This window comes from Alteromonas salexigens (assembly GCF_025628895.1).
Classification (GTDB): domain Bacteria; phylum Pseudomonadota; class Gammaproteobacteria; order Enterobacterales; family Alteromonadaceae; genus Alteromonas; species Alteromonas salexigens.
In genome coordinates, this window is sequence record NZ_JAOTJC010000012.1 from 1 (window position 1) to 57671 (window position 57671).

57 protein-coding genes (1 of these 57 running past the window's edge) are annotated in these 57671 nt (G+C 52.1%); 29 read left to right on the forward strand and 28 right to left on the reverse strand.

Annotated elements, in window-relative coordinates; translation table 11 throughout:
- Positions 1-122 precede the first annotated feature (122 nt).
- The 6 genes from OCL06_RS12815 to OCL06_RS12840 all read right to left on the reverse strand — a co-directional run bounded on the left by OCL06_RS12815 (position 123) and on the right by OCL06_RS12840 (position 6067).
- Positions 123-803 carry a NirD/YgiW/YdeI family stress tolerance protein gene (locus OCL06_RS12815; protein WP_262995170.1) on the reverse strand — a complete coding sequence of 227 codons (681 nt, stop codon included), beginning with the start codon at positions 801-803 and terminating at the stop codon, positions 123-125.
- Positions 804-968: 165 nt separating this feature from the next.
- A complete protein-coding gene (locus OCL06_RS12820) occupies positions 969-2357 on the reverse strand; it encodes an MFS transporter (RefSeq protein WP_262995172.1) in 1389 nt (462 codons plus the stop codon).
- Positions 2358-2544: 187 nt separating this feature from the next.
- Complete coding sequence (locus tag OCL06_RS12825) at positions 2545-3132, reverse strand: BON domain-containing protein (RefSeq protein ID WP_262995174.1); 588 nt, start codon at positions 3130-3132, stop codon at positions 2545-2547.
- Positions 3133-3138: 6 nt separating this feature from the next.
- Positions 3139-3735 carry a phosphoheptose isomerase gene (locus tag OCL06_RS12830; protein WP_262995176.1) on the reverse strand — a complete coding sequence of 199 codons (597 nt, stop codon included), beginning with the start codon at positions 3733-3735 and terminating at the stop codon, positions 3139-3141.
- Positions 3736-3764: 29 nt separating this feature from the next.
- On the reverse strand, positions 3765-4106 hold the full coding sequence (locus OCL06_RS12835) for a YraN family protein (protein ID WP_262995178.1): 342 nt from the start codon (positions 4104-4106) through the stop codon (positions 3765-3767).
- Between the two features lie 35 nt (positions 4107-4141).
- Positions 4142-6067 carry a penicillin-binding protein activator gene (locus OCL06_RS12840; protein ID WP_262995180.1) on the reverse strand — a complete coding sequence of 642 codons (1926 nt, stop codon included), beginning with the start codon at positions 6065-6067 and terminating at the stop codon, positions 4142-4144.
- Positions 6068-6199: 132 nt separating this feature from the next.
- Between OCL06_RS12840 and rsmI the strand changes: the two genes are divergently transcribed.
- Both rsmI and OCL06_RS12850 read left to right on the forward strand, forming a co-directional pair.
- The gene (gene rsmI / locus OCL06_RS12845; protein ID WP_262995183.1) at positions 6200-7048 is read left to right on the forward strand and encodes a 16S rRNA (cytidine(1402)-2'-O)-methyltransferase; all 849 of its coding nucleotides are present in this window, start codon (positions 6200-6202) and stop codon (positions 7046-7048) included.
- 132 nt (positions 7049-7180) lie between these two features.
- Complete coding sequence (locus tag OCL06_RS12850) at positions 7181-7447, forward strand: hypothetical protein (protein ID WP_262995184.1); 267 nt, start codon at positions 7181-7183, stop codon at positions 7445-7447.
- A 96-nt stretch (positions 7448-7543) separates the two neighbouring features.
- On the opposite strand, the gene nspC is transcribed toward OCL06_RS12850, so the two are convergent.
- The 4 genes from nspC to OCL06_RS12870 form a co-directional block, all read right to left on the reverse strand.
- Positions 7544-8674, reverse strand: coding sequence for a carboxynorspermidine decarboxylase (gene nspC / locus OCL06_RS12855; protein ID WP_262995186.1), 1131 nt, complete (start codon positions 8672-8674; stop codon positions 7544-7546).
- Between the two features lie 15 nt (positions 8675-8689).
- Positions 8690-9892, reverse strand: a complete 1203-nt coding sequence (locus tag OCL06_RS12860) for a saccharopine dehydrogenase family protein (protein ID WP_262995188.1) — start codon at positions 9890-9892, stop codon at positions 8690-8692.
- 181 nt (positions 9893-10073) lie between these two features.
- On the reverse strand, positions 10074-10475 hold the full coding sequence (locus OCL06_RS12865; protein ID WP_262995190.1) for a hypothetical protein: 402 nt from the start codon (positions 10473-10475) through the stop codon (positions 10074-10076).
- Positions 10476-10562: 87 nt separating this feature from the next.
- On the reverse strand, positions 10563-11441 hold the full coding sequence (locus OCL06_RS12870; protein WP_262995192.1) for a 1-aminocyclopropane-1-carboxylate deaminase/D-cysteine desulfhydrase: 879 nt from the start codon (positions 11439-11441) through the stop codon (positions 10563-10565).
- A 132-nt stretch (positions 11442-11573) separates the two neighbouring features.
- Between OCL06_RS12870 and OCL06_RS12875 the strand changes: the two genes are divergently transcribed.
- Together OCL06_RS12875 and OCL06_RS12880 are read left to right on the forward strand one after the other, a co-directional pair.
- Positions 11574-12092: a chalcone isomerase family protein gene (locus OCL06_RS12875; RefSeq protein WP_262995194.1), complete on the forward strand. Its 519-nt coding sequence runs from the start codon at positions 11574-11576 to the stop codon at positions 12090-12092.
- Complete coding sequence (locus tag OCL06_RS12880) at positions 12089-12631, forward strand: DUF3833 domain-containing protein (protein ID WP_262995196.1); 543 nt, start codon at positions 12089-12091, stop codon at positions 12629-12631. Before OCL06_RS12875 ends, OCL06_RS12880 begins: the two co-directional genes overlap by 4 nt.
- Before the next feature lie 38 nt (positions 12632-12669).
- Here the strand turns inward: OCL06_RS12880 and OCL06_RS12885 are convergent, their stop codons facing one another.
- The 3 genes from OCL06_RS12885 to aceK form a co-directional block, all read right to left on the reverse strand.
- Entirely contained in the window at positions 12670-14037 is a 1368-nt protein-coding gene (locus OCL06_RS12885) for a sensor histidine kinase (protein WP_262995198.1), read from the reverse strand.
- Complete coding sequence (locus OCL06_RS12890; protein WP_262995774.1) at positions 14034-14714, reverse strand: response regulator transcription factor; 681 nt, start codon at positions 14712-14714, stop codon at positions 14034-14036. The genes OCL06_RS12885 and OCL06_RS12890 overlap by 4 nt, the downstream gene beginning before the upstream one ends.
- Positions 14715-14820: 106 nt before the next feature.
- Complete coding sequence (gene aceK / locus OCL06_RS12895; RefSeq protein WP_262995200.1) at positions 14821-16542, reverse strand: bifunctional isocitrate dehydrogenase kinase/phosphatase; 1722 nt, start codon at positions 16540-16542, stop codon at positions 14821-14823.
- 179 nt (positions 16543-16721) lie between these two features.
- On the opposite strand from aceK, the gene OCL06_RS12900 reads away from it, so the two are divergent.
- On the forward strand, positions 16722-17108 hold the full coding sequence (locus OCL06_RS12900; RefSeq protein WP_262995202.1) for a response regulator: 387 nt from the start codon (positions 16722-16724) through the stop codon (positions 17106-17108).
- 2 nt (positions 17109-17110) lie between these two features.
- On the opposite strand, the gene OCL06_RS12905 is transcribed toward OCL06_RS12900, so the two are convergent.
- Entirely contained in the window at positions 17111-17797 is a 687-nt protein-coding gene (locus OCL06_RS12905; RefSeq protein ID WP_262995776.1) for an SDR family oxidoreductase, read from the reverse strand.
- 475 nt (positions 17798-18272) lie between these two features.
- On the opposite strand from OCL06_RS12905, the gene thrA reads away from it, so the two are divergent.
- From thrA to ung, 4 genes are read left to right on the forward strand one after another with little or no spacing between them, the layout of a single operon-like run.
- Entirely contained in the window at positions 18273-20738 is a 2466-nt protein-coding gene (gene thrA, locus OCL06_RS12910) for a bifunctional aspartate kinase/homoserine dehydrogenase I (RefSeq protein WP_262995203.1), read from the forward strand.
- Positions 20739-20755: 17 nt separating this feature from the next.
- Positions 20756-21706, forward strand: coding sequence for a homoserine kinase (gene thrB / locus OCL06_RS12915; protein ID WP_262995205.1), 951 nt, complete (start codon positions 20756-20758; stop codon positions 21704-21706).
- A gap of 16 nt (positions 21707-21722) precedes the next feature.
- Positions 21723-23006 (forward strand): threonine synthase, encoded by a 1284-nt coding sequence (gene thrC, locus OCL06_RS12920; protein WP_262995207.1) that lies wholly within the window; start codon positions 21723-21725, stop codon positions 23004-23006.
- Entirely contained in the window at positions 23003-23668 is a 666-nt protein-coding gene (gene ung, locus OCL06_RS12925; protein WP_262995209.1) for a uracil-DNA glycosylase, read from the forward strand. The genes thrC and ung overlap by 4 nt, the downstream gene beginning before the upstream one ends.
- Positions 23669-23739: 71 nt before the next feature.
- Here the strand turns inward: ung and OCL06_RS12930 are convergent, their stop codons facing one another.
- The 3 genes from OCL06_RS12930 to tal all read right to left on the reverse strand — a co-directional run bounded on the left by OCL06_RS12930 (position 23740) and on the right by tal (position 26783).
- Complete coding sequence (locus OCL06_RS12930) at positions 23740-23916, reverse strand: DUF3545 family protein (protein ID WP_262995211.1); 177 nt, start codon at positions 23914-23916, stop codon at positions 23740-23742.
- A gap of 223 nt (positions 23917-24139) precedes the next feature.
- A complete protein-coding gene (gene pgi / locus OCL06_RS12935; RefSeq protein ID WP_262995214.1) occupies positions 24140-25789 on the reverse strand; it encodes a glucose-6-phosphate isomerase in 1650 nt (549 codons plus the stop codon).
- A 34-nt stretch (positions 25790-25823) separates the two neighbouring features.
- On the reverse strand, positions 25824-26783 hold the full coding sequence (tal, locus tag OCL06_RS12940; protein WP_262995216.1) for a transaldolase: 960 nt from the start codon (positions 26781-26783) through the stop codon (positions 25824-25826).
- Positions 26784-27075: 292 nt separating this feature from the next.
- On the opposite strand from tal, the gene yaaA reads away from it, so the two are divergent.
- A complete protein-coding gene (gene yaaA, locus OCL06_RS12945; protein ID WP_262995217.1) occupies positions 27076-27852 on the forward strand; it encodes a peroxide stress protein YaaA in 777 nt (258 codons plus the stop codon).
- Positions 27853-28171: 319 nt separating this feature from the next.
- Positions 28172-29041 carry a hypothetical protein gene (locus OCL06_RS12950; RefSeq protein ID WP_262995219.1) on the forward strand — a complete coding sequence of 290 codons (870 nt, stop codon included), beginning with the start codon at positions 28172-28174 and terminating at the stop codon, positions 29039-29041.
- On the opposite strand, the gene OCL06_RS12955 is transcribed toward OCL06_RS12950, so the two are convergent.
- From OCL06_RS12955 to OCL06_RS12970, 4 genes are read right to left on the reverse strand one after another with little or no spacing between them, the layout of a single operon-like run.
- Complete coding sequence (locus OCL06_RS12955; protein ID WP_262995221.1) at positions 29010-29441, reverse strand: DUF4426 domain-containing protein; 432 nt, start codon at positions 29439-29441, stop codon at positions 29010-29012. The two genes, OCL06_RS12950 and OCL06_RS12955, sit on opposite strands and share 32 nt — an antisense overlap.
- 23 nt (positions 29442-29464) lie before the next feature.
- A complete protein-coding gene (locus tag OCL06_RS12960; RefSeq protein WP_262995223.1) occupies positions 29465-30007 on the reverse strand; it encodes a YggT family protein in 543 nt (180 codons plus the stop codon).
- A 21-nt stretch (positions 30008-30028) separates the two neighbouring features.
- Positions 30029-30850 carry a pyrroline-5-carboxylate reductase gene (gene proC / locus OCL06_RS12965; RefSeq protein ID WP_262995225.1) on the reverse strand — a complete coding sequence of 274 codons (822 nt, stop codon included), beginning with the start codon at positions 30848-30850 and terminating at the stop codon, positions 30029-30031.
- Between the two features lie 45 nt (positions 30851-30895).
- Positions 30896-31582 carry a YggS family pyridoxal phosphate-dependent enzyme gene (locus tag OCL06_RS12970; RefSeq protein WP_262995227.1) on the reverse strand — a complete coding sequence of 229 codons (687 nt, stop codon included), beginning with the start codon at positions 31580-31582 and terminating at the stop codon, positions 30896-30898.
- Positions 31583-31611: 29 nt separating this feature from the next.
- Here OCL06_RS12970 and OCL06_RS12975 point away from each other — a divergent pair, with 29 nt between their 5' ends.
- From OCL06_RS12975 to OCL06_RS12985, 3 genes are read left to right on the forward strand one after another with little or no spacing between them, the layout of a single operon-like run.
- Positions 31612-32655 (forward strand): type IV pilus twitching motility protein PilT, encoded by a 1044-nt coding sequence (locus OCL06_RS12975; RefSeq protein ID WP_262995229.1) that lies wholly within the window; start codon positions 31612-31614, stop codon positions 32653-32655.
- 9 nt (positions 32656-32664) lie between these two features.
- Positions 32665-33774 (forward strand): PilT/PilU family type 4a pilus ATPase, encoded by a 1110-nt coding sequence (locus tag OCL06_RS12980; RefSeq protein WP_262995230.1) that lies wholly within the window; start codon positions 32665-32667, stop codon positions 33772-33774.
- Positions 33775-33783: 9 nt separating this feature from the next.
- Entirely contained in the window at positions 33784-34122 is a 339-nt protein-coding gene (locus OCL06_RS12985) for a putative signal transducing protein (RefSeq protein ID WP_262995233.1), read from the forward strand.
- A gap of 9 nt (positions 34123-34131) precedes the next feature.
- On the opposite strand, the gene ruvX is transcribed toward OCL06_RS12985, so the two are convergent.
- From ruvX to OCL06_RS13010, 5 genes are all read right to left on the reverse strand, one after another.
- Entirely contained in the window at positions 34132-34563 is a 432-nt protein-coding gene (ruvX, locus tag OCL06_RS12990; protein ID WP_262995235.1) for a Holliday junction resolvase RuvX, read from the reverse strand.
- The gene (locus tag OCL06_RS12995) at positions 34556-35122 is read right to left on the reverse strand and encodes a YqgE/AlgH family protein (RefSeq protein WP_262995237.1); all 567 of its coding nucleotides are present in this window, start codon (positions 35120-35122) and stop codon (positions 34556-34558) included. The genes ruvX and OCL06_RS12995 overlap by 8 nt, the downstream gene beginning before the upstream one ends.
- 24 nt (positions 35123-35146) lie before the next feature.
- Positions 35147-36106 (reverse strand): glutathione synthase, encoded by a 960-nt coding sequence (gene gshB / locus OCL06_RS13000; protein ID WP_262995239.1) that lies wholly within the window; start codon positions 36104-36106, stop codon positions 35147-35149.
- Between the two features lie 193 nt (positions 36107-36299).
- A complete protein-coding gene (locus OCL06_RS13005) occupies positions 36300-37028 on the reverse strand; it encodes a 16S rRNA (uracil(1498)-N(3))-methyltransferase (RefSeq protein ID WP_262995778.1) in 729 nt (242 codons plus the stop codon).
- Positions 37029-37145: 117 nt separating this feature from the next.
- Positions 37146-37322 carry a hypothetical protein gene (locus OCL06_RS13010; protein WP_262995241.1) on the reverse strand — a complete coding sequence of 59 codons (177 nt, stop codon included), beginning with the start codon at positions 37320-37322 and terminating at the stop codon, positions 37146-37148.
- A gap of 402 nt (positions 37323-37724) precedes the next feature.
- Here OCL06_RS13010 and OCL06_RS13015 point away from each other — a divergent pair, with 402 nt between their 5' ends.
- The gene (locus tag OCL06_RS13015; protein WP_262995243.1) at positions 37725-38585 is read left to right on the forward strand and encodes a mechanosensitive ion channel family protein; all 861 of its coding nucleotides are present in this window, start codon (positions 37725-37727) and stop codon (positions 38583-38585) included.
- Between the two features lie 61 nt (positions 38586-38646).
- Here the strand turns inward: OCL06_RS13015 and OCL06_RS13020 are convergent, their stop codons facing one another.
- Positions 38647-39444: a M48 family metallopeptidase gene (locus OCL06_RS13020; protein ID WP_262995245.1), complete on the reverse strand. Its 798-nt coding sequence runs from the start codon at positions 39442-39444 to the stop codon at positions 38647-38649.
- A gap of 302 nt (positions 39445-39746) precedes the next feature.
- On the opposite strand from OCL06_RS13020, the gene OCL06_RS13025 reads away from it, so the two are divergent.
- The 7 genes from OCL06_RS13025 (at position 39747) to OCL06_RS13055 (ending at position 49100) form a co-directional block, all read left to right on the forward strand.
- A complete protein-coding gene (locus tag OCL06_RS13025; protein WP_262995247.1) occupies positions 39747-40265 on the forward strand; it encodes a hypothetical protein in 519 nt (172 codons plus the stop codon).
- A 229-nt stretch (positions 40266-40494) separates the two neighbouring features.
- A complete protein-coding gene (locus tag OCL06_RS13030) occupies positions 40495-42303 on the forward strand; it encodes a choice-of-anchor I family protein (RefSeq protein WP_262995249.1) in 1809 nt (602 codons plus the stop codon).
- Positions 42304-42479: 176 nt separating this feature from the next.
- Entirely contained in the window at positions 42480-43607 is a 1128-nt protein-coding gene (locus OCL06_RS13035; protein ID WP_262995251.1) for a beta-ketoacyl-ACP synthase III, read from the forward strand.
- A 29-nt stretch (positions 43608-43636) separates the two neighbouring features.
- Positions 43637-45664, forward strand: a complete 2028-nt coding sequence (gene prsK, locus OCL06_RS13040; RefSeq protein ID WP_262995253.1) for an XrtA/PEP-CTERM system histidine kinase PrsK — start codon at positions 43637-43639, stop codon at positions 45662-45664.
- A 47-nt stretch (positions 45665-45711) separates the two neighbouring features.
- A complete protein-coding gene (prsR, locus tag OCL06_RS13045; protein ID WP_262995255.1) occupies positions 45712-47073 on the forward strand; it encodes a PEP-CTERM-box response regulator transcription factor in 1362 nt (453 codons plus the stop codon).
- 141 nt (positions 47074-47214) lie between these two features.
- A complete protein-coding gene (locus OCL06_RS13050) occupies positions 47215-47955 on the forward strand; it encodes a glutathione peroxidase (protein WP_262995257.1) in 741 nt (246 codons plus the stop codon).
- 122 nt (positions 47956-48077) lie between these two features.
- Entirely contained in the window at positions 48078-49100 is a 1023-nt protein-coding gene (locus OCL06_RS13055) for an alpha/beta hydrolase (protein ID WP_262995259.1), read from the forward strand.
- Between the two features lie 313 nt (positions 49101-49413).
- Here OCL06_RS13055 and OCL06_RS13060 read toward each other — a convergent pair whose 3' ends face one another.
- Positions 49414-50616, reverse strand: a complete 1203-nt coding sequence (locus tag OCL06_RS13060; RefSeq protein ID WP_262995261.1) for a dipeptidase — start codon at positions 50614-50616, stop codon at positions 49414-49416.
- A 409-nt stretch (positions 50617-51025) separates the two neighbouring features.
- On the opposite strand from OCL06_RS13060, the gene OCL06_RS13065 reads away from it, so the two are divergent.
- From OCL06_RS13065 to OCL06_RS13095, 7 genes are all read left to right on the forward strand, one after another.
- Complete coding sequence (locus OCL06_RS13065; protein WP_262995263.1) at positions 51026-51793, forward strand: SapC family protein; 768 nt, start codon at positions 51026-51028, stop codon at positions 51791-51793.
- 241 nt (positions 51794-52034) lie between these two features.
- Positions 52035-52874 carry a putative porin gene (locus OCL06_RS13070; protein ID WP_262995265.1) on the forward strand — a complete coding sequence of 280 codons (840 nt, stop codon included), beginning with the start codon at positions 52035-52037 and terminating at the stop codon, positions 52872-52874.
- A 447-nt stretch (positions 52875-53321) separates the two neighbouring features.
- Positions 53322-53780: a division/cell wall cluster transcriptional repressor MraZ gene (mraZ, locus tag OCL06_RS13075; RefSeq protein ID WP_262995267.1), complete on the forward strand. Its 459-nt coding sequence runs from the start codon at positions 53322-53324 to the stop codon at positions 53778-53780.
- Positions 53777-54715, forward strand: a complete 939-nt coding sequence (gene rsmH / locus OCL06_RS13080; protein WP_262995269.1) for a 16S rRNA (cytosine(1402)-N(4))-methyltransferase RsmH — start codon at positions 53777-53779, stop codon at positions 54713-54715. The genes mraZ and rsmH overlap by 4 nt, the downstream gene beginning before the upstream one ends.
- Positions 54712-55047 (forward strand): cell division protein FtsL, encoded by a 336-nt coding sequence (ftsL, locus tag OCL06_RS13085; RefSeq protein WP_262995270.1) that lies wholly within the window; start codon positions 54712-54714, stop codon positions 55045-55047. The genes rsmH and ftsL overlap by 4 nt, the downstream gene beginning before the upstream one ends.
- Positions 55044-56819, forward strand: a complete 1776-nt coding sequence (locus OCL06_RS13090) for a peptidoglycan D,D-transpeptidase FtsI family protein (protein WP_262995272.1) — start codon at positions 55044-55046, stop codon at positions 56817-56819. Before ftsL ends, OCL06_RS13090 begins: the two co-directional genes overlap by 4 nt.
- Positions 56809-57671: the 5' portion of a UDP-N-acetylmuramoyl-L-alanyl-D-glutamate--2,6-diaminopimelate ligase gene (locus OCL06_RS13095; RefSeq protein ID WP_262995273.1), read on the forward strand. The gene runs 667 nt beyond the window's last position; only the first 863 of its 1530 coding nucleotides appear in the window; the start codon lies at positions 56809-56811; its stop codon lies off the right edge, out of view. Before OCL06_RS13090 ends, OCL06_RS13095 begins: the two co-directional genes overlap by 11 nt.

A 57671-nucleotide genomic window follows, 5' to 3' on the forward strand; every position in this document is an offset into this window, starting at 1 on the left:
CCACGGGTAGTGAAGGGACTGCCTCGTAAATACCCTAAAAAGAAAAATGCCAGTCAGCTTAACTGACTGGCATTGGGGCAGGGCGCCCGGCTTCGAGAGAGTGATTGTGCAGCAAGTTAAACTTACGCGTTGTCTTCGCTGACATCATTGAGTCGGATAAGGGCTTCCGCCACTACCATAGACTCATTGTAGAAAGCGCTCTCAATAGACGCATCAACTTTTACACGGTCGCCTTCCTGAATGTGCAGATAACCGTCATCGCTCAGAGGGTTGCCTGGCAGCTCACTCACATCCACATCAATTGTCACACCTGAGGTGGTTAACTGAATGGTCTCGCCATTCACACTGGAAACAGAACCAATCAGGGTCATATCATCCAGATCAGACGGCACCGTGGCTGTGGCGATGAAACGATCTTTCAGCTCGTTATCAGTGGTTTCCGCGACGAAGGTAGTATTCCAGTCGTGAACGAATACGCTGGAGGCTTCCAGTGACGTATCCAGGAACAGGTTCTCATCTACTTCGCCTGATACCGTGACTTTGTCGCCCACGTTAAACATCTGGGCATCTTCATCGTCGTCACCATCTTCAAACTCAACAGTGAGTCGGTCATCACCGCTGCGCAGTACGAAAGAATCATCACCGACTTCTTTAATCTGGCCACTGACTGTCAGCCAGGTATTGTCTTCCCATTCTGACAGATCCGATTTGTCTTTTAGCAGGTTACCGTCTGCGGCAACTGCCTGGGCTGAGAAAAGGGCTGCTGCAACTGCAGTTGAAAGCATAGTATTTACCGTTTTCATAATCTTCCTCCTTTTTTCAAAACTCACTGTTACAGGTGCAACCACGATGCCAGTCAATGAAATCAGTAGCTTAGGTTGTTTGGGCAAGGATGAGAGGGGGAGGGGCTTTGAAAATATTTTAGGCAAATTATGATATTTACAGTGTTCCATTGAGGCTTTACCGGCTTATTTAAGCACGGCATTGCCAGCATTCGGGGCTAAACGCAGACTATCAATAATGCTTACCAGCGCCAGCCCACCCATAAACAACATGGCAAGGTGGAAATGCATCAGGTCAGGCTGGGCATTGCTGCCACCGGCCAGATAGCTGGCCAGAGCCAGTGCCAGAGCGCCTACCGTGATCCCCAGGCCACGGTTCATCTGCATGAGTACCGCACTGAGCGTATTGGCATCGCGCATCTGAGTGTGGGGGATGTCAGCAAAGTTGAGTGTATTAAGCACCGTCAGGTGAACAGACCGGTTCATTCCGGATATAAACAGGATAAGCCCCAGCAGCCAGGTGGGGGTGGCAGCTGTCACCAACCCGAGTGCCATGAAGCCAGCCGCAATGGCAACCGCGTTGACTATCAGGATCCGTTTAAAGCCAAACAGGTTCATGATCCGGGTGGTCGCGGGCTTGATTGCCAGGTTACCGGCGAACAGCCATAGCAACATAGTGCCCGCTTCGACCGCTGTGTATCCCAGTCCAAGCTGTAACATCAGGGGGATCAGAAAGGGTGTGCTGGACATCGCAATACGGATCACTGAGCCACCTAATACCGTGACCCGGAAGGTTTTCTTTTGCATCGCCCTAAATGTAAGTAAAGGCGCAGGGGCGCCCAGCAGGTATTTTACCGCCAACACCAGTAGCAGTATGCCAGTGGCCACCAGCAGCCAGGGAGCAATGCGCGATGCGTTCATACTACTGAGTAATTCCAGCCCGGCCATCAGAGTACCAAAGCCGGCACCACACAACAGAAAACCCCGCCAGTCAAACGGCCCGGTGTCGACGCGGTAATTTTTAAGCAACAGCAGGGCACCTGTCAGCGCAATCAGGCCGAGGGGGAGATTAATCAGGAATATCCATGGCCAGCCCCAATGGGTAGCTATCCACCCACCCAGGACCGGGCCAAGCAAAGGTGCTCCCAGCGCCGGCCAGGTGAGAATGGCCACCGCCTTCACCAGCCTCTCTTTCGGCACATCCCGTAATACTACCAGCCTGCCCACGGGCACCATCATGGCGCCACCTATCCCCTGTAGCAGACGGGCAGCGGTAAAGCTGTAGACATTTTCGGCAAGGGCGCACAGTACTGAGGCCAGCATGAAGGTACACAGTGCTGCGATAAAGATGTGCCGGGCACCAAAGCGATCGGCCATATAACCACTAATCGGTATGAAGATGGTGACTGCCACTAAATAGGAGGAAACGCCCACCGACAGATGCGCCGCGGGTACGCCGAAATCACGGGCAATAATTGGCAGGGCTGTGGTAATGATCGTGGCGTCGAGGATTTCGATAAAAAGCGCGCCCGCTACCAGCAAAGCCACAGCGGTACGGCGATCTAATGAAAACATGCGATTCCGTTATGATGTCAGAGATGACGTGTAAGCACGGACTTATCAGCTGAGTGCAGAGCGATGTTCTGCACTCAGCGGGTCACTAATGGTACCACCGCCTCACAGTTCGGTTCAGCAAGGGTTTACGCAGGAGCTAAACGATTTGGATCGAAACCGTCTTCTGTGACCGATATCGGCGCGGTAATCAGATGATTTCGAACGCACGCACTACGCGCTCTACCCCACCTACATGCCGGGCTATATCCACTGCGGCGGTCGCTTCCTGATTAGTAACCCGTCCCATCAAAAACACTTCTGCGTTCTGGACCACGACGCGAACCTGCATGGCGGGCACGCGCTCATCGGCTACCAGCTTGGTTTTGACTTTGGAGGCCAGCCAGATATCTGTAGCTTGTTGCGAGGCACCAATGGGCTCGCCTACCCGTAGTTGGTTGTGCACTTTTTTGATGTGCTCAACCCGTTGGGCACCCTGAATGGCTTCATTCAGCAACGCCTGGCTGGGCACCTGACCGGTAATCAGCGCGACGCCGTTATAAACGTCAGCCCGCAAGTTCGCCTCCTTTTTCAACGCCTCGCTTTTAGACCACTGATAGGCAATGGCTCCTTCGGCGTTCTGGTCGTCAAGCTGAGTGCCCACCGTGCGTCTGTCGTTAGCGACTTTGGCCGCAGCCGCGCCGGCTCCAACCACAGCCACTGCACAGCCCTGCAACTGAGTAACGGTAAGCGATACTAACAGCACCGCCACCAGGTTAATTGATTTGATGTTTAGCATAAGACCTTATTCATCACCGTGATCAGCCGGGAACAGACTGTCATCAATACATTCGCACAAATTATGGATTACCAGCAGATGGACTTCCTGAATACGCGCGGTACGGTTTGACGGTACCCGAATTTCTACATCGTGCTCACTGAGGAACCCGGCCATTTCGCCGCCGTCTTTACCCGTGAGAGCCACGATAGTCATATCCCGGGAAAGCGCCGCTTCCATTGCAGCAATCACATTGCGCGAATTGCCGCTGGTGGAGATCGCCAGTAAAATATCACCCGGCTGACCCAGCGCCCGCACCTGCTTGGCAAACACTTCGTCATAGCTGTAGTCATTAGCAATGGAGGTGAGGGTAGAGGTATCCGTGCTCAGCGCTATCGCAGGCAGACTCGGACGATCCCGCTCGTAGCGATTCAGCATCTCAGAAGAAAAATGCTGAGCATCGCCGGCCGAGCCGCCGTTACCACAGCTTAAAATTTTATTTCCGCGGATAAGCGCTTCCACCATCATCATTGCGGCTTTTTCAATCGCTTCGGGCAGAATTTCTGAAGCGGCAATTTTGGTTTGAATGCTTTCGGTGAAATTGGCTTTAATATTTTCGATCATACTTCTCGTTTTCCAAGGTTTTTGGGCGCTTATACCACGTTCTTAATCCACTGGCAGGTGCCGCCATCGATGGCAATAACATCAATGCGCACGGCGGTCGACACAGGACTATGACCATTATCCAACAAATATCGTTCAAACGCAGCCCGGATCCGTTGCAGTTTTTTTGTGGTAACGAATTCCGCTGCGTAGCCATAGCGGCCATGACGGCGGTATTTTACTTCGATGCACACTAAGGTGTGCTGATCCCACATCAATAAATCCAGCTCTCCACCGCGGGTGCGATAATTGGTCTCTATCAGCTGCAGTCCCTGTTTGGTTAAAAACCGTATGGCGTCATTTTCCGCAGCGGTTCCCTGTCTGACCGACATGGCTCTCTCCCTGATACCTGTGCATCCTGCCGGTATTAGTCGCTTTGCTTTAGCAGGATCACCCGCTCATTGTCTATCTTCGCCTGTGGCAGGCGGCGTTCAATTTGGTGGTCTGCGTTCATCCGTAGTGTGCCGGTAAGACCCTCTATTTCTACCTGGGTTAACAGGCCCATTGCCGGCAACGATGGCAGCAGGTTATAGGCGTCCACACCAAAGGCAAACAGTCTGTCCAGCTGCGTGCTGCGATGTGGCCATAATTGTTCAGTTTCAGCTTTTACATCCTGCCACGGGTGTTCAGGCATCATCCACGGCATATCCAGGAACCGCACGTTTTGCAGGTCACGCCACTGATTTTTGCCACTGTCATACTCCATCGAGCGAGAAGTGGCATACACCGGGACCACTTTGCCATCGAACGGACTCAGACTGGCTTCTACCATGGGGTTCAACAGTTCGGTCTGTTCCGGTGACGCAAATACCACGATAGCGTCGATGTCGCCACGGCTACGGGGCACGTTGTACAGCTCTTCGTTTACCATGTAGCGAATCTGATTTATACGATCCTTGCTTTGCTCCACGTCCAGCGCACGGGTAATGCCTTCCCGCAGCGAGTCATTATCGGTGTAACTGACAGAGGTTAATTGTATTTCCTCATCACCCTGTTGATGTCGGGTGAGGGTTTGCCAGCGGACCTCAAAGGCCTCATTCATGCGCTGGTAGATACTGGAGTCTGCGGCAACCACTATGGGCGCCCGGTACCCTTTATGAAAGATCTTCTCGGCGAGCTGATAGGCTTCGTCTTCTGGGGCCAGAGCAAAAAAGCCCGGCTCGGCAGTTATGGCCATTTCCTGTGGCGCTTGTGAAGTCAGTGGCGAAGGCTCAGCAGGGATCTCGTCAGCCCGGTTGAGTGCCAGCATATTGACATAGGGCGGTAGCAGGGGCACCAGTTGTTCAATGGTTTCTTTCAGCAACGGACCGATAATCCAGCGATGCTGACCGATGGCGTCCCGCAGAGCCTGAGGGGACTTACCCACGGTATCGACAAACTCCAGCTCGGGTAATGGCTGCTCATTATTGGTCTGGTTAAGTGCCCGGTAATAAGCGGATAAAATGCCTTCTTTAATGGCCATGCCGGTGGTCTCCAGCCTGCCGCTTAAGGGCAGCATCACCAGAATCTCGGTGATGTTCGGACTACTCAGCCCGGTAGCGGCAGCCACTTCTTCGGGCCAGTACGTGACCAGCCTGTGGCCCCGGTAGACCTGTTTGAACTGGGCCGTCGCCTCAGCCAGTTCCTGCGTGTTCAAGCCATGGTTTGCCAGCAGCGACCGTAACGCGAAATAAGGGCGCAGCGCGGGAAAGCGTTGTTCAGCATCCTGCGGCAGCGGGCTGACACTGTTTACCCATTGCCATACCTGTTGGGTATGGGCGTCTGAAGGCGGCATGGCCTGCTCATAACTGTTGGCTGCGGCCAGCAAATCGCCCTGTCGCAGATACAGTTGCGTGAGCAAATCTAACTGACCATAGCGTAAGGCATCATCGTCAGCCGGCGTGGATAATAAGGCCAGCATTTCCTCAGGGTAGTGCTCGCTGGCCTCGGCAAAGGCCAGCGCGGTCAGCACATCGGCACGAGCCTGTAACCGGGGATCCAGCTCTTGCTGTTGTAGTGATAGCAGAATATTACGGGCTGTGCCGGTGTCATCTGATTCCAGCGCCAACTGTGCTGCCTGCAGCAGCAGGGTATCCCGTTGTAGTTGATCCCTGGACGTTTGCCATATCGAGCGAGCTTCAGCCAGTAAGCTGGCCGGGCTGGCGTCGGCGTCAACGGTCGTGGAGGGCAGGGTGTTGACCTGACTTGGAGAGGCGCTTCGCTGCGATGGGGGTGCACTGCACGCGCTTATCAGCAGCAGTGTGCTTATACCCGCACCGAGGAGCTTACAGTGTTGCGATAAAACGTCACGCACGTCCGGATCCTTCTTTGTGAGTTCGTAGCCAAGTTTATCTGAACACGCGGGAAAATCTATGGCCTGACCGATAAACTGTGCTTTTGGCGTGATACACTTTGCGCATTCGTGTTAAACACAGCGTTACTTACTATGTCTGAGCCGGCTACGCTTTATATTGTTCCCACACCCATAGGTAATCTTGATGACATTTCTGCCCGCGCATTGGCTACGTTGAGCCAGGTCGCGTGGATCGCAGCGGAAGATACCCGCCACAGTGCAAGGTTACTGCAGCATTTTGGCATTAACACACGCACGCTGAGTCTGCATGAACATAATGAAGATAAGCGTACTGCCATGTTATGCAGTCGTCTGCACGGGGGCGAAGAGGTCGCCTTGATCAGTGACGCCGGTACCCCGCTTATCAGCGATCCGGGGTTTGTCTTAGTCCGTCGTTGCCGCGAGGAAGGAATTCCGGTGGTGGCGTTACCCGGCCCCTGTGCGGCAATTACTGCCCTGAGTGCGTCCGGACTGCCCACTGACCGCTTTCTGTTTGATGGGTTTCTGCCGGTAAAAATGCAGGCGCGCAGTGCCGCGCTAGAGGTTATCCGGGAGCGGACTTTTACCAGCGTTTTTTACGAAGCCCCCCGGCGTATACTCGATACGGTGAAGGCCATGGATGAGCACTTCGCCGATCGCCACATCGTCATTGCCAAAGAAATATCTAAAGCTTTTGAGACCTACGTCAGCGGTACGCCGGCTGAAGTGGTGGAATGGCTGCAGGCAGATACGGTGCATCAGAAGGGAGAGTTCGTGGTAATGGTCGCTCCGGCGCCGGCACCGGATGAGGAGCTGCCTCCGGAAGCATTATCCCTGCTGAAGTCGCTGTCTGCCCATCTGCCTTTGAAAAAGGCGGCCGCCGTCGTGGCTGACCACTACGCCCTGAAGAAAAACGCGCTCTACCAGGCGGGACTGGATGCAAAACAGGCCAGTGAAGATTAATTAGCATGCCCTCAGGGATTAATTGCACTTTGCTGGCTCGGTGCTGTGCGCTGTTACCGGCCGGGTAACAGGTGATCTGGTGCGGCGGGAATTGACTATTCATTGACAAAGCCGTTAACGGAGACAACGCAAATGAATCAGCATGAATTACGCATTGAAATGAACGACGGTAAATGGATGGTAGACATATTTACCGACAAGAATGATGACGGGGTGTTTGACCTCATCAGCCCAAATACCAGCACCGAAGTAGCCCTGGCCGAAGAACACATGTACGGGTTTCGGTATAACCTGAGCGCCCCCGCCAATACCGGATTTAAAATTTTCCTGGACGATAAAGTCATCGCGGAAGGCGAAGTGGATGATTCCGGTATGCTTACCGGTCGGGGCGTGCTGTAGACGCATTCAGTGCTGACCAGAGTTGGTTTAGATCAATAAAAAAACGCTGCCATCTGGCAGCGTTTTTTATTCGGCAATGACGCGAGACACGCGTGATTACGACAGTCTTGCTTTAAAATCGTCGTAGTCAAACTGCCTGACCACATCCAGCTCGCCATTTTGTCGTAAAATAGCGATGGCCGGATGCTGTACACCATTGAAGAACGTGGTCTTGACCATGGTGTAATGCATCATGTCTTCAAACTGCAGCCTGTCCCCGGGTTGCAGCGGCGCAGCAAAGGAGTAAGTGTCGATGACGTCACCCGCCAGGCAGGAATTGCCGCCCAGTTTGACGTCATGAGCCTGCTCTCCGGGCATCCCAGCGTGGCGTACTGCCGGCCGGTAAGGCATTTCCAGTACGTCAGGCATGTGGGCCGTGGCGGAGATATCGAGGATCGCAATAGGTCCGTCGTTATCCACTACATCAACCACTTCGGCGATAAGCGGGCCGGTCTGCCATGCCACCGCCGAGCCCGGCTCCAGGATCACATCCAGATGGGGATAGCGTGCTTTAAACCCACTGAGAGTCTGAATCAGGTGCTCAACGTCATAACCTTCGCTGGTCATCAGGTGCCCGCCACCCAGATTTAGCCATTTCAGTTCGTTCAGCCAGTCGCCGAACTTCTCTTCGATAGCTTGTAGCGTGCGCGCAGTGGCATACGAGTCGCACTCACATAAATTGTGACAGTGAAAACCCTCAATACCAGTGAGGTCGATACCGGCCAGTTCACTGGCCCGAACGCCCAGCCGTGAGCCGGGTGCTGCCGGGTCGTAAAGGGGGGTATTGGCTTCCTGGTGTTCAGGGTTTATACGCAGCCCCAGTGACACCCCGGGAAGCGCATCACGGTGGCGTTGCCACTGCGTGAGGCTGTTGAACGACAGGTGATGCACGATGGGCTTAAGCGCCGCGATTTCGCTGTCTTTATAAGCGGGGGCATAGGCATGCACCTCTTTGCCCATTTCCGCGGCCAGCCTGGCCTCCCAGACTGAACTGGCTGTGGCGCCGTGCAGGTAAGGTTTAATGATGTCGAAGGCCGACCACATTGAAAACCCTTTCAGTGCCAGAATAATTCTGGCACCAGACTGCGCCTGGACGCGCTTCATCAGTTCAAGGTTACGGATTAACTTTTCTTCTTCCAGTACATAACAGGGAGAAGGAATATCCTGACGCTGCGTTAAATCGGTCAAGCGCAAGTCTCCGGGTTATTTAGTAAACGGACTGCTGTCGCATTCCAGAACGTGCCATGGCAGGCCGTGTTGGTTCAGCTGCTCGAGGAACGGGTCAGGATCAAATTGCTCCATGTTCCATACCCCTGGCTTGTTCCAAGTGCCATTAAGCATCAGCATTGCACCAATCATAGCAGGGACACCGGTGGTGTATGATACTGCCTGCGCGCCTACTTCTTCGTTCGTCTTGGCATGGTCACAGTTGTTGTAAACAAAGATGGTTTTCTCTTTGCCATCCTTAATGCCGGTAATGTAGGTACCGATACACGTCATGCCGGTATAGCCTTCAGCCAGTGAGCCCGGGTTAGGCAGTACCGCTTTCAAAAACTCCAGCGGGACAATTTTCTGGCCCTGGAATTCAACCGGCTCGATGCTGGTCATGCCAATGCCTTCCAGTACCCGCAGGTGATTCAGATAAGCATCTCCGAACGTCATCCAGAAACGGGCGCGCTTCAGACTGGGGTAATGCTTAACAATGGACTCGAGTTCTTCATGGAACATAAGGTAAGAGGGACGTACACCAATATTCTGATAGTCCAAATCTTCACGCACGCTCAGTGGATCGGTTTCTTTCCACTCACCGTTTTCAAAGTATTTACCGCGCTGGGTAATTTCGCGGATGTTAATTTCCGGATTGAAGTTGGTCGCAAAGGCCTGACCATGATCGCCACCGTTGCAGTCAACGATGTCCAGATAGTGGATTTCATCGAAGTGGTGTTTAGCAGCGTAGGCGGTAAACACATTGGTCACGCCCGGATCGAAGCCGCTGCCCAGCAGCGCCATGATACCCGCCTTCTGGAATTTTTCCTGATACGCCCACTGCCATGAATATTCAAATTTGGCTTCGTCTTTCGGCTCGTAGTTGGCGGTATCCAGGTAATGGGTCTTGGTCGCCAGACAGGCATCCATAATGGGCAAATCCTGGTAGGGTAATGCTAGGTTAATGACCAAATCGGGTTTCACGTTATTAATTAAATCTTCAACCGCCTTGGCATCGTCGGCATCTACGGCGAATACTTCTTTAACCCGATCCTTACCGACTTCTTCCTGCAACGCTTCACACTTAGAGACGGTGCGGCTGGCCAGGTAAATCTCGTCAAAATACTCCGGCAGACGAGCACATTTTTTAACGGTTACCGCGGCAACACCGCCGGCACCAATAATTAATACGCGAGACATATCAATGATTCCCATTTGAGCTTATAAATTTGCGCTGAATGCTAGCAGACAACGCCGAATTGGCAAGCAAAGAGTGTTGCTGCCAAAGCAAAAAAAGGTGAGCCATTTCGGGCTCACCCTGAGGTGTTTTTGTTATCCGCGTCCCTTTGTGAAACGACGTAAAGGCACTGCCTTTGGCACGTTAACCGTGAATAGGCGGCGACAACACGATGCGATTGCCTACTCTGAAATAGGGGTAAAGCAGCAGCGTTTCCCGTCCATCGGGGTAGGTCGCGGTAATGGCAATGGCATCAAGCTGTTTGTGCTTATCCGTTTTCACCGTCGCCGCGTACACCAGCACGCTGTAACTGTTGGCATCGGTGGTGGTATCGATAATTCGCCACTGCAATTGCTCAATTAAATCGGTGTCGTTTTCCACGTGTTCGCTGTCATCTATAAACAGGCAGCCCACTTTGTCGTCTTCGAGAAGCGCTGCAAAAGGGTAAAACGCACTGCAATGTGGCAACATAAGCTCGCAGAGTTCCAGAGCCCGGTGAACCAGAGCCTGCAACGGTCCGGGTAAAGATTGTGGTCGATGAATCACACGCCATCTCCAGATGAATAAATGAAAGCGCCGGAATGTCAACTCCATACGCTGGCTCTCACCATTACAAACGCGTAATGAAGATGATTAGATCACAGTTTTTCTGCTTCCCTGTAAGCCCCCGGTATGAACGGCCACTACGGTGCTGCCGGGGGCAAAATATCGGTTTTCAACCAAGCTTTTCAGGGCGTAGAACAATTTGCCACTGTAAACCGGTTCCACGGGAATGTCACATTCACGAGAGAACGCTTCGCAAAACTCGCGCAGCGCAGCCGGTCGTTTAGCGTAACCACCAAAGTGGAAATCATGGTTAATATGCCAATTGCTGCGCGGCACCGACAACAGGCGTTCGACCAGCGATTCCAGGTACCCTTCGCCTTTCAGTACACCAATACCAATGGCCCGTTGGGGGTCACCCAGCGCACTGGCCACCCCGGCCAGCGTTGCACCGCTCGCCACCGGCACCAGCAAGAAAGTAAACGGGGTGAGGATTTCCTCTATCATGGTTGCAATGCCATCCAGCGCCGCTGACTGACTGCCTCCCTCAGGAATAATAATGTGGGTCGGGAAGGCGTGCTGTAGCTCGTTCAGATACGCCGCCGACTCCCTTAACCCATATTCTTTTTTCGTCACATAGCGGATGGTAGCGCCCCACGCCATCAGGTCCTGCAACATAGGCGTAGGCTGAGAGCGGTAATCGCCCCGCACAATGGCCGTGAATGCCAGCCCGCGGCAATAGCATGCATAACCCAGAGCATGCAGGTGGTTGGAAAAAGCGCCCCCGAAGCTGACCATGCCCGTGCATGAGTCCGGCAATCCGGCTAAGACTGGCGCCAGCTTGCGCCATTTGTTGCCGGAGATTACCGGGTGAATAAGGTCATCCCGTTTCACGTACAAAGTCAGGGTGTCGGCATGACGCCAGCCAGGCGTGATCCGGGTAAGCGGGGAGGGCAGTTGTATTGTCAAAGGGTACTCACGTGAACAGACAGGTTAGTGCTAGCCCCGAACCACGGCAGGCGATCGTTACGGATATGTAACAGATGATCACCCTCTCTGGTCGCAAGGTATAAACAACAGGATAAAAAGAAAGGACGGTTTATGTCACGCATTTTAATACTACTGGCCAGCCTGGCCGTGTTTGCTGCCCACGGCGTGGTTCCCAATGTGGTGAACAATTCGGTGCCAAACGCTGCCCAGGTCGGACAGGCGAAGTTTACCTACTACTTCTGGGATGTGTATACCGCCACATTGTATGCACCTGACGCTACGTGGCCGGCTAAACGATTTGCACTTAAACTCGATTATCTGCGGGATTTTAAGGGTAAGAAGATTGCTGAACGTTCTATTAAAGAAATGAAGTCACAGGGCCTGGATGACGGGAATAAAATTCAGCAGTGGTCAGCGGCCATGCAGCGGATCTTTCCCGATATAGAAGAGGGTGAACATTTGATTGGGGTGGTGGATGAAGACGGTGTGACCCGGTTTTATCAGGACGGGCAAGAGCTGGGGGCGGTGGAAGATCCCGACTTCGCCACCTGGTTCTTTAATATCTGGCTGGGGCCTGAAACCTCCGAACCGGAGTTACGTGAAAAGTTGCTTAACGGAGCTAACGAATGAAAAAAATTACCCTGGCCGCGTGCACACTGCTACTGACCCTGATGTTAGGTGGTTGCTCAGTCTCGGTGGATGGCAGTAATTACGAAAGCGTTGCCCCGGATTTTGATATTAAGGCGTTTTTTAATGGCAATGTGAAAGCATGGGGGATTGTTCAGAACCGCTCTGGGGAGGTTGTCCAGCGTTTTATGGTGGACATCAACGGTCGCATTGAAAACGGGGTGTTAATTCTGGATGAGTCATTTACTTATGGCGTGGGCGACGGGGTTAAATCCCGGGTGTGGCGTATTACGCAAACAGGGGAAAACACCTTTGAGGGAGAAGCCGGCGATATTCTGGGGACGGCTACCGGCACGTCGCATGGCAATGCGTTTAACTTCCGGTATCAGATGGATCTGCCAGTGGACGACACTACCTATGAAGTGTCGTTTGACGACTGGTTCTGGGCCTTCGATGACCGCACCATGATGAACCGTTCTTATATCAGAAAGCTTGGACTTGTAATGGCGGAAGTTACCATCTTTATGCAGCGGCAGGGATAAGAGACAACGCTGGGGGCAAGCCGTTGTAGCCTCTGTGCTTAATCACGCCCTTCAGGAAAGGTAAACACCACCCCTAAGCCCGAGCCATTACAAAGCGGATCGTCTACAAACCACAATGCACCATGGTGAAGGGTAATGATGGCAGACACCAGCGACAGCCCCAGGCCATTGCCTGTGGTGGTGCGGCTGCTTGATGCACGGAAAAAGCGTCTTTCCAGATTACTAAATTCACTGGCGTCGAGGCCGGGCCCGTCATCGTTAATGCTCAGCACAATGCTACCCTTTCTACGCCTTAGCGAGACGTTGATATGATGGCCTTTACCGGCATATTTCAGGGCATTGTCTATGGCGTTGGCCACCGCCTGGAATAACAGATTCGGATCCCCGGTCATGGTGACGGCGTCCAGTTCCACACTGAAGGTCATTTCTTCCCCCTCAATCAGCGGCTGATAGAGTTCGGTGACATCGCCGACCACCGTGTGTAAGGCAATCTGGGTAAACCCCTGGCGCTGGCGTTTGGTTTCGATATCGCTGATGCGCAGCAGACTGTTAAACATACTGAGCAGGTTATCTGCTTCCTGAGTGGCTTGCTCACGCAGCGCATCATCGTCAATGTGTTCAAGGGTGCCGCGTAGGCGGGCAAGAGGGGTACGCAAATCGTGCGCGATATTGTCGGTAACATTTTTAATGTTATCCACCGACGCTTCGATCTTGTCCAGCATACCGTTAAAGACCACCGCCAGTTGACTCAGGTCGTCCCAGTTGCTGTCAATTTCCATACGCTCCTGCAAGTCACCGGTGCGGATTATTTTCTCGGCCGTGTGCGACATGCGGTTGATACGATTCACCACATAGACTGCCACCATAAAGCTCAACACGCCTACTGCGGCCAGTAATCCCAGAACTACCCAGCTGAACGTTGAGCCTATCCACTGTAAGGTACTCAGTTCACCCACACTACGACCTACAAACAGCACCCGGTTATCACCAAGCCGGCTCACCTCGTACAGCGTCTCGACGGTACGAGAGGCTTGATCTGGCTGGTGGATTTGCAAGTCGGCTAATGTATTTTGGGTAGGGGTGGTATCCGATACCGGCCAGTGCGTGATGTTGCCGGTAATAAGGCGGCCTGCGTTATCGGCAATGGCAAACAGCGGCGGGTGCGTTGCGTCGCCAAGGGTACTGGCGATCACACCGGCAATTGTATCTTCGCTGTAATGTGCGCTAAGTGTGGTAATGGCGACATGGTCGGCATTCAGGGCGGCGGTCGCTTCACGCAGCAGGATCTCGCCGCTGGTTATTCGCCAGATGTAAATAATAAACAGCATGGCCGCGACGACCAGCGTAGTAAGAATGGCTCCGACCCGAAAGCTGGAGCTGCGCGTAAACGCGCCAATGGCGATCACTGAAAGTCGCCTGAGATCCGGTAGCCTGTGCCTCGCACTGTTTCAATTAAGGGAACGTTAAACGTTTTATCGACTTTCTGGCGTAACCGGCTGATATGCACATCAATCACATTGGTCTGGGGGTCAAAATGGTAATTCCATACGTGCTCCAGCAACATGCTGCGGGTTACCACTTTGCCGCGGTGACGCAGCAGGCACTCCAGTAACTGAAACTCTTTCGATTGCAGTTCAATCTCGGTATCGCCGCGGCGGACTTTACGGTTTAACCTGTCCAAAACCAGATCGCCAACTTTAATATGGGTAGCCTCATCGCTGTCTGCTTTTCTGCCCGCCAGGCCCTCTGCACGGGCAAGTAATTCCTCGAAGGCGAAGGGCTTGGTGAGGTAGTCATTGGCGCCGCTGCGCAGCCCCCTGACCTTGTCATCTACATCGCTTTTCGCGCTGAGCAACAATACCGGTGTCGCCACATTTTCATTACGCATGGCTTCCAGGATAGATAAACCATCTACATTAGGCAGCATAATATCGAGTATCACCAGGTCATAGACACTGTCTGTGGCAGCCTGCAATCCGGCTTTGCCATCATTGTACACGTCACAGTCATGGCCTGCGGCGGTCAGTCCCTGCCGAATATTCTGAGCGACTGTGAGATCATCTTCAATCAGTAATACGTTCATTGTCATGTGTGAAAACTTACGCCCCGTCCGTGCTGAACAGCTATTTTTAACCCTGATGCTAGTACCGCCGAGCAACAGGTTACGATCACAAATACCAGGGGATGGCCTAAATTGCTTCATCCCGGGGAAAACGCATAGCAGGGTTGTACGGCGTAAAGTCAGGAATTTCTCCCTGTGCCGTTATACGCTGTACTTCATGCCAGAATGCGGGTGTCATCAACTCCGGGTGGAGCACTTTAAGTTGTTCCTTCAGCGCTTTTTTGCCCACAATAAAATGTTCAAACTGTTCAGGGAAAACATCATTAGGGGCTACTGAGAGGGTATCCATAAAATACGGATCGTCCGATTTTGGCAGGGCGCGAAAATTGCGTTCACTCATCAGGCAAATTTCATCGTAATCATAAAATATCACCCGGCCATGGCGGGTAATGCCGAAGTTTTTATGCAACATATCCCCCGGAAAGATATTCGCCAGCGCAATTTGTTTTATGCATGAGCCCAGCTCGTAAAGGGCATGACGTATTTTCTGCGGATCGGTTTGCTGTTCGAGATACAGGTTCAGCGGCGTCATCTTACGTTCAATGTATAAGTGCCGGATGATTAACTCCTGGTCCGTGATCTCCACACTGGAGCCACAGGTTTCTTGTAGTTCTGCCAGCAACTCCGGGGCAATACGGTTGAGCGGGAATCGAAAGTTCATGTATTCATGGGTGTCAGCCATACGGCCCACCCGGTCGGTCATTTTTACCAGGCGATAGCAGTCTTTAACATGCTGACGGGTTATTTTTTTGCTTTCGGCAAATTCGTCTTTAATTATTTTGAAAACCACACCGTAGGACGGCAGGTGAAAGACCATCATTACCAGCCCGCGCACACCCGGGGCCGCCTCGAACATATCGTCGCTATGTTCTAAATGCTGCAGGAAATTGCGATAAAACACGGTTTTTCCGTGCTTATAGTGGCCCAGTGCCATATACAGCTCAAAATGCTTTTTATTAGGCAGTAATTCCTGCAAAAAAGCGGCGACCTCTGCGGGGTACTGAGTGTCGGCCATGAAATAACTGCGGGCGAAACCGAAGATAACGCTAAGATCCTTACGGTCGGTAAGCAGTGCATCCACTACCAGCGCCTGCTTTGCACTGGTCTGTAGCGAAACGACAAACGGCAGGGTTTCATCGGGCATACAAATCCGGCCAATCAGATAGGCAGATTTACCCCGGTAAAACACTGATTTGAGTAACTCTACAGCGGTAACCGAGGCGAGTTGAGCGCGATTGAGGCGCTTGCGTAGCGCCCGTTCCAGATTTAACAAATCCCGCTGGTAATTATCGAACGGAATATTAAACCGGTACACACGGAAAATCGCTTCATACATCTCGCGCACACTGGTGCGGGTATCGAAGCTGTAAATGACCTTTAGACGGTCCTGTCCCGGCAAGTAACACCGGCTTGGCAGGACAAACATAATCTGATTATCAATGTGTCTGTGTTTAAACAGCCGGCCAATAACCGAGTTGTAAAAGGTTTCCGCCAATTCAAATTGCGGGTGGTCTTCCAACAAGCGGGCGTAGTATTTTTTCATTTGCTGCCAGAAGTCATCGCTCAGTTGATGGACAGGCACTTCCTGATAGAGATCAGCGACCGCATCAGCCAGGCTTTTTTCGTAAATAGTGATGCGTTCCCGGGATGCTGACAGGGTCTCTTTCCATTTACCCTGCTCAAAGCGAGCCTGCGCCCCACGGGTTATTCGGGTAAACCACCGGTAGCTTTGGTCAAAGTGGGTGATGATTTGGTATGCCACCTTTTGAGGTTGGGCTATGTTTTGCATCCGCGACTCCAGTTCTTAGCTGCTGACTGCCAGGGGCCTTGTTGGTTAAAATACGTTCCCTAACGATAAAAATTAAGGTACGGTAAGCAAGCTTAAGTAGGGAACAATACACGGTTTTCGGTGCTAACTTACAGATTTTCGCTGCACAGAATGCCAGAAGATAACAACAGGGCAATACTGTGAGCTTTAATGTACTAATTTGTGATGACTCGGCGCTAGCCAGAAAAATGGCTGCGCGCAGCTTGCCAGAAGGCTTCGCTGAAAAGGTATTTCAGGCAGAAGACGGGGCGCAGGCACTTACCATGCTGAGGCAGCAACGCATGGACCTGATGCTGCTGGATCTGACCATGCCGAATGTCGATGGAATAGATGTGCTCAATGCGATTAAAGCGCAGGGCATTGAGGTATTTGTGGTGGTGGTATCAGGCGACATTCAGCCACAGATGCGCACGCGGGTGATGCAGCTTGGCGCTCTGGATTTTCTGGCTAAGCCGATATCGAAAGCATCGCTGCAGGCCGTGTTGGAGCGCTACGGCTTTATCCTCACCGAAGCGCTCGCCGGGTAGCATCAGCCCATCTTAGAAGGCATCAAAAATACTTCTCGTACATTGTTACGAGGATCAGCGTTGAGGGCATAAGACACGGCCTCGGCCACGTCTTCGGGCTGTAACTTGTCTTCTTTAGGCTCATCAAAAAACGGTGTGTTCACCATCCCGGGACAAATTGTGGTACAGCGCCCCTGCCACTCAGCCATTTCCTCAGCCAGATTTCGGCCAAAGCCATATGCGAACCATTTGCTGGCACCATAAATAGAGCCCTTGATACTCATTCTGCCTGCCGCTGAGCTGGTCAACACAAAATGGCCCTGAGACTGCTTCAGGTGAGGCAGCGTGGCTTTTGCCGTCCACAGCAAGGCTTTTATATTGATGTCGATCATGGTGTCCCACTCATCCACATCGCCGTTTTCTGTCCCTGCTGCGGACAGCCCGACGCCGGCATTGGCAAAGGTTGCATCCAACCGACCGTAATGGGCTACCGCATCTTCTACCACCTGTTGTATAGCGGAGTATTGGGTGGCATCGGCCGGAAATGCCACGGCAACGTCATCACCCAATTCGTGGACCAGTGAAGCCAGTTTTTCTTCGCTGCGTGCGGTAAGCGCCACTTTGTGGCCATCATTGACCAGGCGTCTTGCGGTAGACGCACCGATGCCACTCGATGCACCGGTAATCAGTACAATTTTAGATTTCATAATTTCCTCTGTGGATAGCAATCGTTACAGGTAAGATTCATTGTGCAATTATCCGAGCCAGGATCACTTGTGCATTTATAAGTCCTGAAACCAGATACTTGCTACTGGTTGGATGTGTAGACGTCTATTTCAAGCTGGGTGAAATGCTGGTGTCTAATTTGTTTCAAAATAAGGATATAGGTTTCGTTTAAGTGGCTTTGTATTGCGTAAATAGTATGAGATTCTTCGGTGACTATAATAAAAACAGCAATTTTCTTGGCCCGCTGGTTGACAGTTAGACGTCTATACGGCAAATTGGCTCTATGAAAAAGAAAATAATGATGAGCACCACCGGCATGATTATTACCACCTCGAAGAGGGCGGTCGCTGGTTAGTGCGCATTTGCAACAGACACCGAAAGCCCGCCCTTACCAAGAGCGGGTTTTTTTTTACCTAAATCGCTGCAAGAATTGACAGGCGTACTAGTAAGGAGCAACGAATGAAAGTATTAAAGTTTGGTGGATCGTCTCTGGCCGACGCAGCCCGGTATTTACGGGTGACTGAGATCAGTACGACCACCCACCAAACCGACGGTGCTGCGGTTGTGCTTTCAGCGCCCAAGGGAGTCACTAACGCCCTGTCGCTGCTGTGTGAGCAAGCCGCTGCCGGTGAAGATTATGCGCCACTGTTAACGAAACTCAGCGAGATGGTCACCGGTATTGCCCGTGACCTGAACAACGAGCTGGACGGGTTTGCCTACCAACAGGTCAGTGATTTTATCAGTAGCCAGTTAGCTAAGCTTACCCAACACCTGCAGGGGATCGCCTTGTTAGGCGTGGCCCCGGAAGAGGTAAGCGCGGGTATCCTGAGTATCGGCGAATATATCAGTGTGACCCTGTTCAGCGCGATTCTGGATGCAAAAGGGGTCAGTAACCTGGTTATTGACCCGGTGAAGTATATTCAGGCAGAAGGCGATTATCTGGACAGCATCGCGGATGTGGCGCTGAGTAAAGCGAGATTTGCGGACGTACCGGCAGACGGATCAGCGTTGCTGGTTATGCCCGGTTTTGTCGCAGCCAACGAAGACGGCGAAAAAGTGACTTTGGGTCGCAATGGTTCAGACTATTCGGCGGCCGTGCTGGCAGCCTGTATCGATGCCTCTTGCTGTGAAATCTGGACAGATGTCGATGGCGTCTACAATGCTGATCCTAATCAGGTGGAAGGCGCCGTATTGCTGGATAAGCTGACCTATCAGGAAGCTATGGAGCTGTCCTATTTCGGTGCGAAAGTGTTGCATCCGAAAACCATCGGGCCGATTGCGCAACACCACATTCCCTGTTTGATCCGTAACACTCTTAACCCTGCTGCACCCGGTACGCTGATCAGCAATGAAGCGAGCAGCGTGTGGACCTCGGTGAAAGGTATCTCACAGCTTGACGATGTCACTATGTTCAATGTGGCCGGGCCAGGCCTCAAAGGCATGGTGGGGATGGCAAGCCGGGTATTCGAAGTAATGTCTAACGCCAATATTTCGATAAGTTTGATCACCCAGTCGTCCTCTGAATACAGCATCAGCTTTTGTATTCAGAGCAAAGATGCAGTGCGTGCTCAGTACCTGCTGGAAGATGCGTTTGCGCTAGAACTGCAGAATCAGTTGCTCGATCCGATTGAAGTGCGCCCCGACCTGTCTATTGTGACGCTGGTGGGGGATGGCATGCGCCAGACCAAAGGTCTCGCCGCCCGCTTCTTCAGCTCGCTGTCTCAGGCCCGAGTGAATAACGTAGCGATTGCACAGGGGTCGTCGGAGCGTTCAATTTCTACCGTTATTGAGAGTAAACGGGCAAAAAAAGCAGTCCGGGTTATACATCAGAATTTTTTCAGCGATCGCCATACCATTGACGTGTTTCTGGTAGGGTGTGGCAATGTAGGCACAGAGTTGCTAAACCAGATAGCCAGGCAGCAACCGGCTCTGTTAAAACGTAACATCCAGTTACGGGTCTACGGGATCGCGAATAGCCGTAAGCTGCTACTCGATAATCAGGGGATTGATATAAGCAACCACTGGCAGGACAAACTGGCAGAGGCGGAGCAGGCGTTTTCCATCGAGGTACTGACCGCATTTGTGAACGACAACAGTCTGGTGAATCCGGTGATAGTGGACTGCACCAGTCATGAAGCGGTAGCAAATCAGTATGTAGCAATGATGGAGCACGGCTTCCACGTAGTCACCCCCAATAAGAAAGCCAACACCGGTGCGCTGGATTATTACCGCCAGCTGAAACGCACCGCGTTGCGTACCAATCGTCAATACCTGTATGAAACCACCGTGGGCGCGGGCTTACCGGTAATTGATAATCTCCAGAAGCTGTTCAGTGCGGGCGATGTGTTGCACCGTTTTGAAGGCATATTGTCAGGCAGTCTGTCGTATGTATTTGGTAAGCTGGAAGAGGGCATGACCCTGTCTCAGGCCACCCAGTCGGCGAAAGACAGCGGTTTCACTGAGCCAGACCCCAGAGACGATCTCAGTGGTATGGATGTGGCTCGCAAATTGTTAATCATGGCCCGGGAAGCGGAACTGGAACTGGAGCTTAGCGATATTGAAATTGAATCGGTATTACCAGACGGGTTCGCCAGCGATTGCAGCATAGATGAATTCATGACCCGTCTGCCTGAGTTGGATAAAGCATTCAGCGAGCGTGTGGAAAAGGCACAGGCAGAAGGTAAAGTATTGCGTTACATTGGCAGTATTGAAGGCGAGCAATGTAAGGTCACCATTCAGGCGGTGCCGGCAGATAACCCACTGGCGGCAGTGAAGGACGGTGAGAACGCGCTGGCGATCAGCAGTGACTATTACCAGCCCATTCCCTATGTGATCCGTGGGTACGGCGCCGGAGGCACAGTGACTGCGGCAGGTGTATTCGCCGATATTCTCAGAACAATGCCATGGAAACAAATGGCCCACTAACCGGCGAGGAAGTAGTAATGAAACCAGTGCGGGCTTATGCTCCGGCCTCAATAGGCAATGTCAGTCTTGGCTACGACGTGTTGGGCGCAGCGCTGTCGCCAGTCGACGGTACGGTGTTGGGTGATGAAGTGGTGGTGGCCCCGGCCGCTGAATTTGCGCTGACAGTGGAAGGGGCGTTTGCCCACAAGCTGCCTGCCGATCCGGCCACTAATATTGTCAGCCGGTGTTACACTCACTTTTGCGAGGCACTTGCCAGAACAGGCCGCCACGCCCCCATCGTCGCCATGACTCTGTATAAAAATTTGCCCATAGGCAGCGGCCTGGGATCCAGTGCCAGCTCCATTGTGGCTGCATTTCATGCGTTGAATGCCTATTGCGATTATCCCTTTGACGAAAATACCCTGCTCATAATGATGGGGGAGCTGGAAGGGCAAATAAGCGGCAGTGTGCACTATGACAACGTGGCGCCGTGTTATCAGGGTGGAATGACACTGATGACCGGGGCAGCGAAACAGATCACGGTGTCGTTACCCGTCATAGAGCACTGGTATTGGGTCGCCTGTTACTCCGGGATTAGCGTGTCCACGGCCGAGGCAAGAGATATTCTGCCGCGCACGCTACCCATGGACGTTGCGCTTAGTTTTGGACGTCAGCTCGGAGTATTTGTCCATGCGCTGCATGTGAGAGACGCTGAACTCGCCGCCTCAGTGATGCAGGACGTCATCGCCGAACCCTATCGCAAAGCGCTGTTGCCGGGGTTTGATGATGCGCGTCAGGCGAGTCTGGCGCAGGGGGCACTGGCGTTTGGAATTTCCGGTTCCGGTCCGACCGTCTTTGCGGCCTGCCCTGATGAGCAGATTGCCAATAATGTAGCCCGCTGGCTCGCAGACAATTACATACAAAACGATGACGGCTTTTGCCACGTTTGCCAGATCCCCGCCCAGGGCGCGACGATCCGGCCCGAATAACTAAAAAGGTGACATAGTGGAATTAGTTAACTTAAAAGATGCGCAGGACACCGCAACATTCTGTGAAGCAGTGCAGCGCGGGCTGGGTAAGCAACAAGGGCTGTATTTCCCTACCGAGATCCCCACGCTGGAGAATGTACCGGCGTTGTTAGAGTTGCCGTTTGCAGAGCGGAGCATTCAGGTGCTGCGCGCGTTGTTGGGCAATGAACTTAACGAGGGCGAACTGGAATCCATAGTCCAGGCCGCGTTTACGTTTTCAGCACCGGTCGTCCCGGTGCAGGATAATATCGCCACGCTGGAGTTATTCCATGGTCCCACGCTGGCCTTCAAAGATTTTGGCGGACGGTTTATGGCCCAGACGCTGGCTCGTATCAGCGCAGGTAAGCCGATTACTATCCTGACTGCTACCTCGGGCGATACGGGCGCAGCAGTCGCTGATGCCTTTCACGGGATTGATAACATTAATGTGGTTATCCTGTTCCCGAAAGGGAAAATCAGCGACCTGCAGGAAAAACTATTCACTACACTGGGCGACAATATTCACACAGTGGCAGTAGAGGGTGATTTTGATGCGTGTCAGTCGCTGGTTAAAACAGCGTTTGACGACCCTGATATCCGCGAGGGATTGCATCTGAATTCTGCGAACTCCATCAATATCAGCCGTTTGCTGGCACAGGTCTGTTACTACTTTGAAGCGGTCAGCCAGCTTCCGGCACAGGCCCGTGAGCAACTGGTGGTGTCGGTACCCAGCGGTAATTTCGGTAACCTGACCGCCGGCATCATCGCCAAAGCGATGGGGTTGCCCATTAAGCGGTTTATCGCCGCGACCAACATGAACGACACTGTGCCCCGGTATCTGAAAAGCGGCGAGTGGGCGCCGAAATCTACCGTGGCGACCATGTCCAATGCCATGGATGTCAGTCAGCCCAATAACTGGCCCCGGATTGAAGCGCTGATAGAGCGCGGTTATCTGGACAAGGCCAGCTTAAAAGGGGAGTGTGTGGATGAAGATTATACACAGATTGCCATGCGCCAGCTGGCGCAGGCGGGGTATACTTCAGAGCCTCACGCCGCGATTGCTTACCGGGCGCTGAGTCATGATTTGCAGGAAGGTGAGTATGGCTTATTCCTGGGTACTGCCCATCCTGCTAAATTCCGTGAGACAGTCGAGAACGTGCTAGGACAGCCACTGAGCCTGCCTAAGGCACTGGCTGAGGTGGCGGGTAAAGACAGCCTGGCGGTAACGTTACCGTCTTCATATGCCGAACTGAAGCGCTATATGCTTGATTCGCTGGCATGAGTGTGGGTGACTGGCAGGCGCTGTTCCACCGGGAGCAGCAGCAGGCATATTTCCAAGTCCTCCAAGAAAAAGTAGCGCGGGCAAGAGCTGAAGCCGGGCCCGTCTACCCGGCGCCTGATGAGGTATTTACCGCCTTCCGGCTTACCCCGCTGGCCGATGTGAAAGTGGTGATTCTGGGCCAGGATCCATACCACGGGCCCGGGCAGGCACACGGGCTGGCATTTTCGGTACCGCCAGGGGTTAAGCCGCCGCCCTCACTGGCAAACATATTTAAAGAACTGCAACATGATATAGGGGGCTTCGATCGCCCTTCTCATGGTGATCTGACCGGATGGGCAGAGCAGGGGGTGTTGTTGTTAAATACGGTGCTTACCGTTGCACAAGGGCAGGCCCACAGCCATAGCAAGTGGGGATGGGAAACCTTTACCGACGCGGTTATTGCCGAGCTGAACGCCAAGCGGACCGGGATGGTATTTTTGCTCTGGGGGAGTCATGCGCGCAAAAAAGGGGCGGCAATAGACCGCAACCGGCATTGTGTACTGGAAGCACCCCATCCGTCGCCATTATCGGCGCACCGCGGCTTTTTTGGCTGCGGTCACTTTAGTAAAGCCAACACATATTTACGGAACCAGGGGCAAGCGCCGATTAACTGGCAACCGTAAGTAAGCCTTTCCTTCAGCGGAGTGAGGCCCAAAAAGCAAAAGGCCGCCTGCATGTGCAGGCGGCCTTCTTATTATCTTTCCAGTGTTTCCAGTTCGTATTCAAATCCGCAATCGAGTTCGGATAATTCCTTCTCTAATGCAAATCTGTCTTGCAACGCTTCAATTTCACGCCACTTCCGTTTTTTGCTTTTGGTTTTTGCTGGTCGGGATTCAATATCAAGCATGGCAAACAAATCTGATTTATCCATGAGGATCTCCTTATTATTACCACTAACAACAGTACAGAGTGTTTATAAAATCCTTCTGTACAATTTTGTATCACAGCCACGATGAAAATAAAACAAGTAAATTTACCTTTTATTAACACTTTGTGACATTCTGATGACAGTGGCTCTCGTCCATGAGAAGCGGCCGGCAGTGCCGGCCGTCTTTATTGTTGCACTACAACAGTGCGCTGAGAGTTACCTTTGCTCAGCGTTGGGCATTGGATTGACGGAAGCGGGCAATGAGTTGCTCAGTTGAGCGATCAAACTCACTGCTGTCCCGTTTGCCGGTAATTCCATCAAGCACCTGATTACCAAGTACTTTCCCTAACTCCACACCCCATTGATCAAAGGAGTTAAGCTGCCAGACAACACCCTGGACGAAAACCTTATGTTCATACAGAGCAACCAGCGCGCCAAGTGTGAAGGGATCCAGCTGTTCGAATAACAACGTATTGCTTGGTTTGTTGCCGGGCATCGTTTTGTGGTGGGCAAGACGCACACGTTCCGCCTCATCCAGACCCTGTCTCTCGAGGTCGGCATAGCATTCTTCGAAGGTTTTGCCTTGCATAAGCGCCTGGGTCTGACCAAAACAATTAGAAGCCAGCATCGCATGATGGGTATCATCCTGGTTCGGCACCGTCAGCGGTAACATAAAGTCCGCCGGAATAACGCCCGAGCCCTGGTGAATAAGCTGGTGGAAGCTGTGCTGACCATTGGTGCCTTCGCTGCCCCAGATAATAGGGCCGGTGGGATAGTCAACCGGGTCACCATTCTGGGTAACCTGCTTACCATTACTTTCCATATCCAGCTGCTGCACGTAAGCGGGCAGACCGCGCAAATAGTGGTAATAGGGCAACAGCACATGGGACTGGGCTTCAAAGAAGTTGCGGTACCACACGCCCAGCATGGCCATGATTACCGGCACATTGTTTTCCAGTGGTGCGGTTTTGAAATGGTTATCCATTTCGTGGGCACCTTCCAGCAGGCGTTTAAAGTGCGTAAAGCCCAATGCCAATGAAATCGGCAGACCGATTGCTGACCACAATGAATAGCGGCCGCCTACCCAATCCCACATCGGGAAAATATTTTCTTCGGCAATACCAAACTCAGTGGCCGCACTGATGTTTGACGAAACCGCGACGAAATGTCTGGCAATATCCTGCTGGCTGCCACCGGCATTCAGAAACCAGGCTTTGGCAGATAAGGTATTTTGCAAGGTTTCCTGGGTAGAAAACGATTTGGACGACATCACCACCAGTGTTTGCTCGTGGTCAAGTGTCTGCAGCACGTCGTGAATGTGACAACCATCCACATTCGCCACGAAATGAACTTTCACTGCATCATGGGTATACGGCTTCAGTGCCTCAGTCATGATCTTCGGACCAAGGAACGACCCGCCTATCCCAATCGCCACTACGTCGGTGATACGTTTGCCGGTATAACCGGTATGTTCACCACTGTGAACTGACGCAGTAAAGGCTTCAATCTTGTCCAGGGTCGCCATGACCTCGGGCATCACATCTTCGCCGCCTACCGGTACGGGTTGTCCTGAAAAGTTTCGCAGCGCAGTATGCAGCACAGCACGGTTTTCCGTGTTATTTATAGCGTCACCACCGAACATCGCGTCACGGTGCGCCTCCAGCCCCTGGGCACGAGCCAGTGCCATCAGCGCCGTCATGACTTCATCAGTGACCCGGTTTTTTGAGTAATCCAAAAAGATACCGGCGGCGTCGGCCTGCATGCGTTCTGCCCGTGCGGGATCGGCAGCGAACCAGTCACGCATGTGCTGATCTTTGAGGGTGGCCGCCAGTTGGGATAGATCTTGCCAGGCAGGCTGGCTTGTCAGTTTGCTCATATCTGCTCTCCTACAGATTCACCATGCGGCCGGCTCAGGCGCCCAGTTTCTCTTTTAACATGTTTTCCAGTTTCACCTGATCGGCCGCAAAATTCCGGATCCCTTCCGCCAGCTTTTCTGTGGCCATGGCATCTTCATTCATTTCCCAGCGGAATGCTGCTTCAGTCATACGTTCGCCCGGCGTTTTCGTGGCGCCCTCGTCGTTCAGACGCGCTTCCAGGGGGCCTGATTCGTTCGCCAGCTCTTCCAGTAACTGCGGACTGATAGTCAGACGATCACAGCCAGCCAGTGCCTGAATTTCACCAATATTACGGAAGCTGGCGCCCATCACCACGGTGTCGTAGCCATGCTCTTTGTAGTAATTATAAATTTTGGTAACTGACAATACGCCCGGATCGTCCTCGGCCGTGTAGTCAGTTTTGCCGGTACTGTTTTTGTACCAGTCAAGAATACGCCCTACAAAGGGGGAAATAAGGTAAGCGCCAGCTTCGGCACAGGCTTTAGCCTGGGCAAAGCTGAACAACAGCGTAAGGTTACAGTTAATGCCTTTCTGTTCTAATACCTCGGCGGCCTGAATGCCCTCCCAGGTGGAGGCAATCTTGATCAGTATACGGGATTTATCGATTCCTTCGTCCTGATACAGCTGTACCAGCCGCTCGGCTTTTTCAATGGTGGCATTGGTGTCGAAGGATAGCCGTGCATCGACCTCAGTAGAGATGCGACCCGGTATGATGGCGGAGATTTCTTTGCCGATGGAGACCGCCAGTTTATCGGCGGCGTCGGTTAACTGTTGATCGCTGTCGTTAGACTGAAGCTTAGCCCAGGCTACCGCATCGTCAATCAGGCCCGCATACTGAGGCAGGCTGGCGGCTTTCAACAATAAAGACGGATTCGTGGTGGCGTCTACCGGCGCGTACTTTTTAATTGCTTCAATGTCGCCGGTGTCGGCGACGACAGTGGTCATTTCGCGTAATGCTTCTAACTGATTGCTCATAGTTCTCTCTGAATTTGTCTGTTGTGACTAACTTGGTTTGTCGGATTCGTACGCGCAAACCGAAGGAAAGATTATTGTAATAATGACTGTAGGGATTAAGTGCCAGACTGTAGTGAGCCTGCACGATTACTGGGGTTAGTTATACCAAACCCCCGTACTAATTTACAGCGTGGCGGAGGATTGGTGGTTAATCGGTTTGTGTGAACAGGCTAATCAATAAAATCCGTGCTACCGCGGGACCACTGTGGGTTCAGTAATGGTATGATAGCGCTATAAGAGTTGAGGAGTTGCTATGTTAGTTGTTGTTTCCCCCGCCAAGAATCTGGACTTTGAAAGTAAGGTGCCGGTATCGGAGTATACCCATCCACAGTTGATGGACGATACTCAGGAACTGGTAACGCGCTGTCGGGAGCTGTCGCCGGCACAGCTGGGCACGTTGATGAGTATCAGCGACAAGCTGGCCACGCTGAATGCGAACCGCTTTGCTGATTTCTCCCTGCCGTTTAAGCCAGAGAATGCCCGGCAGGCAGTGTATGCTTTTAACGGCGACGTCTACACTGGCCTCGATGCGTACTCACTCAGTGAAAACGATGTCCTGTATGCCCAGTCTCATCTGCGTATTTTGTCAGGTCTCTACGGGCTATTAAGACCACTTGATCTTATGCAGGCTTACCGTCTGGAGATGGGCACCAAACTGGAGAACGCCCGGGGTAAAGACCTGTATGCCTTCTGGGGTGACAAGATTACTACCCAACTGAACGAGGCCCTGGCCGAGCAGGGTGACAATGTATTGGTGAATCTGGCGTCGAACGAATATTTTAAGTCGGTGAAAAAGCGCAAGCTAGATGGCATGGTGGTGACTCCGCAGTTTAAAGACTACAAAAGCGGCCAGTACAAGGTCATTAGCTTCTTTGCGAAAAAGGCGCGTGGTGCGATGGCGCGGTATATTCTGGAAAATCAGGTAGAAGATGTAGCAGGTCTCAAGGCTTTTGACCGGGACGGCTATCACTTTAGTGAACAGGATAGCAGTGCTACAGAGCTGGTGTTCCTGCGAAACCAGCAAGACTAGAGACGACAGCTCTATTGCGCCTCTTACCGGGCGTGATGCAGCCATGCACTCTGGCTAACTGCGGGTTAGCAAGTTAGTCAGAGTGTGTGCGCAAATCCCGGACCTGCTTTGCCCTCAGAGTCACGCTAACTGGCGCGGGCACCCAGTGGTCAGGTTCCAGCCCCATCGGAGGCACGATGTTCTGCTCAAAAGGTATACAGCGTTAAGCGCGAGTGCCCGTTTCAATACCTTTTAATTACACCTTTTGTATTACGCTGACGATATGTGTAGTAGGCCGGCGTAAGCAGTCTTGCTTTCTGGCCAGGGTAAGGAACATGCCATGCAAGAGTCAGCGGTGCCGTTCTCTTCGGCCAGCGAATTAGAAGCGGCCATTCACGCCTTGTGGGAAAATTCCGACAACACCTCGGGCAATCCAGTCACAGTGGAGGTGCGCTGCCAGTTTCCGGATTCAGCGCAGCTTGGGTACTTTCTTAACGATCCTGAAACGGCCCGCCTGGGCACCCCGGTGTTCAGTACCGTGGACCCGGGCCAGGTCAGTTTCCCGGTACCGGATGTCCTCGCGCCACTTCCCTTGGGCGAGTTTTGCGCTATGTTAAGCGAACAGGTCAGTTTGTATCGTGGAGCGCTGTGTGGTTGTGAACTCTCTCTGGTACCATTCCATACCGATCCCCGCCAGCTTTGTGAAGATCTTGTGATTGGCCCCCATGACGGCAGCGAACTGGCAGCACACCATGCTTTCGTGGACTACTTTGCAGAAGAATTCGGGATGCTGGGCTTCAGCCGCATTGGTGATGTGACACTGTCGCAGCAGGGGACTGCTCGCTACCTGTTGCATCGCCCTTCGCGAACCCTGGTGAAAATTGTGGCGTCTCACAGCTTAGACGGGGGCAGACTGACGTTGATGACGTGGCTCTCTGACGGGCAGGTTATCGCTAGCCCGGCCGTGGAGGAAAAGGTTAGTCCGGTAACGGATATTCCGTGTTGTCCACTTAACCACACCCATTATCCGGAAACCCAGTTTCAGGCTCACTTACAGCGCGTGGAAGCGTATCGTGACTCACATATGCTGGTGACAGCGGTGCCGGTGGAATCAGAGTCTGACATTTTAGCCCTGGAGGACACGCTGGCTGCTGCCCGCCAGCGTGACAGCGGTCAGGTTAGTCAGTATACAGTTTCTGACGAAATTTAAGTGTTTGCTGCTCATTGCCGAGCTGCAGATCGATATTGAAGCGAAACGTTTCCTGATCACGGAACGGCAGCACCGCCAGATAATAAATAGCGTCACCATCTTCCACTTTCTTAAAGCTGAGTTTGCGGGTGGTTCCCAGCAGGTTTTTCGCTTCACCACTTACGCCTAATCGCTGGGCTTTTTGGGTCTCGGTATCGAGCACTGAGATATTTACCAGTGCATTATACTTACTGCGTACCAGCCCGTAGCGGGAAGCCACCTCCGGGGTCAGAAACGACGTATTCACAACCATATAATGGACGTCCCAGTCACCCAGCGTCGCTTTCTGTTCGGCACTGGCCTGGGTTATCCCGGCCAGTGTCAACGCCAGTAACACAAACACATTACGAAATACGAACATAACTACCTCAATTATCTGCAGCTTCAGTAAATACCAATGGTGTCCTGAATAAGCAGCTGCAGAAATTGCAGTGCAATGATGGCTATCAGAACGGACAGATCCAACCCGCCTAACGGTGGAATGACCTTGCGGATAGGGGCCAAAAATGGCTCCGTAAGTTGGTGGAGAACATAGTCGATGGGGGATTGCCCTTGTGACACCCAGCTAAGGATAGCGCGTAATAGCAGTACCCAGAACATCAGCGACAGGGTTTCTTTGACCACGTCCAGAACGGCTACGACGACCAGTGATAGCGGATTCACGCCGCCACCACTCAGCATCATATTGAGCGTGAATATTTTCGCCATGGCCACCAGAAGTGCCAGCACTAAGGTTGCCGTATCCAGCCGCCCTAATGAGGGAATAATACGGCGCAACGGCCCCACGATGGGGTGCGTCGCTTTCACGACAAACTGGCTCAGCGGGTTATAAAAATCTGCCTGAACCAGTTGTAACCACAGTCGCAGGATCACGACCATCAAATATAAGTTAAATAAGGTACTAACTAAAAATACCGTTGCGCTCATGCTTGTTACTTCCTACCTGGTTTAAAGCTGGCTGGCCATTTCTTCGGCCCGCGATACCGCGGCGCGCATTGCTTTTGCGACGCTGTCTTCGAGGCCTTCGTCTATCAGCGTGTTCACTGCCGCAGCCGTGGTACCGCCTTTCGAGGTTACCTGGGCACGCAATTCACTCAGTTCAAGATCCTGATTATGACAGACCATTTCGGCCGCCCCCAGCATCGCCTGCTGAACCATGACTCTGGCCGCATCTTTTTCAAAGCCCATACGTATGGCTTCTTCCTGCATAGCCTGTAAAAACAGGAAGAAATAAGCCGGCGAACTGCCCGCGGCGGCGATCACGCCGTTAATGTCGTCTTCTTTGGTTACCCAGACAGTTTTGCCGACGCTGGCCATAACGTCGTCAACGTACTGGCGGTCGTCTTCAGAAACGTGTTCATCGGCGTACATCCCCGACATGCCTTTACCCAGCAGACTGGGTGTATTGGGCATAATCCGAACTACCGGGTATTCACCACCCAGCATATCCTGCAGGCGGCTGACCGGCAGGCCGGCAGCAATACTCAGAAACAGCTTGTCGGATAAGTCGTTGTTTTCCTTAAGTGCGGCGCACATCTCGCCCATCATCTGGGGCTTCACTGCCAACACGATAGCATCGGCAAACTGACACGCTTCGTCATTCGACTGGGTAGTCTGAATCCCGAACTCTTCTTTCAGTTTGTCTAATTTTGGGGTAGAGGGGTTGCTGGCCAGGATCCTGTCCTGGTCATAGCCAGACTGAATTAAACCGCTGATGATACTGCGGCTCATGTTGCCGGCGCCAATAAAGGCCAATTTTTTCTGTTGCATGTGTACCCTTCTCTTGCGTTGATTGCGAAAACGGATGACAGCCGGCTATTGCCGGGCACCGAAGATGGCAGATCCAATTCGCACCATCGTCGAACCATTAGCAATAGCAGCTTCCGTGTCACCACTCATTCCTACGGATAGGGTATCAAAATTGCTCAGCTTTGTACGGTAGTGCTCAAACAAATCATGTAGCTGAGTGAGCGTTTGCTGCTGATGCTGCGCACTGACGTCCGCTTTAGGAATGGCCATCAGGCCACGCAAAACCAGGTTATCCATGTTGCTGATGGCATCAATCATAGCAGGAAGTTCCTCAGGTGACAGGCCCGACTTACTGGCTTCATCATCAATATTCAGCTGCACACACACATTCAGAGGGGGCAGCGAAGGAGGGCGCTGATTGTTCAGGCGGCGGGCAATTTTCTCTCTGTCCACCGACTGCACCCACTGGAAGTGCTCCGCGACGACCCGGGTCTTGTTTGACTGCAATGGGCCGATGAGGTGCCACTCGATATCTGGCAGATCCTGGAGGTCGATAATCTTCTCTACACCTTCCTGCACATAGTTTTCACCAAACAAACGTTGTCCGGCTGCATACGCTTGCCTGATATCAGATACCGGTTTGGTTTTGCTTACGGCTAGTAATTTCACTGATTTTGGTGGACGATTAGCGTTGGCAGTGGCGCTGTCGATTCGCGAGAGCGCGGATCTCAGTCTTTCTGCTATTGTTTGCATAATACACCTAATGAGTGGGAGAAACGGTTGTGGATATTACCGAACTTTTGGCTTTCAGTGTCAAAAATAACGCCTCAGACTTGCACCTGACAGCAGGGTTGCCGCCGATTATTCGGGTTGATGGCGAGATGAGAAAGCTGAATGTGCCGGCGCTGGATCATAAGCAGGTTCACTCGCTCGTATACGAAATTATGAACGATAAACAGCGTAAGGAATACGAAGAAAACCTGGAGGTAGATTTCTCCTTCGAGGTGAAGGACCTGTCGCGGTTTCGTGTGAACGCTTTTATTCAGAACCGCGGCGCAGCGGCGGTGCTGAGAACCATCCCCAGCCGGGTGCTGACGCTGGATGACCTGGGGGCGCCAGCGATTTTCAAGGATATTATTAACCAGCCCACCGGGATTGTGCTGGTCACCGGCGCCACCGGCTCGGGGAAAAGTACCACGCTCGCAGCGATGATTGACCACATCAACACGCATAAGCGGGAGCATATTCTTACCATTGAGGATCCCATTGAATTTGTGCACGACAATAAGCTGTGCGTCATTAACCAACGGGAAGTACACCGGGACACCCACAGCTTTTCCAATGCACTGCGCTCTGCACTGCGGGAAGACCCCGATGTTATCCTGGTAGGTGAATTACGGGATCTTGAAACGATACGGCTCGCTATCTCTGCCGCGGAAACCGGTCACCTGGTGTTCGCCACGCTGCATACCAACTCAGCACCGAAGACCATCGACCGGATAATTGATGTGTTCCCGGCAGAAGAAAAAGCCATGGTCCGTTCCATGTTGTCTGAATCCTTACGCGCCGTTATTTCCCAGACACTGTTGAAGAAAATTGGGGGGGGCCGGGTAGCGGCACACGAGATCATGGTGGGTATTCCCGCCATACGTAATCTCATTCGTGAAGACAAAGTGCCGCAGATGTATTCGGTTATCCAGACCGGTCAGTCCCATGGCATGCAAACGATGGATCAGTGTCTGCAGCGTCTGGTCGCTACCGGGGTTATCTCCCAGCAGGACGCGGTCGCCAAGTCGACGACCAAGCAACCCAGTACCAGCTTTTAAGGAGCCACGATGTTAGATACCTTCCTGCAACAAATGGTGGCACAGTCAGCCTCTGACTTGTTTGTGACTACAGGCTTTCCGGTAAGCGCAAAAATTAACGGCAAGTTAACCCCGTTAACCGATTTACCATTGAGTGACGACGAAGCGTTGGCGCTGGTCCAGGCGGCTATGACTGAAAAGCAGCAGGCTGAATTTCATGAGTCCCGGGAGTGTAACTTTGCGATTGCGCGAGAAGGTGTGGGACGTTTTCGTTGTTCAGCGTTTTGGCAGCGGGATCAGGCCGGTATGGTTATCCGGCGTATCGTAACCCAAATACCGCAGGTAGATGAACTTGGCCTGCCCGCCGTGCTGAAAGACATCATCATGTCCAAACGGGGCCTGGTGTTATTTGTCGGCGGTACCGGCACCGGTAAGTCCACCTCGTTGGCGGCGCTGATAGGGCATCGTAATCAGCACTCCCATGGGCATATCCTGACCATTGAAGATCCGATTGAATTCGTTCACGAGCATCGTAACTGCGTAGTGACCCAACGGGAAGTGGGACTGGACACCCATTCATTTGATGATGCACTGAAAAGCTCACTGCGACAAGCGCCGGATGTCATTCTGATTGGCGAAATTCGTTCTATGGAAACCATGGAATATGCCATGTCGTTCGCCGATACCGGGCACTTGTGTGTGGCGACTTTGCACGCCAACAATGCTAACCAGGCTATCGAGCGGATCATGCATCTTGCCCCGAAAGATCAGCACGATAAATTACGCTTCGATTTGAGCCTGAACATCCGGGCCATTGTGGCACAACAACTAGTGCCCACCAAAGACGGCAATGGGCGAGTCGCTGCCATTGAAATATTGCTGAACTCACCGCTGGTATCTGATCTTATCCAGCGCAATGAAATTGGCAGCCTCAAAGAGGCCATGAAAAAAGGCAAAGAGATGGGCATGCAGAGCTTTGATATGGCCTTATATGAGCTTTACAAAGCCGACAGAATTGACCTGGATCAAGCCCTCCATCATGCCGACTCACCCAACGATTTACGACTTATGGTCAAGCTGGACTCCAGCGAAGGATCCGGGCTTGGGACGTTATCAAATGTGTCTATAGACATGGATTAGCAGACCGTTATGCGCAAACTCTATGCCTCGGACGACCGGTTTCTGTTGCAATCAGTGCGCAGTGAGCTGGATGCCCGGAATATACCGTATCTGGTAAAAAATGAGTTTGCCGGTGGCGCGGTAGGGGAATTGCCCTGGCAGGATACCCAGCAGGAAATATGGGTGGTGGATGAGCAATGGTTCGCCAAAGCGACGGCAATTGTGGATGGGTTAATGGAGCCGGGCGTTTCGCCTAACAGTGCGCAGGAGTGGCGGTGTCCTCGCTGCCGGGAGATGAATGGGGCAGCGTTCGATTATTGCTGGCAGTGTGAAGAGCCCCGCACCGGGAGCCATGTGCAAAATTCGTGAGCAGCGGATTTAGCTGTACTGGCGTTCTATCCAGGCGCTGAAAATTACGCAGGCTGATACGCTGTCCACTTTCTCCTTGGTGAGCTTGCGGTAGCCCCCCAGCTCAAATAGCATGGCTTTCGCATCAGCGGTAGATAAACGCTCATCACAGGTCGCTACCGGGGTTTTGAATTTATTATGCAGGCGGTTGGCGAACTTGCGAGCGCGGCGGGTCATTTCCTGCTCAGTACCATCCATATTAAGCGGTAGCCCGACCACGACCACATCGGGTTGCCATTCTTCGTATAACACGGCAATGGTATCCCAGTTCGGAATACCATCCCGCGCTTTTATTGCGGCCAGCGGGGCGGCGGTACCCGATACTTCCTGGCCAACTGCGACGCCAATACTCTTAGTGCCAAAGTCAAAGCTCAGTACGGTTCGGCTACCGGTCTCAGGCATGTCCTACCCCGGGCGCGAGTTGCCAGACATCGACGCCCAGTTTATTAACTGCGGCCTGCCATTTTTCCTGTACCGGCGTTTTAAATAAGATATCTTCGTCAGCTTCGATGGTCAGCCAGGCGTTCTCCTGCATTTCTTTTTCCAGCTGGCCGGCAGTCCAACCGGCATATCCCAGCACAATCAGAGCTTCGTCTGGCCCCTGGCAGGTGCTGATGGCGGTAAGTATATCTTTCGACGTGGTGACCATGATCCCGGGAGCCAGCTCCAGACTGGACGTCCAGCCAGCCTGATGGGTGTGTAACACAAACCCCCGTTCCTGGTTAACCGGTCCGCCGGCCAGAATCGCGTTGTCCGCTTTTTCCGGCGCTACGGTGATTTCTTTATCAGTTTGTTCCAGCAGTTGTTTTAACGTCATGCTGGAGGGCTGGTTGATAACCAGTCCCATGGCACCGTCAGCGTTATGCTCGCAAATATATGTCAGCGAGCGCGAAAAGTACGGATCGTCCAGCGACGGCGTAGCGATCAGAAAATGGTTTTGCAGGCTCTTCAATTCAGTCATGACTTACCTTTTACTTACCAGGGGTCAGGCTTTGCCCGGAGCAAGTTTGCGTTCTATAGCGTCGAATAGTGCCGCCATAATATTGATATCGTAGTGCGCTTCTATCTCTCTTACGCACGTGGGGCTGGTAATGTTTATTTCGGTAACCCGATCGCCGATTATATCCAGGCCTACAAACATAATATTGTGCTGCTTTAGGGTGGGCGCGATGGCTTCTGCCAATGCCTTGTCGCTGTCACTTATAGACTGTGGCCGGCCAGTGCCGCCTACCGCCAGGTTGCCCCGGGTTTCCCCGGCACCCGGCAGGCGCGCCAGACAGTAAGGAATAACTTCACCGTCCACGATAAGCACCCGCTTGTCGCCTTCTTTAATGGCGGGCAGATATTCCTGCACCATCATGTAACGTTTACCGAGCTGGGTGAGGGTCTCAATGACCACGCCCAGGTTATTGCCATCTTCCTTAATCCGGAATATAGAGGCGCCGCCCATGCCATCCAGAGGTTTGCAGATGATGTCTTTATGGTGGGCATGGAACTCACGTACCACTTTAGGATTTCGCGTGACCACCGTATGTGGGATCAGCTCGGGGAACCAGGAGGTAAATAATTTTTCGTTGTAGTCGCGCAGCGCTTGCGGGTTATTAACCACCAGGGCGCCGGCTTCTTCTGCCAGCGTCAGCATTTGAGTAGCGTACAAAAACTCACTGTCGAAAGGGGGATCTTTTCGCATCAGCAAGACATCTATTTCGCCTAGCGCCAGATCCTGCTCGTCACCGAGAGTATAAAAGTTATCGGCTTTATCCTCAACAGTGACGGTGCGCCCGCGACCTCTGGGCTGCCCGCTGTCCAGGTACAGATCTGCCATTTCAAAATACACTATCTGACAACCCCGCCGCTGTGCTTCAAGCATCATGGCAAAGCTGGTGTCTTTATAGGGAGTGATGTCTGCAATGGGGTCCATTACGATGCCAACGGTGTAGGTCATTGGATTGTCTCTGTCTGAGTAGGGTGATGCGGGCCTGGAGAGGTGCATCGCCCTGTTGCCTGAATGTATCGCCTGTGATGGCGCCGAACCAACGCTGGCAGTACCAGCAGAAAAGTATTTGTACGTGACGGATATGGCGGCTGATCTGTTAAATTCAAGTCGGGGTGTTGGTTGCCTCTCGGGTTAGATGGCCTTACCAGTCGCCGTGCTGCGCTTGCAGTACGCTCAGGCTCGCCAGTGCGGCGGTCTCAGTGCGCAGGACACGGGGGCCAAGACTGACCGACGTAAAACCACACTCGTTTGCCTGGTGGGTCTCCTGTTCAGACAGGCCGCCTTCCGGGCCGATTAACAGACGAAAACCATGCTGTGTGTAAGGTTGCCGCGCCAACGGACGCTCTGCGCCGGGGGTGAGCACTAGCCGGGTGGATTCAGTCGAGCCAGCCATCCACGCTGATAACGGCGTGGGCGGATGAATGTCAGGTAAGGTATTACGGCCACATTGCTCGCAGGCGCTGATGATAATTTTTTGCCACTGGGCATGTTTTTTTTGCCAGCGTTTTTCGTCCAGCTTTACTGCGCAGCGTTCGGTAATCAGCGGCGTAATTTCAGTCACGCCCAGCTCGACACTTTTTTGTAACACCATGTCCATGCGATCCCCTTTTGATACACCCTGTCCCAGGTGGATCGGTAACGGAGATTCTTTATTCAGTGTCAGGCACGCGTCCACTTCTACCGTGACCAGCTTGCGGGACACACTGATTAATATCCCACTGTATTCATTGCCGTCCCCGTTGAACAATACCACCGGGTGATTAGGTTTGAGTCGCAGGACATTCGCCACATGGTGAGCGGGCTCTTCTGCTAAGGTGAACTCTTCATCAAGGGGGATGGTACCAGCGTGGTACAGACGGGGAATGCGCATGGGTGATTTCGGGTTAAGAACACTTGTAACCGTATCATAGCGAGAGTATTCACCGTGGCGCAACAGCCAGCAACAGGTAACGGGCATAAATGCCGTCACCTGCCGGCATTTTAAGCATTAATGTATATGTAACGAGTCAGAGTCGTTATTTAGCTCTACCAGACGCATTTTCGGTCGGGCTGTGCGCAATTTCGTTTTCCCGCGGGCATATCGGGTGTTGTCCCCTTTATCGGAAGACAAGGCATAGGCAAGTATTAACATCACAATTGCAAGCAATAGCAATAGAAAAAACATTTTCAATTCCTTTAAAAACATAGGTTCACGGCACAGGGAAAAATGTACTGCACGCGTTTATTGCATCCGTTCATTACGGCGACCACGTGAGTGGTAGTCGATTTAGTGCATGAGTCACCGGAAAGTTAAAATTTCAGATAAGCACCAAATATTCCGTAGAAAAAGAATAGCTCAAAAGCAGTTTTTTGCCACTATGTTTTGCATAAAAAATGTTCGTTTCTGGCTCTGGCACGCCAGCAAATTGCAGATACATTTGAAAACCGTAAAGCATAAAATTAATTGTGCCTGAAAAGGTTTTGGAGCTACTCTGCTAAGTGCTCGTATCTGTTAAGAAAATATTGGTACCTCCCGGTATAACTGGTACTTTTAATATCAAGCCTAAACTTTGAGTAAGGAATTCTTATGGAAGATAAACTCACCCTTTTTACCGCCAGTGACGTTGAACGTTACATCAATGAGTATGCTATACCGTGGGGCATAAACATTGCCATGGCCATCATTATCTATGTGATTGGTCGATTGGTGGTAGGTCTGCTTTTAGGGGTGTTCCGCCGAGTGATGGCGAAATCTAAATACGACCAGATGATCATCGATTTTCTGGAGTCAATTCTCAGCGCCGTGCTCATGCTGTTTGTTATCGTGGCGTCGCTGGATGAACTCGGGGTGGATACCACCTCACTGGTCGCCATACTGGGTGCAGCAGGTCTGGCAATTGGTTTATCGCTGCAGGACTCGCTAAAGAATTTCGCCGCAGGTGTGATGCTGCTGGTATTCAAGCCATTTAAAGCAGGTCACTATGTCGAGGTCGCGGGCACCTCAGGTATCGTGCAGAAAATTGGTATTTTTCACTCCGTGATGACATCGCTGGATAACAAAGAGATCACGATCCCCAATGGCCGGATTTACAGTGACAATATTACCAACTACTCAGCCCGCGATACCCGCCGCTGCGATATGACATTTGGTATCGGTTACGACGATGACTTGCTCAAAGCCAAACGAATTTTGCAGGAGCTGGTTGAGAGTGATGAGCGTATTCTGAAAGAGCCTGAACCTCTCATTGGTGTAGCAGAACTGGGTGATAACAGTGTTAACTTTACGGTGCGTCCCTGGGTGAAAACTGCGGACAATTTTGCGGTGCGGTTAGCCTTTACTGAGGCCGTAAAACTGCGCTTCGATAAAGAAGGTATCTCTATCCCGTACCCGCAAATGGATGTACATCTGTATAAGGAAGAATCGGGTGAACAAAGCGAAAATGCGTAAAACCCATCGCATTCCGTAATAAAAAACGCCGCATCATGCGGCGTTTTTTTAATTCAACTGGTTACCGGCAGTCCGGGCGTACTGAAGTATTGTTGTAATCCGCCAGGGCAGCAGACATGTTGGCCTGCAAGTTATCTATGCGGGAATCCGGTGCCGGGTGGGTAGAAAGCAATTCAGGCGGCCGCTGGCCATTACTGGCAGCATCCATATTCTGCCACAGGTTCACCGACTGGCGAGGGTCGAAGCCGGCCTGCGCCATCAGTGTTAAGCCTATTAAGTCAGCTTCAGATTCATGAGTGCGACTGAACGGAAGCTGCACACCGACTTGTAAACCCAGACCAATGGCGGCCATTATTGGGGCAGTTTGTGAGACTTCATTTGCTGCAAGGACCTGGCCTACTGCCTGTGACCCCATATTGATAAGCGTACTCTGTGACATCCGCTCGTTACCATGCTCAGCAATAACATGGCCAATTTCGTGGCCGATAACCGCAGCTAACTGATGCTGGTTTTCTGCTATATCGAGCAAACCGGTATAAACCCCAATTTTACCGCCCGGCAATGCAAACGCATTCACCTGCTCGTCGTCAAAGACCACGACTTCCCACTGGCCGCTATACACTGTATTGGGCACTAATGCCGTTAATGAATCCGCAACGCACTCAACATACTGGTTTTGCACAGGCTTACGGGAGACCTGCAATTCTTCTTTCATGCCGGCAAACGCCTGGTCGCCCATTTGATTCAGCTGTTGGTCAGAAAACAACAAGACCTGGTTGCGACCAGTGGGCGAGGTGGCACAGGCTGCCAGAGTAAGTGATACGGCCGCCACAATGGCCGTGGAGATCCTAAGTTTCATACTGTTTCCTTTTCCTTGACAGTGAACGGGGTAGAAGTCGCCCCGTCTGATTATACGATATTGCCAGCCCCCGTGAGGCCGGTCATCAACTAAATATATTCTGTATACCGTCAGAGGTCTTTAAGTGATCATTGAGCCGGCAGCGCAAGTGTCTTGTGGATGCAGGGCATAAGCCAGCATAAAACTGTAAAAGAAACATACACTTCGACTCCTCCCCAATATCTGTATAAGATTAATTCGTTAAGGTTATATTCAGATAACACGCTGCACTGTTAGCGGCAGAGCAGCATTTGGGAATGATTATGAAAGGGTTATCACGCGTCGCGCCAGCTTTGGCTATGGCACTCGCTGTTTTAGTAAGCGGGTGCGCCAGTCATCAGGGCTTGCCTGAAAATGCAAAAAATCAGTTTGTCACTGAGTTTTATGCTTATGTTGGTCACGTCAGGGAAGTGCAGTTCGAATCCTATGTGCCTGAGGCCTCGGTATTTGGCGCCGCCGCGGGGGCAATCCAGAGTGTAAACGATACCGAGCACATGTTTGCTGCTGCAATTATCGGTGGCGCGCTTGCCGGGCTGGTTACTGCTATCGCCGAAGGCGATCGTACCGGTTACGAGTATTCGCTCCACGCAGTGGACGGCGACCGCGTTCTGGTATTAGTTGAAGATAAAACTGCCCTGCAGGGCGAATGTGTACTGGTGCGTGTGGCTGGCGATGTCTATCTGCATCCGGTGGCCGACGAAGCGTGCCGCAATCCATACCCTTATGACTACCAAAGCGTACCCTACGGCGACAATCCTGCCCCAACGGCTGGGGAAATCTAGCGGCAGAGGGGCTAATTCATGGAGGTGAAAGCCGTAAAGTGCAGCGTTATATAGCCAGTCAAACAGGGTAAATTTTGGGCTTTGCTAATTTAATCTTTGTGTCATAAACTGGCTCTACATTGGAAGGGTATAAAGGTGAGAAAACACCTTGTACCGACTCTACCGCTGTCAATAATCGTTGCTGTGGTTAGATGAATCAAGAAAAACGAAAATTGAAAAAGGAAAGCACATGGCCACCCACAACAAGTTTAAGTATGGAATTCTCGCATTACTCGTCTCTGCTACCTTAGCCGGGTGTGGCCTGGACGGCGACGATGGCGAAGCAGGTGATCCCGGCGCGCAGGGCCCTCAGGGAGAACAAGGTGAACCGGGCGCCGATGGTCAGGACGGCCAGGATGGTCAGGATGCATCGCTGGGTGTCCAACTGGACTTGGTCGCCCGGAGTTTTCTGGGGGCGTTGAATGCGGCAGAAATCGTACAGTATCATGCTGCTACGCAAACGATTTATGCCACTAACGGGAATGGAAACCGTATTGCCGTTATCGATGCCACGACGATCCCCACTGAGGCAATGGACGATCCCATCAACACCACGAACCTGAATGGTACGGGGTTTGAGCTGCCAGCAGAAGTTGATGGGGTAGCGTTAGGTAGTGTTACCAGTATTGCCGTGTATGGTGATCTGATGGCGGTGGCCATGCCTGCAGCAACGAAAACCGATAATGGCTATGTGCTTTTCTACAACGGCTTAGACGCTATTGCGCCGGTTTTTCTGGACTCGGTAGAAGTAGGTGCAATGCCCGATATGGTAACTTTCACGCCGGATGGCGGTAAGGTATTGGTAGCGAACGAAGGTGAGCCCAGTGATGACTATACGGTAGACCCGGAAGGTTCAGTTTCTGTTATCGACATTCTTGCCAGTAACGAACCTGCGGAAGCAGCGGCATCAGTAACCTTTGAAGGTCTGAATGGTACAGAAGCAGAGTTAATGGCACAGGGAATGATGTTCCCTAATCCTTCTGGCCGCACCATTAACGGGGTGGAAATTGCCACTACTGTGGCCCAGGATTTGGAGCCGGAATATATTTCTGCCTCAAATGATACTGCTTATGTGACGCTTCAGGAAAATAACGGCGTTGCGATTATCGACCTGGAAGATCTCACTGTAGAAGTGATTGGTCTGGGCGTGAAAAACTGGAGTGAGTTTGCCATTGATGCGCAGGAAAATGGCGCAGTTAGTTTCGACACTTACGAAGGCCTGTACGGTGTTTATCAGCCGGATGCTATTTCTTATTACAGCTGGAAAGACGCTACTTTCCTGATTACCGCCAACGAAGGGGATGCCCGCGAATACATGTTTTCAGCCGCAGATGAAACTGCCTGCGCTGATGCGGGTGGTCTGGCCTTCGTTGATGGCGATTGTCTGGCTTATACCGATGAAACCACTATCGGTGATCTGACCGCGGAAAGCGGCACTGCCCTGGCGGAGCTGAAAGTCTCTGGTGATATCGATGATCTTCGCGTGACCACCGCTATGGGTGATGCAGACGGGGATGCGGAGTACGACGCAGCATACGCGTATGGTGGCCGTTCATTCACTATCTGGGATCAAAACGGTATGGTGGTATTTGATTCCGGGGATGACCTGGAGCGTATTTCTGCCTCGGTACATGGTAATCAGTTCAATAACGATGATGCGGTGAATGAAGGCGACTCTCGCTCTGAAAATAAAGGTCCAGAGCCTGAAGCAGTGACTGTTGGCACCATCGGTAATCGTACCTATGCATTTGTGGCTACTGAGCGGATGGGTGGTATATTCGTATACGATATTACTAACCCCTATGACGTTAAATTTGCTGACTATGCCATTAACCGTAACCTGACCGAAGGGCTCAGCGTGAATGATGTCATTGGTGATTTGGCGCCAGAAAGCCTGGTTTTCGTGAGCGCTGAAAACAGTGCCAGCGGTATGCCGCTGCTGATAGTGGGCAATGAAATCAGTGGTACTGTGTCAGTGTGGCAAATTTCTACAAACTAATCGGTTATTTATTGACTGATGTTAAAACGGCGCCCTCGGGCGCCGTTTTTTGTTTCATGACTTTTATGATCTAACAAGCTAAGCTAGGCAGAATTAAACGGGGCAGGCGCCCCGGGGCAGTTCACTCGCCCCGGGTAGCACACTGCCCCTGATGTTCAAATATGAAGAGTAAGTAGATGTCGCAACAGATCGTTATCAGTGGGGTAGGGGTATGGACGCCCGAGCACCGAATTACTAACCAGGAACTGGTGGAAAGTTACAATGCGTGGGCAGATGACTACAACCAAACCCATAGCGAGGCTATCGACGCAGGTGAGCTTGAGGCTAAGCCGCATTCCAGTGCTGAGTTTATAGAAAAAGCGTCAGGCATAAAGCAGCGCTACATTTACCAGAAAGAAGGGGCGCTCGATATCAAGCGCATGCGCCCGGCGATAAAAGAGAGAGCCGACGATCAACTCTCTCACCAGGCAGAAATTGCAGTTGAGGCAGCGAAAAAGGCCCTGGCAGAAGCCAATAAGGATGCCTCTGAGGTAGATGCAGTCATTGTCTCCTGTGCTTACACGCAGCGCGCGTATCCGGCCATTGCTATTGAAGTGCAGGAGTCGCTGGGCATCGAAGGGTTCGCATTTGACATGCTGGTGGCATGTTCTGCGGCGACGTTCGGGATGCACCGTGCGTATGAAATGCTGCACGCCGGCAATGCGCGCTGTGTATTGGTGATTAATCCTGAGCTGGTGTCACCGCAAATTAATTACACCGACCGCGACAGCCATTTCATATTTGGTGACGTGGCCACGGCAACCGTACTCGAACATGCAGAAACTGCCCGCGCAGAACACGTATACGACATACTCAGTACCAAAGCTGTAACCAAATTTTCCAGTAATATCCGCTCAAACTTTGGTTATATGACCCGCGCACAGGACGTCGATCCCTATGGCCCGGACAAGCTGTTCCATCAGGCCGGACGCAAGGTGTTTAAAGAAGTATGCCCTATGGCGGCAGAGCATATCGCCGAACACATTGCCCGTCATGCCCTTGAGGCAAGTGACATCAGACGCTGGTGGTTACATCAGGCTAATATCAATATGAACACCCTGATTTGCAAACGACTGTTAGGTCGTGATGCCAATGCGGATGAAGCACCCATCGTGTTAGATGAATATGCTAATACGGCGTCAGCCGGTTCAGTCATTGCCTTTGCTCTGCACCACAAAGATTTGCAAGCGGGTGATCACGGGGTGTTGTGTTCGTTTGGAGCGGGCTATTCCATAGGCAGCCTGGTGATCAAAAAACGGGGTTAGCAGCAGAAACGCAGTAAATAGGGACGAACATGATTGCGGATATCGGCTACGGACTAAACAGCCTGGCATACCTGGTGTTATTACTGTTATTGCTCACAGTAAGAAAATCGGGGTTGGCTAAATACCTGTTAATGCTTGCGACTATGGCCACGCTGGCGTGGTCATTGAGCATGCTGTCGGTATTACGCGGGCCGATGACCCTCAACTGGTTGCTAACCGCAGATGCGGGCAAGCAGCTGGTGTGGCTGCTGTTTATCGCCAGCTGTTTGCGGGACGATTTCACCGATATCTGGCAGGTGCTGAAACAGCCGGTGACGGGATTTATCTTATTGCCCCCCCTGGTTACGTTGATAGCACCCGCTATTCTCCCTGTAGACCCCTCCCTGAGATACTTAGCCAATACGATTTTGGCGCTGGAAGCGTTGATACTGCTAGAAGTTATGTTCCGCCAGACCGGCGGGAACCAGTGGGCATTTAAACCGCTGGTACTGTATCTGGGCGCTACCCAGCTGTTCGAGTTTGTGACCTATGCAAACGCGACCATGGTAGACCAGATAGAGGTTGGGTATATCGCCGCGCGCGGTTTTATATACCTGTTACTTATGCCGTTATTGATAGTAGCCATACGCCGGATCAAACACTGGGGGGTGGATATCTTCATCTCCAGGGACGTGGTGTTACACAGTTCACTATTACTAGTGGCTGGAGCCTATCTGTTTGTGATGGCAATGATAGGGTATGTCATTAACTATTTAGGCGGAAGCTGGGGCGCGACCGTTCAAATAATCCTGATAGCACTTTCGTTAGTGTTGTTGGCTACCCTGGTTTTATCGAATGCTTTTCGCACCAAAATAAAAGTCTTTATTACCAAGCACTTTTTCGCCAATCAATATGATTATCGTGTTGAATGGGTGAAGCTAACCAAAGCGCTTTCCTCACCTTCCAGCGACCCTGCCACCGTATATCAGCATGCCTTAGAGGGGGTTCTGAATGCGATTGGCTATGACACCGGACGGCTGGTGAAGGTCATCAATGGTAAGTGGGAGCAGGTGGCCACCGTAAATGCCCCGGCATTATCACCCGGGGAGCAACAGACACTGACAGCGCTGGCCCCTTATTGTGAGCAGACATCCTGGCTAATTGACATTGAAGAGTTTCAGAATAAGCCGTTTACTTATAATGGTCTGACACTTGACAGACAGCTTATAGAGGACTGCGCTTTCCAGTTAGCGCTACCATTTTTCAGGGATGAAAAAGTGTGGGGGTTTGCACTGTTGAAAGCTGTGGATCGCGAAGATGTATCGCTGAACTGGGAAGTAAGAGACTATCTGACGGCAGTCACTGATCAGGTTGCGACCTTTGTCTATCACCATGAAGCGGCGCGGGCCGTAGCGGAGAATGCTCAGTTTGCCGCTTTCAATCGCATGTCCGCATTCGTGTTGCATGACCTGAAAAATGTGTTGGCGCAAATTGACCTGATTCTGGCAAATGCCGATAAGCACAAACATAATCCTGAGTTCATTGAGGACACGTTTGAGACGCTGCATCACACTAAAGCTCGTATGGACAAAATGTTGCGTCAGCTGACTGAAAAAAAGGTCGATGAGGCGCGACGGGATGAAGCACATCTGCTTTCAAAACTCATACAGCACGTAATTGATAATCGTTGCCAGAGTTATAAGCCGGTACCTGTACTACAATCTCAGGAGGAGTCTGCCGTAGTCGTAGATCCTGAGAAGCTGTCTAACGTAATGTACCATCTGATAAGCAATGCCCAGCAGGCCACCTCAGACAATGGCCGTGTAGAAGTGGTGTTGTATGTAGATGCAATCAATAAGCGCCAGCTGGTACTAATTGAAGACGACGGCTGTGGTATGGATCAAGAATTTATCAATCATCGCCTGTTTACCCCGTTTGACACCACCAAAGGCAATGCCGGTATGGGGATAGGGGCGTATGATGCAAAAAATTATATGGAGTCGATAGGCGGGAACTTATCAGTCCAGAGCGAGCCCGGAAAGGGCTCCTGCTTTACACTGACGTTTCCGTTAACATAGTAATGCCCGCACGGAATAATAACAGCATATAACACTGGAAGATGCGCATGACAGATACCGTTCTGGTTGTCGATGACGACCTGGGAATTCAGAAGCAACTGAAATGGAGCCTCACCGATTACGACGTGGTATTCGCGGATGATCGCAGCTCCGCCATTGCACAGTTACGTCGTCACGAGCCTAAGGTAGTGACGCTGGATCTTGGGTTACCACCCGATCCCGCCAACGCGTCGGAAGGATTAATGGCGCTGGAGGAAATAATTGCACTGGCGCCCCGCACCAAGGTGATAGTGGTTACCGGTAATAACGATAAAGAAAACGCGCTACGGGCCATCGATCTGGGTGCCTATGATTTCTATCAAAAGCCTATTGACTCTGACACCATCAAGTTGTTAATCAACCGGGCCCTCAACCTGGCGAAGCTGGAACAGGAAAACCGGGTGCTGGCCAAAACCAGGCCAGGGATGGGGCGTATTATCGGCAACAGTGATGCCATTCAGGCGGTGGTGCGCAAGGCCGAAAAAATTGCCGGTACTGACATCAGCACGCTACTGCTGGGAGAGAGTGGTACGGGTAAAGAAGTGTTTGCCCGCAGTATCCACGAACACAGCCCCCGCAAGGATAAGCCCTTTGTGGCAATCAACTGCGCCAGTATTCCCGAGAATTTGCTGGAAAGTGAATTGTTTGGCTATGAAAAAGGCGCCTTTACCGGCGCCAACAAAACCACCCTGGGGAAAATTGAAACGGCTCAGGGCGGCACGCTGTTTCTCGATGAAATTGGTGATATGCCCATAGGTCTGCAAGCAAAAATGCTGCGTTTCCTGCAAGAGCGGGTTATCGAGCGGGTTGGCGGGCGAAATGAGATACCCGTGGATATTCGGGTGATCTGTGCCACGCACCGGGACTTACAAAGCATGGTTGCCGAAGAAAGCTTCCGGGAAGATTTATATTACCGGATTGGAGAAATACCAATCCATATCCCGCCACTGCGTGACCGCGACCAGGACATCATCCTGTTGGCAAGAACCTTTCTTAATATGTACCGGGAAGAGTTTAATGCCAAGGCCAAGTCGTTTTCAGACAGCGCCGTACAAGCCATGCTGGCACACAAATGGCCCGGTAACATACGGGAAATGCAGAACAAGCTAAAATCAGCCGTGATCATGGCAGAAGGCACGGTGGTGCAGGCAGATGATCTTGGCCTGACGGCGGTCGCCGGCAATGCTGAGCCCGAAACGCTGAACTTGCGTGAAGTGCGTGAACTGGCAGAAAGCCGTGCTATTCGAAAAGCGTATCAGAACGCAGGCAAGAATATGTCGAAAACAGCCGAGTTGCTTGGCGTCACCCGACCGACGCTGTACTCGCTAATCGACAAATATCAAATGGAAGATATAAAGACTGGCACCTAGCGTTAACTATGCGCATTGCTGCCACAGTAACCTCCGGCTACGCGTTGCTGCGCCGGACGTGACAGCCCACGGTGGCTGCAGTGAATTTATGACGGCAGGTTTCCATGGTGGACACCCGCCCCCAACCGAAAGGATAGTACGATGACAGAAGAGCGATTTCCAAATCAGGAAGGTAAGCAGGTTCCTGATGTAACCTTTGCCGTACGTGAGGGCGACGACTGGGTCAGCAAAACAACTAAAGAACTGTTTGATGGTAAGACCGTGGTCGTCTTTTCGTTACCCGGCGCATTCACACCCACCTGCTCCTCCACTCACCTGCCACGCTACAACGAACTGGCCAAGGTATTTAAAAAGCACGGCGTCGACGATATCTTGTGTGTATCGGTTAACGACACCTTTGTAATGAATGCCTGGGGCATGAACCAGGAAGCCTCCAATATTACCCTGCTGCCAGACGGCAACGGTGAATTCACCGAAGGCATGGGCATGCTGGTAGATAAATCCGAGCTGGGCTTCGGTAAACGCAGCTGGCGCTATTCCATGCTGGTGAAAGACGGCGTGGTAGACAAGATGTTTATCGAACCTGATTTACCCGGCGACCCGTTTGAAGTATCTGATGCAGACACCATGCTTAATTACATTGCACCGGATGCCGAAGTACATGAGTCGGTATCGGTGATCACCAAGCCGGGCTGCCCTCACTGTGCGCGAGCTAAAACCCTGTTGAGTGAAAAGGGCATCGATTTTGAAGAAGTCATCTTGGGGCGCGATGCCACGCTGACATCACTGACGGCGATCAGTGGCCGTTCAACGGTGCCGCAAGTGTTCATGGGTGGTAAGCACATCGGTGGTGCCGACGACCTGGAAAAATACTTCGGTTAATTTGTGGGTCGCTGCACCTAGGTGCAGCGACCACTGCTGCGTTTCTTCTCTACCTGATTTCCGCCAAACTCGTGTTACACTGCGCCTCAATCTATTAGTCAGTTTTCCGTTAAGGAGTCGTTGTGCGGCGCGTAACCATTTTTCTTTGTGCTCTTATCTGGACAGGTATGGCCGGGGCTGCCCCCGATGCTGCCATGGACAAGTTCGCCAGTTTATATGAGGCAGAGTGGGGCCAGGTGCAGCCTTGTCGCACGCCTAAACTGAATCAGTTCAAAGTATGCTCACCGCTGTTACGTAACGAAGGTAACGCGCCTTACATGCTGTATGGCGATAAGCCGACGGACAAAGTCGCGGTGTTGGTGCATGGGCTTAGCGACTCGCCGTTTTTTATGCGCGAAGTGGCGCGTATCGTCCACGAGCAAGGCTTTACCGTGTTAGTGCCCTTGTTACCCGGACACGGCCTGCGAGACGCTGATGACGATATGGAAGACTGGGATCTGGCTGAACGCTGGCAGCAGCACGTGGAAGAGGTACTGGACATTGCACGTGAGATGGGTGATACCGTGTACGCCGGCGGCTTTTCTACCGGGGGCGCGCTGGTGGTCGAACAGGCATTAACACAACCACAAGGATTTGACGGCCTCCTGCTGTTTTCAGGTGCCCTGGCACTCAGCGACAATGCAGAAAGCATGTCGCGGATTTGGGGTATAAAATGGGTGGCCCGCATTATTGACGGTAAGTATCGCACCCATGGCGCAAATCCCTATAAATACCCGAGCGTGCCAGGGTTTGCCGGGCTGGAGCTTATGGATGTGATTGAGAGTATTCGCGAATTGCTCGAAGAAGGTAAAACGCTGGAGATGCCCGTGTTCGCCGCGCATTCTCAGGCAGACATCACTACGCCGGTACAGGGTATTGAAGCGTTGTTGGAGCGCACCGGTAACGATAACACCCTGTTCGTCATAGATAAGTCGTATGAGGTTTGTCATGCCGACCTGATAGTTAATACCTCGCTACTCACTGACATGCGCTTCAACCGCGTGCTGGTGGACGAACGGGAACCCTGTGCAGTGCCCGAAGCGAACCCGCTGTTCGCTCAGATGGAAATGATGCTGACCAGTTTTCTGACCAGCCATGCGGAATAATGGTCTGAGAGTGAGGCCATGCGTCTGAGCGAACCTGTATAGCTGTCACTCACCACAGAGTGAGATGGCGAGGAAACGGCAGGAATAAACAGACAGAGGATAAAGATAAGGCAAGGAGTGATCCTTGCCTTATTTGTGTTTACCGCTGACAGGTAGCCTAAAAAATGACGTGCAGTCTCCACCCGGTACCGCCTTCTATCGCCTTGTAGGCAGCGAAGCGGCGTCTGCGTTATTATTTACGCTATCATCGGGGCGACTGAACATGGTGGCGTCAGCGGTATCAACGCCCCGCTAACGCCTGGCAACGTTTTCGTTAGCTTTTTGACTTGCTGGCGTAGTCTTCCACCTCAGACCATACCCGCAGGATATTACCGCTTAAGATTTTCTTAATATCACTCTCGCTGTAGTCTCTGTCCATCAGGCCCTGCACCAGATTCGGAAAATCAGATACATCCTTCAGGCCTTCTGGCAAAGAGTCACCAACTCCATCGTAATCGGAACCAATACCGACGTGGTCAATACCAATCAGGTTAACCACGTGATCGATGTGGTCCAGTACTTCACTGAGTGTAGAGTAAGGGTAGGGGTTTTGCTCGCGATAAGTGGCTTCGAAATTCTCCAGTTTAGGGCTGTCCGCGCCTTCTGTTTTAATTATTTGGTTACGTGCCTGCGACATCCCCGCGCGCCATTGTCTGGCTTCTTTGGTGACAAAGCCTGAACCGAAATTAATCATAATGACGCCACCGTTTTCACCCAGCTTTTTCACCATATCGTCGTTCATATTACGCTCGAACCCGGGGGTGAATTTACGCAATGAAGAGTGCGATGCGATGACCGGGGCCTTGGTCAGCTCGATCACCTGGTAAAACGCATCATCAGACACGTGGGAGATATCGATTAACATGCCGATATTATTCATTTCAGCGACCAGCTTTTTACCGAAGGGGCTCAGGCCATTCCACTGGCGACGTAAATCATAGGAAGAGTCGCTGATGTGGTTGGACTGCGAGTGAGCCAGCGTGATGTAGCGGATCCCCCGCTCGTAGAAGTGATGCAGGTTAGCCATATCCCCCTGAATCGGAGAACCGTTTTCCATGCCCATAGGCAGGGAGATTAATCCCTGTTTAAAGTGTTCGCGAACGTCGCTGACGGTGCGGGCGATAGCGAATTTGTCCGGGGCCCGGGCAACGATAGCTTCTACTGAATCAATCAGCATGTGCGCCAGCTGCGTTGACTGAGGTGAGTTATCCATGCTGGCCGGCACGTACACTGACATGAAAGGTGCGTTCAGCCCGCCTTCAATGGCACGGGGGTAATCGAAGTCACCGTCTTCAGTGGCCTCAGTGACATCCACCCATTTTTCGTTGACCCGGTAGGGCACGTCGATATGGCCATCCACAATAATCGTTTGCTTGGCTAACGCTTTCGCTTGTTCGGAGGCTTCGATGGTCGCGCTTTGTGCGTTACAGGCCGCAAGTGTCAGTGTTACAGCAAGGGCGGTCAATGAATATTTCATGGTGTCACAGGTTCCCGGTGATTGAATAAAAATCAGAACCGCTACTCTACCAGTTCGGCAACGGTTAACAACTCTCTGTTTTTGGTATCTGCGCCACGGCATGAATGCTGCTGCAGGAAATATTTTGCATAAAGGGGTGTTAGCACCTTGTAATAAAAACTTAAAACTTGGTAAGGTGTCTGGCACGTGACTTGTCACTGTAATTGCGGGATACTGCCCGCCGCACCCTGCCAGAGAAACTATCAGGGTGCAGGTATTAATCTCCGTGGTACCCATTTCCTTTTACACCCTGGTGATTCGAATTGGCGCTGCATCACGTGCACGCTGACGATGTTTTTTAGAGGGACTGCTTTCTTGAAGGACATCACCGGGACGGGTTCCCACCAACAACAAACAACGAGTAAGAGTTATGGCGATCAACTACATACCGCTAGATAAAGAAAAACATAAAGACACTAAAGTGGCGGTGAACAACACGTTCAAGTATGCCAAGAAAACCCACCTGGCCGCGGCAACTATTAAAGAGTTCGCGCAGCTGGCCAGCACTATGCCTATCGTATTTATCAAAGATCCAAACAATGACCGCTATCATGTAGTGGCAATGCTGGGCATGGAACAAAGCCAGAACCTGTTTTTAAACGGGGAGCGCTGGGAAGGCCCGCATGTGCCAATGAACATTCTGCGCTATCCGTTCGACGTACGCCCAGACGGTGAAAAGCTGGGGGTATACATCGATGAAAACTCAGAAATGTTGAGTGACGACGGTCAGCCACTGTTTACTGAAGCCGGTGAACCCAGTGACTTTCTGAAAAACCGTCAGCAATTTCTGGCTGATCTTGCGAACAGCGAAATGATGACGCAGCGCTTTGTAAAGCAGGTAATCGAACTGGAACTGCTTGAAGAAGTGCAAATTCGTCTGACGTACGAAAATGGCCAACAACGCAACGTAACAGGCATGTTGAGCATCAACGAGAAGAAACTGCTTGAGCTGCCAGAAGAAAAAGTTCTGGAATTGCACAAGTCTGGTTTCCTGGGGGCCATGTATGCCGTGATGCTTTCTCTTGGCCAGCTGAACCGTCTGGTAGAGCTGTCGAACGGCACTGAAAACCCAATCCGCAACATGCAGTTAAGCGTGGTTAAAGCGGAAGACAAAGCGCAGGAAGAAGCTGCACAATAAGTCTGTACAGATGCCAGCCTCCCGGCTGGCATCTTTTCTGTTTCCTCCCTGCACGCAATATACCTCATCTCCTCATATCCGTTTCGACCTCAGCACGCCGTTAAGTAAGCGTCAGTTTTCGTTCACTTTTCATTAAGTTAACTCCCGCTACCTTATCTTCACAGTGACCCGTTCAGGGGTTTGACCACTGAACAATTAACCATGGACCACCCAAGAGGTGGTGTAGATAAGGAAATACACCATGATACGCCCTGCGTTTTCTGTTGCCGTTCTGGCAACGCTGCTCGCCCCCACTGCTGTTGCTACCCAGAATGAAGTATCTGCTGGCTTTACTGACCTCAGGGATGCCGACGATCATTTTCTGGGTATTGGTTATACCCGGTATCTGAGTGCGATAAACAACCGCGAAGGTGTGCACCTGATTAACCCTTATTTACAACGTATATCCAGTGTACGGGTAAATTACTTTGCGCTGGATGACATTGATTACACCCAGGCCGGCGGCACCTGGTATGTGAACAACGACTGGATGCTCAGCGCTGATATCAGTTACCTGGATACCGACAACCGGCTTCATGACGAGGATGATAAAGTTGCCGACCTCAAAGCCGGCTTCAACCTTAATCGTCATGTTCAGGTAGGAACCGGGCTGCGATATCACCGTGCCCGGGATACGTATTATACCGGGGGCGAACGGGGACCTCAGACCCCTTTTAATTTTGACGATTTTGCGGCGGTAACCACAGAGAAATGGTCACCGAGCGCCTTTGCCCGCTATACCATGATACACAACGGCACTGGGTGGGACTTTTCAGGGCAGGTGATGTTTGACGACATCGACACGCTTGAAGCATCGGGGCGTTATTTCTTTTCACCGGGCCTGAGTGCGGCCATCAATTATACTTTTCGGGACCCATCTTCGGAACTTGAACAGTACGGCTACGAAAACCAACAGGTTGTCGGCGCGGAAGTCGATTACTGGGTAAACCCCAACTGGTCGGTACGTGCTGGCTTTGATGTGGGCGTGCAGGGCAATAGCGGACTGGACTCATTGACCTTGCTGTCTACCTATCGCTTTTAGGCCCACCGCTACACACAGTGTTGCACACTACCCGTCCCGGTGTTACGTCCGGGACGGGGGAGTCTCCCTCCCGGCAGCTATCCATTCATTGCCAGTTACCGGTGGTCCCGATCCATCACGATTTTTTCGTCCTTGGTGAGCATTCACTTATGCACAACCCACCTTGCTACGGTATTTTTTAAATTTAATTTTGCGGACCTTCGCAGAATATCCCTATTTTCTGTCAGTGAATCAGCCACTTCGAAATTTAACTGTATATAAACACAGTGCAAAGCCAGTGCCCACGCGGGTTTGCGCCCTGATTTTTGCTTGACAGTGGGGATCATTGGTACCTAAACTGTCATCCAGTGGGTAAAAGTGGCAAATTGTGGATCGAGTTATCAACGTTTTGCAGATCAGTGCTCAAAAAACAAGAAAATCAAAAACAAATAAAAAAAGGCTAGGGGAATGTTCCGCGGCGCTAATGCAATCAATCTTGACACCAAGGGAAGGTTGGCCATACCTACAAAGTATCGCCAGTCCCTTCAGGATGATTGTAACGGACAACTGGTCTGCACGGTCGATACACAACAAAGTTGCTTGCTGCTTTACCCACTTCCCGAATGGGAAGAGATAGAACTCAAGCTCAGTAAGTTTTCCAGTATGGTGCCTGCTGAGCGCCGCATGCAACGTCTGTTGCTGGGGTATGCTACTGAAGGTGAAATGGACAAAAGCGGTCGGATCCTTATCCCTACGCCGTTGCGTCAACACGCCAAACTCTCTAAAGAAGTCATGTTAGTCGGCCAGTTAAATAAGTTCGAAATTTGGGATGCTGAAGTATGGGCAGCGCAAATTGAGGCAGATATGGAAACCGAACGAGACGGAGACTTTGAATTAACTGAACGCCTGCAGGACTTCTCATTATGACATCGACCGCCAATCAGCACGTCTCAGTGTTACTCGAGGAAAGTGTCAATGGTCTTGCTATCAAACCCGATGGCATCTATGTGGATGCCACCTTCGGACGTGGCGGCCATTCTGCAGCCATTCTAGAACAGCTTGGGCCACAGGGTCGGCTGATAGCCTTCGACCGGGATCCTCAGGCTATTCAATCAGCCCAGCGTTTTGCCGACGACTCACGCTTTGAAATTATCCACCGTCCGTTTGGCGAGATGGCCGAGGCACTGGCAGACATGGCACTGACCGGTCAAGTAGATGGCGTGCTTATGGACTTAGGCGTGTCCTCCCCCCAACTGGATGATGCTGAGCGTGGCTTCAGCTTCATGAAAGACGGACCCCTGGACATGCGCATGGATACCACCCGTGGAATGAGCGCGGCGGATTGGCTGGCCACCGCTGACGAGCAAGATATTACGCAAGTCATTAAAGAATTTGGTGAAGAGAAGTTCGGTAAACGTATCGCTCATGCCATTGTACAGCAGCGCCAGCAAAAGCCATTAACACGAACCCGCGAGCTGGCTGAACTCATCGATCAGGCGGTGCCGGTAAAAGATAAATACAAGCACCCGGCAACCCGTGCATTTCAGGGCATCCGTATTTACATTAATGCCGAACTGGAGCAGTTACGGGTAGGGCTGAAAGCAGCGGTAGATGTACTTGCTCAGGACGGGCGTCTGGCGGTAATTTCGTTTCACTCGCTGGAAGACCGCTTAGTCAAACGCTTTATGAAAGACCAAAGTCGTGGCAAAAAAGTCCCCCATAACCTGCCCATTACCCAGGCTGAGATTGATGCCGATAAGGTACTGAGAACGTTAGGTAAAGCCATTAAGCCGTCAGGGGAGGAAATATCGCAGAACGTGCGTGCGCGCAGTTCCGTGTTAAGGGTGGCCGAAAAGCTATGACAGTTCAGCGCCAGCCCAAGTCAGGCACCAACTTTAATCTACTGCTCATTCTGGTCTCAGATTTGACCCGCAATAAAATGCGGGTTTTGTTGTATTTGATGGTCATGGTTAGTGCGATGGCTGTGATCCTGAGCACCCATCACAATCGGCAGCAGGTGATTGCGCTGGAAGACCTGATGGAAGAGAAAGATCAGCTGGATGTGGAGTGGCGCAACCTGGTGTTAGAGCAACGTGCGCTGACGGAGCACAACCGCATTGAAGCGCTGGTGGAAAAACAACTGAATATGCAACGCCCAACCGCGGAGCAGGAAGTGGTGGTGAAGTTAAAATGAGCACCACTACCGCAAACCGAAACAAAGCGCGGCGTGGCGCCAAGCAAAATGTAACGCCCAGTCTGGTGCACTGGCGTTTTGTCGTGGTGTTGTTCGTGGTGATTCTGGTTTTTGTGGTTCTGGCTGCGCGTGCTGCATATATCCAGGTTATCGAGCCGGATGCGCTGATTGAACAGGGTGACAGCCGTACTTTGCGAACGCGCAACATGCCGGCCTACCGCGGACTTATTACTGACCGGCATGGTGCGGAACTGGCTGTGAGTGTACCGGTACGGGCGATCTACGCCGATCCCAAGGTTATTCATGACCGGGACGGTTTCGCGCAAACCCGGCGCTGGCGCGCGCTGGCCGACGTACTCGGTCAGGATGTAGATGAATTACGGGAACGGGTGAGTAATCCCAAACGCCGCTTTGTATACCTGCAACGACAGGTGTCACCAGCGATGGCGGAGTATGTAGACAAGCTGGATATACCGGGCATTTACCTGCGCCGTGAAAGCCGCCGTTATTATCCTACCGGCGAAGTTGCGGCTCAGATTATCGGCATCACCGATGTGGACGATAACGGTATCGATGGCCTCGAGCGGTTATATAACGACTGGCTTACCGGCACGCCGGGGTCGCGCAAAATCCGTCGCGATGCTAAAGGGCGGCAGGTAGAAATTCTGGAAACCCAGTCAGGTGAAGCGGCAGGCAACCTGCAACTCACCATCGATCAACGCATTCAGGCACTGGCTTACCGCGAAATCAAAGAAGCCATGCTCTATTACCAGGCCAGCTCCGCTTCTGCGATTGTGCTGGACGTGCACTCTGGCGAAGTGCTGGCCATGGTCAACGCGCCCTCGTTTAATCCTAATGACCGCAGTGATGTATCGGCGCACCGTATGCGCAACCGGGTTATCACCGATTCTTTTGAGCCCGGCTCGGCACTGAAACCTCTGGCAGTACTCACCGCGCTGGAGTTTGGCAATGTCTCAGTGGGCGATACGGTAGACACCCATCCGGGCTGGATGCGGTTAGGCGGTAGTCTGGTGAAAGATGTGCGCAATTACGGCGAGTTGTCGCTGGAAGAAATTATTCAGCACTCCAGTAATATGGGCACGTCCAGACTTGCCCTGTCGGTGCCCAAGCAGTTTCTGCTTGATACTTATTATAATGTGGGCCTGATGTCTGATACCGGCTCTAACATGCCGGGAGAAAGCAGCGGCATTTTCCACGAACGTAGCCGGTGGTCAGATTTCGAATTGGCAACATTGTCGTTTGGCTACGGTATCTCAGTGACCACGGCGCAGCTGGCCCGTATGTATGCCACATTAGCTAACGGCGGGATTAAACGCCCACTGACCATCATTAAAAATCCCCAGACTGAAGGCTGGCAGCCTACCGAAGAACGGGTGATCAGCGAAAAGAATGCTGCGGCGGTGTTGGCCATGATGGAAAGCGTAACGCAGAAAGGCGGTACCGCCACCAAAGCTGCCGTCCCCGGCTATCGGGTGGCCGGTAAAACCGGTACCAGCCGTAAAGCGGTCGCCGGTGGCTATGGGGAAGAGTATGTCAATATCTTTGCCGGCGTGGCGCCAGTCTCCGATCCGCAACTGGTCACCGTGGTACTGATTAATGAACCCGGTGGCGACTTGTATCACGCCGGTGATACCGCCGCACCGGTATTTTCCGCCATAATGCAGGGGGCATTGCAAATGCTGAATATTGCCCCGGACGACAAGCAGGTTACGTCGACTCTGTGGATGAAAGGAGCAGCAAGTGGTAGTTAATGCATTTATTCAGAGTATGCGTGCGTTGATGGCCAAGTTTGGTATCGATGCGCCGGATATACGTGTGCAGGGGCTGACGCTGGATAGTCGTGAGGTAAACACCAAGCTGGCGTTCGTTGCGGTAAAAGGCCACGAACGGGACGGTCGTGACTTTATTCCCCAGGCCATTAGTCTCGGTGCCCGGATCATACTGGCGCAAACTGACGACACTAAAGCCCATGGCGCGCTGGAAATGCGGGGAAATTCGGTCATTATTTCGCTCTATGACTTGCCGAATATGCTGTCAAAAATTGCTGCCGCTTTCTACGACTACCCGGCCCAGAAAATGACTACAGTTGCGGTAACCGGCACCAACGGTAAAACGTCGGTGGTGCAGTTAATATCGCAATTAAAGGATGCCCTTGGTACCCGGGCAGCGGCGGTTGGCACCCTGGGGAGTGGCGTCTACGACGGTGAAGACACCGCCTGGGACCAGACGCCAGCAGCCAATACCACGCCGGATGCCATTCATATGCAGTATGTGATGGCCGAATTCGTGCAGCAGGAAGTGCGTCACCTGGCGTTCGAAGCCAGCTCGCACGCGCTGGTGCAGGGTCGGTTGCAGCAAGTGAAAACAGACGTGGCAGTATTTACCAATCTTACCCGTGACCACCTCGATTATCATGGCACCATGGGCGCGTATGCGAAAGCCAAACGGGAACTGCTGAATCAGCCTGGTTTATATGCAGTCGTTCTGAACGCTGAGGACAATGAAAGTCAGAACTGGGCGAATGCCGCGCCCGAAACGGCCACTCTGGTATGGACCGGCATTGATATTGCTGTCCCCACTGCGACCCAGGATCGCCATTGTTT

Excerpts from the sequence above, each read along its gene's own strand:
- OCL06_RS12815 (WP_262995170.1), bottom strand. The coding sequence starts at position 803 with ATGAAAACGGTAAATACTATGCTTTCAACTGCAGTTGCAGCAGCCCTT.
- OCL06_RS12820 (WP_262995172.1), bottom strand. The coding sequence starts at position 2,357 with ATGTTTTCATTAGATCGCCGTACCGCTGTGGCTTTGCTGGTAGCGGGC.
- OCL06_RS12825 (WP_262995174.1), bottom strand. The coding sequence starts at position 3,132 with ATGCTAAACATCAAATCAATTAACCTGGTGGCGGTGCTGTTAGTATCG.
- OCL06_RS12830 (WP_262995176.1), bottom strand. The coding sequence starts at position 3,735 with ATGATCGAAAATATTAAAGCCAATTTCACCGAAAGCATTCAAACCAAA.
- OCL06_RS12835 (WP_262995178.1), bottom strand. The coding sequence starts at position 4,106 with ATGTCGGTCAGACAGGGAACCGCTGCGGAAAATGACGCCATACGGTTT.
- rsmI (WP_262995183.1), top strand. The coding sequence starts at position 6,200 with ATGTCTGAGCCGGCTACGCTTTATATTGTTCCCACACCCATAGGTAAT.
- OCL06_RS12850 (WP_262995184.1), top strand. The coding sequence starts at position 7,181 with ATGAATCAGCATGAATTACGCATTGAAATGAACGACGGTAAATGGATG.
- OCL06_RS12860 (WP_262995188.1), bottom strand. The coding sequence starts at position 9,892 with ATGTCTCGCGTATTAATTATTGGTGCCGGCGGTGTTGCCGCGGTAACC.
- OCL06_RS12875 (WP_262995194.1), top strand. The coding sequence starts at position 11,574 with ATGTCACGCATTTTAATACTACTGGCCAGCCTGGCCGTGTTTGCTGCC.
- OCL06_RS12880 (WP_262995196.1), top strand. The coding sequence starts at position 12,089 with ATGAAAAAAATTACCCTGGCCGCGTGCACACTGCTACTGACCCTGATG.
- OCL06_RS12890 (WP_262995774.1), bottom strand. The coding sequence starts at position 14,714 with ATGAACGTATTACTGATTGAAGATGATCTCACAGTCGCTCAGAATATT.
- aceK (WP_262995200.1), bottom strand. The coding sequence starts at position 16,542 with ATGCAAAACATAGCCCAACCTCAAAAGGTGGCATACCAAATCATCACC.
- thrA (WP_262995203.1), top strand. The coding sequence starts at position 18,273 with ATGAAAGTATTAAAGTTTGGTGGATCGTCTCTGGCCGACGCAGCCCGG.
- thrB (WP_262995205.1), top strand. The coding sequence starts at position 20,756 with ATGAAACCAGTGCGGGCTTATGCTCCGGCCTCAATAGGCAATGTCAGT.
- ung (WP_262995209.1), top strand. The coding sequence starts at position 23,003 with ATGAGTGTGGGTGACTGGCAGGCGCTGTTCCACCGGGAGCAGCAGCAG.
- OCL06_RS12930 (WP_262995211.1), bottom strand. The coding sequence starts at position 23,916 with ATGGATAAATCAGATTTGTTTGCCATGCTTGATATTGAATCCCGACCA.
- pgi (WP_262995214.1), bottom strand. The coding sequence starts at position 25,789 with ATGAGCAAACTGACAAGCCAGCCTGCCTGGCAAGATCTATCCCAACTG.
- tal (WP_262995216.1), bottom strand. The coding sequence starts at position 26,783 with ATGAGCAATCAGTTAGAAGCATTACGCGAAATGACCACTGTCGTCGCC.
- yaaA (WP_262995217.1), top strand. The coding sequence starts at position 27,076 with ATGTTAGTTGTTGTTTCCCCCGCCAAGAATCTGGACTTTGAAAGTAAG.
- OCL06_RS12950 (WP_262995219.1), top strand. The coding sequence starts at position 28,172 with ATGCAAGAGTCAGCGGTGCCGTTCTCTTCGGCCAGCGAATTAGAAGCG.
- OCL06_RS12955 (WP_262995221.1), bottom strand. The coding sequence starts at position 29,441 with ATGTTCGTATTTCGTAATGTGTTTGTGTTACTGGCGTTGACACTGGCC.
- OCL06_RS12960 (WP_262995223.1), bottom strand. The coding sequence starts at position 30,007 with ATGAGCGCAACGGTATTTTTAGTTAGTACCTTATTTAACTTATATTTG.
- proC (WP_262995225.1), bottom strand. The coding sequence starts at position 30,850 with ATGCAACAGAAAAAATTGGCCTTTATTGGCGCCGGCAACATGAGCCGC.
- OCL06_RS12970 (WP_262995227.1), bottom strand. The coding sequence starts at position 31,582 with ATGCAAACAATAGCAGAAAGACTGAGATCCGCGCTCTCGCGAATCGAC.
- OCL06_RS12980 (WP_262995230.1), top strand. The coding sequence starts at position 32,665 with ATGTTAGATACCTTCCTGCAACAAATGGTGGCACAGTCAGCCTCTGAC.
- OCL06_RS12985 (WP_262995233.1), top strand. The coding sequence starts at position 33,784 with ATGCGCAAACTCTATGCCTCGGACGACCGGTTTCTGTTGCAATCAGTG.
- ruvX (WP_262995235.1), bottom strand. The coding sequence starts at position 34,563 with ATGCCTGAGACCGGTAGCCGAACCGTACTGAGCTTTGACTTTGGCACT.
- OCL06_RS12995 (WP_262995237.1), bottom strand. The coding sequence starts at position 35,122 with ATGACTGAATTGAAGAGCCTGCAAAACCATTTTCTGATCGCTACGCCG.
- gshB (WP_262995239.1), bottom strand. The coding sequence starts at position 36,106 with ATGACCTACACCGTTGGCATCGTAATGGACCCCATTGCAGACATCACT.
- OCL06_RS13005 (WP_262995778.1), bottom strand. The coding sequence starts at position 37,028 with ATGCGCATTCCCCGTCTGTACCACGCTGGTACCATCCCCCTTGATGAA.
- OCL06_RS13010 (WP_262995241.1), bottom strand. The coding sequence starts at position 37,322 with ATGTTTTTTCTATTGCTATTGCTTGCAATTGTGATGTTAATACTTGCC.
- OCL06_RS13015 (WP_262995243.1), top strand. The coding sequence starts at position 37,725 with ATGGAAGATAAACTCACCCTTTTTACCGCCAGTGACGTTGAACGTTAC.
- OCL06_RS13020 (WP_262995245.1), bottom strand. The coding sequence starts at position 39,444 with ATGAAACTTAGGATCTCCACGGCCATTGTGGCGGCCGTATCACTTACT.
- OCL06_RS13025 (WP_262995247.1), top strand. The coding sequence starts at position 39,747 with ATGAAAGGGTTATCACGCGTCGCGCCAGCTTTGGCTATGGCACTCGCT.
- OCL06_RS13030 (WP_262995249.1), top strand. The coding sequence starts at position 40,495 with ATGGCCACCCACAACAAGTTTAAGTATGGAATTCTCGCATTACTCGTC.
- OCL06_RS13035 (WP_262995251.1), top strand. The coding sequence starts at position 42,480 with ATGTCGCAACAGATCGTTATCAGTGGGGTAGGGGTATGGACGCCCGAG.
- prsK (WP_262995253.1), top strand. The coding sequence starts at position 43,637 with ATGATTGCGGATATCGGCTACGGACTAAACAGCCTGGCATACCTGGTG.
- prsR (WP_262995255.1), top strand. The coding sequence starts at position 45,712 with ATGACAGATACCGTTCTGGTTGTCGATGACGACCTGGGAATTCAGAAG.
- OCL06_RS13050 (WP_262995257.1), top strand. The coding sequence starts at position 47,215 with ATGACAGAAGAGCGATTTCCAAATCAGGAAGGTAAGCAGGTTCCTGAT.
- OCL06_RS13060 (WP_262995261.1), bottom strand. The coding sequence starts at position 50,616 with ATGAAATATTCATTGACCGCCCTTGCTGTAACACTGACACTTGCGGCC.
- OCL06_RS13065 (WP_262995263.1), top strand. The coding sequence starts at position 51,026 with ATGGCGATCAACTACATACCGCTAGATAAAGAAAAACATAAAGACACT.
- OCL06_RS13070 (WP_262995265.1), top strand. The coding sequence starts at position 52,035 with ATGATACGCCCTGCGTTTTCTGTTGCCGTTCTGGCAACGCTGCTCGCC.
- mraZ (WP_262995267.1), top strand. The coding sequence starts at position 53,322 with ATGTTCCGCGGCGCTAATGCAATCAATCTTGACACCAAGGGAAGGTTG.
- rsmH (WP_262995269.1), top strand. The coding sequence starts at position 53,777 with ATGACATCGACCGCCAATCAGCACGTCTCAGTGTTACTCGAGGAAAGT.
- ftsL (WP_262995270.1), top strand. The coding sequence starts at position 54,712 with ATGACAGTTCAGCGCCAGCCCAAGTCAGGCACCAACTTTAATCTACTG.
- OCL06_RS13090 (WP_262995272.1), top strand. The coding sequence starts at position 55,044 with ATGAGCACCACTACCGCAAACCGAAACAAAGCGCGGCGTGGCGCCAAG.